Source organism: Nocardioides aequoreus, assembly GCF_000720335.1.
GTDB lineage: Bacteria > Actinomycetota > Actinomycetes > Propionibacteriales > Nocardioidaceae > Marmoricola > Marmoricola aequoreus.
In genome coordinates, this window is record NZ_JOJN01000009.1 from 1 (window position 1) to 56,451 (window position 56,451).

The following is a 56,451-nucleotide window of genomic DNA, read 5'->3' on the forward strand; positions in this document are numbered from 1 at the left end:
ACAGGTTCCTCCAACCTGAGTAGCCAGATGCGCTCAACGCACCCTGCATGCTCAGGTTCGCTTCAAAACCGTCAATTTTCATGCGAACTTCTAACCTGCCCCGTTCATGCGACCGGTGGTGTCGAAGAGATCCAGCTCGGCGGGATGGAGCTGGTGCTGAACGACGAACGACCTGTGCTTGATCCGCCACAGCCCTTGCCCGGTGCCCAGCGTCGGCAGCAGCGACTGCTCGGTGCCGGTCAGTCCGAGGGCGGCAGCGGTGGAGCCGACCTGGTCAGACTCCTGCCGATAGACGACTCGCGTCTCGGCGTTGGCCAGCAGGGACGAGGCGAGGGCGCGCATCGCGGAGCCCTGGTCGCCGACGTTGTCGAGGTCGGAGAGCTTGTGGAAGATCAGCATGTTTGCGATGCCGTAGTGCCGCGCCAGTCGCCAGTGGGCATCCATCCGCCGCAGCAGCGCTGGGTGGGACATGAGCCGCCATGCCTCGTCGTACACGACCCAGCGTTGGCCGCCGTTCGGGTCAAGCAGTGCGGACTCCATCCAAGCTGACGCGCACGTCATCAGCACCGAGATCAATGTGGCGTTCTCCGTGACCCGGGACAGGTCGAGGGAGACCATTGGCAGCGTCGGATCGAACCGCACGGTCGACGGGCCATCGAAGAGTCCGGCCAGGTCTCCCGCGACGAGGCGGCGCAGCGCGTGACCGGCGAGCCGGCCGTCCTCGGCAAGCCGACCATCGGAGTCGGTGGACGGATCGGGAGCCAGCAACCGGTCGACGACCATTGGCAACACCGGCACCTCCGACGAGCGCACCGTCTCAGCGAGGGCGACGTCGATCGCGGTGTGCTCCAGAGGCGTGAGCCGACGGTCGAGGACGGTCTCCGCCAGTGCGCCGACCAGTTCGCGCCGTCGCGCGGTCACCTGCGCTGCCCACTGCTGGTCATCGGGGCCAGCCGGGCGGTGCCCCTCATCGAGTGGGTTGAGCCGGTTCGGCATCCCGTGTCCGAGTGCGATGGCCTTGCCGCCGACCGCTTCGGCGACGGCGGTGTGCTCGCCCTTCGGGTCACCGGGGACGTAGACGCGGCGACCGAACGGGATCGAGCGGGTGTAGAGGCTCTTCGCCAGTGCCGACTTGCCCGAGCCGACGATGCCAGCGAGCACGAGGTTCGGAGCAGTGATCAGACCACGTGCGTAGAGCACCCAAGGGTCGTAGACGAACGAGGACCCGGAGTAGAGATCCTGACCGACGAACACCCCGTCGCTCCCGAGCCCGCCTTCCGCGAGGAACGGGTACGCACCCGCCAGGGTGGCCGAGGTGTCCTGATGACGCGGCAATCGCAGGCGACCCGGAGTGCGGAGCGCAGCGGGGCCGGGTTCGCCCGCCTTTGGTAGCACTATCGTTGCGCGCCGCTCGGCCGCCAGTTCGTCTGCCTTCGCCTTGGCGACGGCCTTGCGGGAGTCGCGGTCCTCGGCCAACAACGACTTCGCCGCCGCCTTGCGTGCCCGCCGGTCACGACGACGCTCGCGTCGAGGGACGACGAGGACCGCGCTGTGCAGGCGGCCTTCGTCCACACCCTTCATAGTGACAGCCCGTGGTCGACGGACGAGCGCGACAAGGGTGGATCGGGAAACTCGCGGTGGTAGGCAAGCATGGCCTCCGCCTCGTGAGCGTTCGCGATGACCTCGCCAACCTGTCGCACCATTTCGCCGGCCCGGTGGAGATCCCACGACACCCGGTATGCAGCCGAGCGAGCCTTCGGAGAGTCCGCCGGCGCCCACTCCGATTGCCGCTGATGTGCGTCGTGGAACGCTGCGATCTGGTGCAGCGACTGGCTCAGGGACGCGACCGCTGAGGTGAGGGACCCCAGCACCGAGTAGATGTCGCGGGGGTCGTCGATGGACCGGGTCGCATGCGCCAGACCACGCAGGACTGTCTGGACTTCGTCGGCGTCAGCCGCCGGGTTCTCGAACGTGGGCATCGGGGCCTCCTTCTCGATCTGGTCGAGAAGGAGGTGTGCCGGGGTGGAACTGGTACACCCGCGGCACGAGCTGGCTAGGACCTCGAAGCCGAGGTGGTGGTCGGTCTGCGGTGAGAGGATCGCTGGATGAGCACCAACCACACGAGCAGCGATGCCGAGGCGGTGTACGACGCGTGCCGGTCAGTCCCGGCGGGGATGGTCATCACGTACGCCGATCTGGCTCTTCTGGTCGGCAGGCCGTCGAGCCACAGCCGCACGGTGTCGACGATCCTGGGCCATCGTCCCGGAGCTGACGACCCCAATACCGACATCCCGTGGTGGCGAGTCGTCCGCACGGACGGAACCCTGCTCGACCTCGACCAGATCACGGGGCCGCGGGCACAGTGGGTCGGTTGGGCGCTCGACCAGCTCGCCGACGAGGGCGTCCCCCTCCTGGGCACGGGGCCGCGGCGACGTATCGACATGCGCCAAGCCAAGCGGATGCCCATCCCCGATGGCATCACCCCGTGGGTGGCCGCGCCGAGGTCAGGTACAAGTCGCACAACGGACAGGACGGTCCGAGAGGCCGTGCCGTGCTGGCGTCACGAGAAGGTCCAGTACTCATGCCGCGATTGCTCGCCCGGGCGCCCCTGACACGCCAGGCTGGCCGAGCGCAGGGCTTCGAGAGACAAGGGGCGCCTGCGCACTGCGCCTGGGTCGACTTAGCACTGCGCGACCTACACGCCCCTACACAGCGGGAGCGCGGCTGACGAGAACGCCTGGGCTTGCTGTCCCCAGAGCCGACGTGTCTCGCACGACGCTTGGATGGCGGCCTGCTCGATGTCGGCTACGGCCCGTTCGAGTTCGTCGGGGTCTTGGGCGCTGACAGCGATCAGTCCGGTGGTGCGGAGTATGCCGTGGCCGGCGGTGAGGTCGGCTTCCTGTTGGAGCACGTCGTTGTACTCGGCGGACTGTTGGGCGTCCTCGATCTGGCCGATCCTCTGCCTCTGAGCAGCGTCGGAGATGTACTCGGTCTTCTTCTTGCGGATGTCGCGGGCGGCCTGGTCGGTGCGCATGGGCGTGTAGAGCAGTGTGAACGTCCGTCGTACGCCGGAGGAGAGCAGGACCGGTGCGAGGAAGCCGGGGTAAACGAGCGAGCGCGGCCATTCGCTGATCCAGAGCACGCAGTGATGGGCGGAGTCGCTGCGCACGCTCGACCAGTTCTCGGTGACAGCAACCGGGCCGGCTGTGGCGAGGTCGCGGCCGAGTTCGCCGTGACGTTCCAGGGCTCCGGCCACGACTGGGTCGTACGCCGAGCGGAGGATCACTGCGAGGTCGCCGGGCTCCAGCCAGCCCGACGGGGCGAGGTCGGCCGCCCGGAGTGCCGCAGTCATGGTGGACATCTCCTGGCGGAGCACGGCAGCAGCTCCTCGGTTGCCGCCACCGGCAGCTCGGGTCGCGCGACCTGCGGCCTTCATGTCGAGTGAGATCGAGACCGTGCTCGCGTGGCGTTCACCAGCAGGTCCGGCGCGGTCGATCAGCTCGCCGTACGTCGTCGAGGTCCATGAGTCGTCGTGGCTGCCGTGCTGGGACCACCATTCGGCGAGGCCCTTCCCGGAGTCGGGCAGCGTCCGCTCCATCACCTGCAACGAGGCGATGCGTCCGGAGCGGCAAGCGGTGGCGAGCACACGTCCCCAACTCGTGACCCGGCGCTGTTGCTCGATCGGGTCGAGAAGGATGAAGGCTGGGTGGGTGACGCCGACGATGGCAGTCAGCGTCGCGGTGTGGGGGTCGTGGACCATGACCGCGCCGCTCTCGGGGTCGAACCACTGACGAAGGCGTGCGGCATCGCCCGGAAGCGACAGCGTGCCAGCAGGTCGAGGCTTCACGATGTGTCGACGGAACAACAACTGCCCGCCGGTGGACCGCCAGAGCCAGCGGCTGACCACGGGCAGCCACTCGATCAGCTTGCGACCACCGACACCGATGAACGCCAGGGCAGCGCAGAGCAGCAGCACGGGGGCGACGTACATCAGAGACGCTCCGCCGCCGAAGTAGAGGGCGAACACCAGGATGATCGCGCCGAACCCGACCACGACGAGCTGAGATCCGGACAGTCCCAGAAGGACGCCGCGCCGGGTGAGGCGGGAGAACTTCACCGGGGCGAGCTCGTAGTCGTGTGCAGTCGTTGGGTCGCTCATCGCTCAGTCCCTCTTCCCCTTCGACGGGGCGGGGATCGAGTCCGCGACGTGGGGTGGCAGGGGTGCACCCGAGGGTGAGACCGGGGTCTTCTGCGCGGCGTCCGCCTGTTGTGACGACGCGCCACCGACCGCCTTCCCGGTCCGGACTCCGGCCGTCGCGGCTTCCTTCGCCACGACCACACCAGCAGCGACACCGCCAGCGGCAGCCCCACCCGCGGCAGCACCGCCGCCCCCCGAGGAAGCCGCACCCGCACCTCCGGTTGACGGTCCCGCACCGATCGGCGCTGCGGCCGGCGCGGGTGAACCGCCACCATTGCCGCCGCCGTCGAGCACCTTGCTCGGCTGCGAGCTCGGGGCGCGGTTCATCGGGATCGGCATCGGGCGGTTGAGCGCCGACTTGCCTTCCTGCTCAGCCGACATCGCGTGGTACATGTCGAAGCCCATGAAGTTAATCGCCTTGTAGGTCATGTACGGCGCGAACCCAGCCATCAGCATCAGCACGACACCGGCGATCGGCTCGGACACGGACTGGATGTCGCTGTCGATGGGGGCGGAGACCTGTGCGGTGGCGAGCAGGAAGATCACCACCAGGACGACCTTCGAGAGGATGAGGGCGATCACGAACGATGCCCACTTGGTGACCCAGGAGCGCGTGTGGTCCCAGGTCAACCCAGCCATCGCCACGGGTGCGAAGACGATGGCGATGAGGAGTAGCGCCTTCCGGACGAGAAGGCTGATCCACACGATGCCAGCCGCGCCGATGGCGAGGCCAGCGATGAAGATCGTCAGGATCGCACCCGCGCCAGGCGCCGCGAGGTTGAGCCCGACGAGGCCGGTGGTGAGCAGGGCGACGCGGTCGCCCATCTGCTCCATGTTGGTCCCGGCCGCGTTGACGATGCCGATGCAGAGCTGGTCGGTGACCTCCAAGGCCGTGGCCAGCAGAGCGAGCGCGACGAAGGAGCCGAGGATCGACTTCGCCAGCCCGAGCGCCGCTCGCGACAGTGCGGCTGGTTCGCGTCGGATCATGCCCCCGATGACTTGGAGCATGAAGAAGCCGAGCATCACGAAGACGGCGATGCCGAAGAGGATGTTGTAGACCTTGGTGTACTGACTGCTGGTGACATCGACCATCGTGGTCGAGTCGAAGACCTTCCACACGGCCTCGAACATCCAGCCCGCAGCGTGCCCCATGCCCTGAGCCAGCCAGTCGAAGGGCGCGGACACCAGCGCTCCGGCCGCGTCGCCCGCGACATCGCACACGGATGAGATGACAGGTACATCGCAGACGTCGACCATCGTCGTGTTCCTCTCGTGCTTGCCCGGTCAGACGGACTGGCCGACGTTCCAGAAGAAGTTGACGAGGGCGACGGACGCGCCAGTGATGATCGCGGCACCGAGCCCGACCAGGACGCCGAACTTGCCGCGACCAGCCAAGTGCGGGTTCGACGAGTTCGCGCCGAGTGCCCAGACGACCGCCGAGACGATCAGGGCGAGTACGGCGAGGATGAGGCCGACGGTCATCGTCGCGCCGACGATGTCCTTGAGCTGGCTGATGCCCGGCAGCCCGTTGGAGTTCGGGCCGATGTTGATGTCCTGCGGCAACAGCGACAAGACGGCGGTGGGTAGACCGAGGTTGATCACGATTCCTCCTGAGTGAGTCGGGTCTTCGCTCACACAGGTGTCCTGACGGGTCCGCCAATGCGTCGGGCTCATGTGTCGGGGGAGTGCGGGACAATGTGGGTATGGACGAGGAACTGCAGCCGACCGACAGCGACTTGGTGCCGGCAGACGGCGGCGAGCATGTCGTCATCAGCGACGGAGATGGCCTTGCCGTCTTCGGAGACCCGCGGGCCGTCGAGCAGTACCTGCGCCGCGAAGGCCTGTGGGACGACTCGAAGAAGCTCGACCTTGGATGGCTGCGTCACGTGGTGACGTTTGGAGCTGAAGCCGTTCAGACAGCCGCAGACGTGGCAGCGAACTCCGGTCGATGGGTGAAGTTGACGAAGGAGTCGGCGGCGGCGGTCGATGAGCACGGGTTCATGGACACGAAGACTCCTGGTGTCCGCTGGCTCATGGCCGGGAAGCCGGGCGACATCAGCAAGTGGCTGTCAACCGAGACCGGACCGATCACGTCTGCCGCAGCCAACCCGGAGACACTCGCTGGCCTCAACTCACTTCTCTCCAACGCTGCCGGAGCGATGGCGCAGATGGAGCGCAAGCAGGAGCTCAAGGAGATCACCGAGCTCCTGTCCGCGATCGACGGAAAGCTCGACGATGTGCGAAGGGCGCAGCGCGACGGTGTTCTCGCGAAGCTGGACGGTGTCTCGTTCGCGATCCGGGAGGCCATGAGCATTCGCGAGACCACAGGGCACGTCTCGGGGCCGTCGTGGTCGAAGGTCCAGCACCTCACGGCGGAGATCGCTGAGATTGAGTCCAGCGCTCTGCGGGCGCTTGACGCGCTCGCATCCAAAGCGGAGTCAGCCCAGAAGGTGGGGGACCTGGCGAAGCGCTCGGCCGAGATGGTCAGCGAGGTTGACGTGTGGCTATCGGTCCTTGCTCGGTGTTTCCAGCTCCACGAAGAGGCCGCTGTGCTCGAACTCGACCATGTCAGCGAGGTCGCCCCGGCCGACCTCGACGGCCACAGGCTTGCGCTGAGAGAGTCGCGCGACGGACTGCGCGAACGCATCACCAACACGACCATCGGGCTAGTGGGGCGGCTCGACAAGGCGGCCAACGACGCAGACCTCCAGGTCCTGCTCCACTCGCGCAGCGTCCGCGCGATCGTGCAGTCGAGCAACCAGGTCGGAGACTCGGTCACCGCGTTCCACGGACCTCTAGGTATCGAGGCCGAGCGCGAGACCGTTTCGTCCACTCGGTGGCGGACCGCCTTGGGGAAGCCCACGCAGCTGAAGGCGGCAGCCAAAGAGGCTGGAACAAAGGCGGCGTACGGAGCCGGCGCCGCGGTCCTCACCGTCGGGGGCGTCCTGGTAGCACGCGCGGCAAACGACAAAGATCTCGGCGCGTAGGAGGCCCGACGGTGGCGCTTCCCGAGACCGACCTGGCACGAATCAAGAAGTGGTGCGACTCGATCTGGCCGAAACACATGTGGGACCAGGCGAAGGTCGAAGCCGACGTTGCGCCGACGCACGTCACCATCGTCGAGGTCCGGCCCGACTGGATGGGTGGCCCGGTACCCACGCGATTCCCCATCGCTCGGCTGCGCTACACGAGGACCACCGGCCAGTGGGCGATCTACTGGCGCGACCGGAATCTGAAATTCCACGAGTACCAGCACAAGCGGCCGTCGAAGAACGTCCAGTCGCTGCTCGACTACATCCGCGAGAGCAAGGACCCGATCTTCTTCGGTTAACTCAGTCGCCAAGGCCGATGCCGGGGGACGTCGCGGCCCGCGCACGCTCCAGCTTGAAGTCCGGCATACGGCGGAGGGGCTTGACTCCCTCGACGATGCGGTCGGGGTCCACGGCCGTGTGGGAGATGTCGTAGCCGCCCCACGGCGAGCGGCCGGGGACGTGGCGCGTTCCAAAGGGCCGACGCTCAGTGATCATTGGCGCACCGGGCACCTGCATGGACTTGGGCTAGTGCTCGGTGATCCAGTTCTTCGTGGCCTTGGACATCCGGTCCGTGTCCATCGCGCGCAACCTCGACGGGACGATCGGGAGTTCGCGCCAGCCGGGGAGCGCGTGGTCGTGCCACAACTCGACAGCGACGTTCTCGTGGTCGGTGATCGCGTTTCACTCGCACGGTTCACAGATCGCCTGGTACATCAGATTGCCGACACACTGGCACGCCTTGTGCCGATCGGAGTGCTTCCACGGCTCGCAGCGCAGGTCGGTCGTGTAAAGAGCGAACCTGTGACCGGCGACCTGGGCGTTGTCGGGGACGGTGACCGAGTGGCGCCACATTCGACTGTTCATGTGGGTCTTGTCGTGGGCGTGCCGGAACACCCAGTGGTCCAGCGCCGCGTCGAGCTCGGCCGGTGGGTAGTACGCCGTCGAGAAGTGCAGGGGGGCACCACACCACTCAGGGGCCGACTCGCTGGCCGCCTCGTCCAGCATGCCCTCGATGTCGAAGGCGAGCTTGTCAGGCGGTTGATTCTTCATGCGGGGAAGGTGTCCCCGCAGAGGAACTCTCGTCGCCCGACGTGATTTGAGTCGGCTGGTCGCCCTCGTCGTCCTCTATCGCGATTACCTGGACGATCTCGCCGGACGAGGTCCTGTGGAACCGAATCTCGACGTCATCGTCGACCGGAGGGGCCGCAGCGAGGCGGCGAAGACGCTCTTGCTTCTTGAGGGCCTTCGGGATCGACCAACCACCCTTCAGCTGAATCTCGGTGAGCTGTTTGGTGATCGTCGCCGCCACCGCATCCGCTTGCTCCAACTCGTGCACCTGCGAGTCCAAGAACTTGCGGAGGGCCGTGTATGGGTTGCCCGGGTCAGCGAGGGCAACCGAGGCCGCGTCAGCGAGGAGCGCCTTCCGCCTGATCGCGATTGCACCACGCGCCATGTGGAGCTCTCGAAGGAAGTAGTCCAGATCCTTCGTCGTTCCCCCGAGCACCTCCTCCAGGCGGCGGTAGTCGACCTTGCCATCAGCATCGATGAGTTGTTCGATTACGCCCCGGCATTTGTCCAAGAATTGCTGGGAGCGATGAAACTCGTCGTACGCGCTCTTGAGCGCCAGTTCCAGGTTCGGATTGTGCCCATCGAGCATCAGGCTGATCGCTCGCGTCAACTGGGCATCGGCAGAGCGCTGGTCTTTGATCCTTTCGACGTAGTGGCGTTCTTCCTGGCGGCCAAGAATCGTCTCGACACGTCGCTGGTGAGCTCGCAGTTCGCGCTGCGCGACCATGTCGACCGCCATGACGGTGCCGGCCACCGCGAAGATCGGCCAGCCGGCTGCGATCGCTCCGCCTGCGGCTACCGGCTTGAGCACAGCCTGAGCCCTGATCTTTCCGCCGCTGCGAGCGAAGCCACGGAAGCCAGACGTTCCGACGGCCTTGACCAGCTCGGCGCCCTTCGGCAGGACCACCCGATACAGCGTCGGATTGTTCGGGTTGAGCGCCTTCACGATCTCAACCATCGACTGCTGGGCGGCGGCATTGACGGGCACCGTTCGGTATTTGGCGATCTCCGCCTCGCTGACCGGGAAGTACTCCACGGCCACCGGGACGGCCGCTGATTCGAGAGCGTCCCAGATCGTGACTGACGACGAGCCAGCTACTCGCAGAACCTCGTCTGCGACCAGCAGGCCCGACTCTGGAAACTCAGGGCGAGCTTCCATCAGCGCTACCGCAGATGTGGCGGAGGCGACGTGTCGTAGTCTCGCGGATCGCCAAAACAGCCCACCAGCGACAAGTGCTGCGAGGACCGCGACGGTGATCAAAGTTGGAAGCATCGCGTCCAACGCTAGTCAGCCCGACCGACAGATTGGGACGGTTGATCCGGTTAGAGCGTCGCGCCTACGTCGAGAAGCCAGTTGGTCCACGTGAGCGCACCGCCGGTGAGCACCGCGCCGCCGAGTGCGACAAAGAGTCCGGTCTTCGCTTTGCTCGCGGTCTGCCAACTGCCTTGAGCCGAGCCGATGGCCCACGTCGCCGCGCAGATGACAACCATCAGAACGGCGACGATCAACCTTGGCCGCGGAGTTGATGAGCAATCCCAGACCACCAAGGACGTTCATGGCCGCGGACGTCCGCGTGCGCACGGACAGGGTCCCGCCTGCTGCCAGCGCGTAAGCGAGCACCAACGTGCCTGCTCCTGCCCAGCCGAGGACATCGATCAGGGTTGTCACGAGCACCTATCTCTGGCAGAACATGAGCGTGGCCGCCCCTGGGAGTTCGCCAGGCACGCAGCATGCTCGAAAGGACACACCTATGCCAAGCGGAACAATGGTCCGGCCTTGCACTGGCGCGTTGGGCAGCGACAGTGGATCCCAGCGTCGAACTTCGTGGCGTGCCGCGAAGGTTTCAAGGAGACCTGAATCTATTGGTCGTGAAGGCAGCTAGGAGTCCCCCGTCTGATACCGATGAGGCCGTCCCTGCCGGCAGTGCCCGATCAACCGGCGACACTCACGAGCGGCCAGGACCCTTGGATCTGCCGTCAGCGTCCAACGGTGCTGCTCCGTCGCCGAGCAGCCACTCGCGGACTTCAGCGGTATCCGCTCCAAGCTGCGGAGGTGGACGGTGGTAGACCACTGGGTTCTGCGACAGCCGCAGGGGACTGGCGAGCGTCTCGATGGTGGGTGCGCCCGCGGTCCCCTTGAAGCTGGCTGTCGGTTGGAGTCCGAGGTCCGAGGCCAGGGCGATGGCTTCGGCGATGTCGTTCACAGGACCGCAAGGAATGCCGGCGTCCTGCAACACCTGCGTCCAATGAGCCACCGGCGCCGCCCTCAGGGTGGACTCGAGCTCACTGATCAACTCTCGACGGTTCGCCACGCGGCCGACGTTGGCGCTGAACCGCTCGTCCTCCGACAGCTCAGCCCTCCCGATGGCTCTGGCCAGGGTGTGGAACTGCCGATCGTTGCCGACGGCCACAGCGATCGGGTTGTCTTTCGTGGCCAGGGTCTCGTACGGGGCAATGCTCGGGTGCTGGTTCCCCATCGCAGCCGGCGGGGGGCTCCCATTGATGTAGGCAGCACCCTGGTTGACGAGGGAGGCGATGAGGCTGGACAGGAGGTTCACCTCGACTAGTTGGCCCTGTCCGGTTCGGTCCCGGTGACGCAAGGCTGCCTGGATCGAGATGGTGGCGTGGAGGCCGGTCAGAACGTCGACAAGGGCGACCCCTACCTTGGTGGGCTCCCCGTCCTCGGCACCAGTGATACTCATCAGGCCACCGACGGCCTGGACCACGAAGTCGTACCCGGGAAGGTGAGCGCCGCCTGTGCTGCCGAATCCCGTGACCGAGCAGTAGACCAACTTCGGATGGGCAGCCAGCAGCGACGCCGGGTCCAGCTTGAAGTCGGACAGCTTGCCGGGTCGGAAGTTCTCGATGAACACATCCGACCGCTCCACCAACGTGTGAGCAAGCTTGAGGTCCTCCGGATCCGTCAGATCCAAGGTCACGCTTCGCTTGTTCCGGTTCACGCTGGTGAAGTACGTGCTCAGGGAGCCGACGTGGGGAGGGCCCCAGGAGCGGGTGTCGTCACCCAATCCCGGGCGCTCGACCTTGATGACCGTGGCGCCCAGGTCGGCCAGGAACATCGACGCCAGCGGCCCGGCCAGGACCCGGCTGAAGTCCGCCACGACGAGACCCTCGAGTGGGCCCGCTCCTGTCCCCGTGCCCTGGTCCCTGTCTGGTTCTGTGAACCCCGTCACGCGTACTCCCCACGTTGATGTCCGATGAGCGTCAAAAGAATCCCTTGTCAAATCCTCAGCTCAACTATAGATTATAATCCGTGTCGTGGCTTGGTGGAGCGTCTCGTTCCTTCTGTCTCGTGAAGCCTCGACTTCGCTGCGCCGTACAGCGGCGATCACGGGTGCCAGACCTTCCACGAAGAGGAGTCAAAGACGGTGCGAACGACAAGTTTCGACTACACCCGAGCGACATCGATTGACGAAGCGCTCGGCGCTCTCGCCTCCGGCGCTCAGGTCCTCGCGGGCGGGCAGAGCCTGCTCCAATCGATGAAGCTCCGCCAGGCGTCACCCCAGCACCTGGTCGACATCAACGAGCTCGACGAGCTGCGGGCCGTGGACCTCGAGGACGGTGGTCTCCGCCTCGGCGCACTGACCCGGATCGCCGAGCTGTGCGTGATCGCTGAGGTGGCGGCCATGTTCCCGTCGCTGCAGCAGGCCGCGAAGCTCACGGCTGACGTGCAGGTCCGCAACCGAGCGACGATCGGTGGCAACCTCTGCTTTGCGAATCCCCGCTCGAACATGGCTTCCACCCTGATCTCGCTGCGCGCGGAGGTCACGGTGCGGTCGGACGGGGGGAGCCGACGTCTTGCTGTGGAGGAACTCTTCTCGGGATATCTGCAGACCGTCCTGAGCTCGGGCGACCTGCTCACCGATGTTCATCTGCCCGACCCCGGGCGCGACGCCCGCGGTGCCTACCGCGAGATCTCCCGGCAGCCCAACGGCGTGCCCGTCGTGAACGTCGCCGTCGCCGTTGCGGAAGGGCGGGTGACCGGCATTGGCGTCGGCGGGCTCGGCGTTCGTCCGTTGAGAGCACGGCTGGTTGAGGAAGCGCTCACGCACGTGGACGTGAACGACCCGCGCGCCGTGGACGAAGCTGCCGCACTGCTGGCGGGGGATCTCGCCAGCACCGAGCCGCTCTCCGACATGCATGGATCCGCTGAATACCGTCTCGAGGCCGCCGTCGTCCTGCTGCGCAGGCTGGTCCTCGCCACCACCAACGAGAGGGGCTGACCTCATGGCCGAGTCCAAGACCACCATCACCGTTTCCGTGAACGGCACCGAGCACACCTGCCAGGTCGCGCCGCGCACCCTTCTCGTGGACCTGATCCGGGACGACCTCCGGTTGACCGGGACCCACATCGGATGCGAGGAGGGCATCTGCGGGGCGTGCACGGTCACGGTCGACGGAGAGCTGGTCAAGAGCTGCCTTTTCCTCGCCGTGCAGGCGGACGGCAAGGACGTGACCACGGTGGAGGGACTGACCCCGAAGTGCGGGACGAGCAGACTGCAGGAGTCTTTCCGCGGCAACTTCGCGCTCCAGTGCGGGTTCTGCACCTCCGGCATGGTCGTCGCCGCGGACGCCCTGCTCCGCGAGAATCCCGACCCCAGCGAGCAGGAGATCAAGGAACACCTCGTCGGCAACCTCTGCCGGTGCACGGGATACCTGTCGATCATCGACGCGGTTCGCGCCGCGGCCAACCAGGAGGTCACGTCATGAACGCGCACGACTCACACTCGCCGGCCGACTCCAACACGGGACCCGAGCCGTTCGTCGGGCAGTCGGTCAGGCGGACGGAGGACCTCCGCCTGCTGACCGGGCAGGGCATGTTCACCGACGACGCCGTCGTCGTGGATCCGGTGTACTGCGCCATCCTTCGCAGCCCGCACGCCCACGCGCGGATCGTCTCAGTCGACACAAGCCGCGCACAAGCGATGCCGGAAGTCGTGCTGGCGATCTCCGGCGCGGAGGCAGCCGAGCACTGGACCCAGATCCCGGCTGGCATGGACCTGATGGACATGAAGCTGCCCAAGGTCTACGCCATCGCCACCGACAAGGTGCACTACGAGGGCGAGCCAGTCGCGGCGGTCGTTGCCGAGACTCGGTACGCCGCGGAGGACGCCCTGGCCGCCATCGACGTCGAGTACGAGCCGCTCCCGGCAGTGGCCTCGGTGGAGGACGCCCTGGGTGTGCATCCCTTCGACGCGCCGGACGGGCCCTGGAGCCCCAAGGCCGTGCTGTACGAGGAGTGGGGGCACAACATCCAATGTGACTGGGCCTTCGAGATCGGTGACCCGGACGCCGTGTTCGCCTCGGCACCCCACGTGGTGTCCTGCCGTCCCGCCGCACACCGATACAGCGGGGTCCCGATGGAGACACGCGCGGTGGTCGCCGAGTACGACGCCGGCCGGGAAACACTCAAGATGCGGGTCTCGACCCAGTTGCCGCACCAGTCCCGCACCCTCATCGCCCAGATCCTGGGCCTCTCCGAGCCGAACGTCCAGGTCCTGGCCGACGACGTCGGGGGCGGGTTCGGTAACAAGACGCAAGTCGACGCGGAGGTCATCCCCGCACTGATGGCCAAGCTCTCCGGACGCGCGGTCAAGTGGTTCGAGCCACGCGGGGACTGGCTGAGCAGCGGCCCTGCGTCGCGTGACTACGCCCACCACGTCGAAGGGGCCTTCGACAACGACGGGACCCTGCTGGCGATCCGGGAGCACCTGGTCGGGGACGAGGGCTGCGACGGCGCCACGCGTTCGGCCGGGCTGGGCGCCCTGCTCGTCGGCGGAACCTACAGCGCCGGTCCTTACCACGTCCGCTCCTACAAGGCGCGCGTGCAGGCCGTGGTCACCAACAAGGCTCCCTACGGCGCTTATCGCGGTTACGGCAAGGAGACCGCGAACCTGGCGATCGAGCGGCTCATGGACACCGCCGCCGCGAAGCTCGGCATCGACCCCGTCGCGATCCGCCAGCACAACCTGGTTCGCGAGTTCCCGTACGAGATGGCGGCCGGTCCGATCATCGAGAGCGGCAGCTTCTCGCAGCTTCTCGACATGGTGACGGAGGCGATGGACCTGCCGGCGCTGCGGCTGCGGCAGGAGCAGGCCCGCGCGGAGGGGCGGCACGTCGGCATCGGCGTGATCTCCTTCCTGGAGCCGTCCGCCGGCTCCATCCCGATGTCGGTCTTCAACGGGTACGAGACCGCATCCGTGCGGATCATGCCGGACGGCAAGGCGATGGTCCTCAGCGGTCTGCAGGGCATCGGGCAGGGGGTGGAGACCTCCCTGGCGCAGATCACCGCCGACCGGCTGGGCCTGCACCCCGGAGATGTCCGGATCGTCTACGGCGACACCAAGGCCGTGCCCTACGGACTGGGGGCCTACGCCAGCCGCGGCGCCACCTACGGGATGAGCGCGGTGTACGAGGCGGCTGGGGAAGTGCGCCGCAAGCTGCTCAAGGCGGCGGCCGGCATGCTCGAGGTCGATCCCGAGGACCTCGAGCTGGGCCGCGGCGAGGTCTGGGTCGCTGGGGTACCCACCACCCGCCTGTCAGTCCAGGAGGTCGCCCGGGCTGTGTACCTGTCCCCCGGGCCGTACGCGACCCTGCCGGGCGAGGAAAGCCCCACGCTCGAGGCGAACCACGTCTGGACCAATCCCAACGTGAGTTGGGTACCCGACGAGCACGGCCGCGTGCGCCTCTACCCGACCCACGGCAGTGGCGCCCAGGGTGTCGTGGTCGAGGTCGATGTGGAGACCGGCGAGATCCAGATCGAGAAGATGTGGATCGCCCACGACTGCGGCAAGGTCGTCAACCCCGCGATCGTGCACGGTCAGATCATCGGCAGCACGGTCCAGGGTCTGGGCGGCACGATGTTCGAACAGCTCAGCTACGACGACCAGGGAAAGCTCCTCACGAAGACCCTGAACGACTACCAGCTGCCGAACATCATGTCGGTTCCCCCGATCGAGGTGCTGCACATGGAGACGCCCTCGCCGATCACCCCGCTCGGCACGAAAGGCGTCGGGGAGGGCGGCTGCATCGGCACGCCGGCTGTGTTGCTGTCCGCGGTCGAGGACGCCCTGCGCGAGTTCGGCGTGACGGTCGAGCGGACCCCGCTGGACCCCATGCGGGTACGCGCGCTGGTCCGGAACGCGCCCCAGACCGCGCCCGTCGCCGGTTGAGGTCCCGACATGCATCGACACCCTTTCCGCGTTTCCAACCTGGTGGAGGCACCATGACCACGTCTGAACTCGACAGCTCGATCGCCGCCGCGCGGGCATGTCGCCACGCCGTGAGCAGCAGCCCGTTCGGTCCCGACGACCAGATCGGAATGCTGAACATGATGACGCCGGAGTCGCGTGCCGCGATCCTGGCGCAGGCCGATCCGACCCGGCTGTTCGACCTGTCGGTGGAGTACCACGTCGGGATGCCGTCGTGGGCGGGGCTCGGTGATCCCACCTACCAGTTCTGGATGACGCACACGCCCTCCGGCTCGGTCGCCGAAGACGTGATGGGCCTCGGCCGCGAGCAGAACGAGCTGGTGGCCTACTCCGGGGATGCCTTCTCGATGTACACCCACACCGGGACGCATCTGGACGCCCTGAACCACTTCGGGTACTCCGGAGGCGTCTGGAACGGGCACACGGAGGAGGAGCATCTCGGGAGTCGGCACTGGCTCGCCTGCGGCGCCGATCAGCAGCCGCCCATCATGGCCCGCGGCATCCTCATCGATGTCGCCGGCGCCCATGGCACCGACCTGTTGCCCGACTCCTACGCCATCGGCGCCGACGAGTTGACCAGCATCATGGCGGACCAGGGAACCGAGGTGCGGCCCGGTGACGTGGTGCTGATCCGGACCGGCCGGATGACGGTCTGGCCGGATCCCGAGCGCTACCTCTTCCGCGAGCCGGGACTCAACAGGGAAGGCGCCGCAGTTCTGGCCGAGGCAGGCGCCATGATCATCGGCTCGGACAGTGTGGCGCTGGAGCAGATGCCGTCCGCGGACCCGGACAACTGGCACCCCGTGCACACGTACCTGCTCGCCGAGTGCGGCGTCCCGATCATGGAGAACGTCAACCTCGAGGAGATCGCCGCGGCGAAGCTGTACTCATTCGCGCTCGTCTCCGCCGGTCTGCGGCTGCGCGGTTCGACGGCGGCGCCGATGCGTCCGATCGCGATGGCACTCCATGAGTCCTGAACCGGACCCGGCCTGGCAGGGCGGGTCCGTCGACCTCGCCGGAGGACAGGGGAGGGGTCTGTCGTGAGGGACATCCTCGAGGAGGTCGCCGGGTGGCACGCGGAGGGCACGCGCTTCGCGCTGGCCACCGTCGTACGCACGTGGAAGTCGTCGCCCCGGCAGCCGGGCGCCTCCATGGCCGTCGCCGAGACGGGGGAGGCGGTCGGCAGCGTCTCGGGTGGCTGCGTCGAGGGCGCTGTCTACGAGCTCGCGCAAGAGGTGTTGCAGACCGGGGTGCCGGCGAAGCAGGCCTACGGCATCCAGGACGACGACGCGTTCGCCGTGGGGCTGACCTGCGGCGGAATTCTCGAGATCTTCGTCGAGCCCGTGGACGTTCCTCGCTACCCGGAGCTTCCCGACGTGCTCGCTGCGGTCCGCGGTCAGCACGGCCTGGCCGTCGCCACCGTGGTCGAAGGGCCCGGCGACGTGGGCCACCGCATCGTGGTCGGTGCGGACACCCTGTCGGGGTCCCTCGGCAGCGCCGACCTCGACCACAGCGTCGCCGGGATCGCCCGCGGCATGCTTGAGCACGGTACGACCGGTGTCGTCCATGTCGGCGAGAACGGTGAGCAGCGCATGGACCAGCTCACCGTCTTCGTCGAGTCGTTCGCTCCCGCGCCGCAGATGATCGTCTTCGGTGCGATCGACTTCGCGGGCGCGGTGGTCCGCGCCGGCAAGTTCCTGGGCTACCGCGTCACCCTGTGCGACGCCCGGCCGGTGTTCGCGACGGCCAAGCGGTTCCCCGACGCCGACGAGGTGGTGGTGGACTGGCCGCACCGGTACCTGGCCGGACGGGACGTCGACGAACGCACGGTGCTGTGCGTGCTCACGCACGACCCCAAGTTCGACGTCCCGTTGCTCGAGCTGGCCCTCAGGAGCAAGGCCGGATACATAGGTGCGATGGGCAGCCGGCGCACCCACGAGGACCGGCTCACCCGGCTTCGAGAGATTGGCATGGACGAGCAGTCCTTGAGCCGGCTGTCGTCCCCGATCGGGCTCGACATCGGAGCACGGACTCCGGAGGAGACGGCGGTGTCGATCGTGGCAGAGATCATCGCGCTCGCCTCTGGCGGCTCCGGCAGGCGGCTCTCCGAGACCGGAACGGCGATCCACCGGTGAGCGTGCTGCTGCCGGACCCCGCGTTCCCGCGACCTGCACGTGCGGCGAATCTGGCCGACCGGTTCGGCAGGGTCGCCACCGACCTGAGGGTCTCCCTGACTGACAAATGCAACCTGCGGTGCACCTACTGCATGCCGGCCGAGGGGTTGGCGTGGCTGAGCTCCGACAGGCTGCTGTCGGACGACGAGATCCTCAGGCTCGTGCGGATCGCGGTGGAGCTGCTCGGGGTCGAGGAGGTGCGGTTCACCGGAGGGGAGCCGCTCATCCGCCCTGGTCTCGTCCGGATCGTCGAGGCGACCGCAGGGCTCGGTCCCCGTCCCGCGGTCTCGCTGACCACCAACGGAATCGGGCTGGACAAGACGGCCCAGGCGCTGGTGGACGCCGGCCTCACCCGGATCAACGTCTCGCTCGACACCCTCGATCGTGAGCGCTTCATCCAGCTGACCCGGCGCGATCGGCTGGACCAGGTGCTGGCCGGGCTGCAGCGCGCCCAAGCGGCCGGCCTGGCGCCCGTCAAGGTGAATACGGTGCTGATGCGAGACGTCAACGACCACGAGGCGGTGGATCTTCTCCGGTTCTGTCGGGACCACGGCTACGAGCTGCGGTTCATCGAACAGATGCCCCTCGATGCGCAGCACGGGTGGTCGCGCACGGGCATGGTCACCGCGGAGGAGATCCTCGACCGCCTGAGCAAGGAAGTGGCGCTGACCCCGACGCCGCAGGCCCGCGGTGCTGCGCCTGCCGAGACGTGGTTGGTCGACGGGGGACCCGATGTGGTGGGTGTCATCGCGTCGGTGACGCGACCCTTCTGCTCCGCCTGCGACCGGACCCGGCTGACGGCCGATGGGCAAGTCCGGTCGTGCCTCTTCGCTCGCACCGAGACCGACCTGCGGGAACTGCTGCGCGGAGACGCGACCGACGAGGACATCGCCGACGTGTGGCGAGACGTCATGTGGGGCAAGGGTGCGGGTCACCAGGTCGGCGACCAGGAATTCGTGCAGCCGGACCGACCGATGAGCGCGATCGGCGGATGACGACCGTCAGCGGGCGACCCGGGGGCGGCACGGATCCCTTGGTCATGGTCCGGTACTTCGCCGCGGCGCGGGCCGCGGCCGGTGTGGCCACTGAACAGGTCGCGGCCGCGACCGTCGAGGACCTGGTCAGGACCATCTGCGAGGCACACGGCGCCCGGATGACGTCCGTGATGGCGGTCGCGTCCCTCCTGCTCGACGGTCGGGTCGTGCATGAGCCCACCCGGTCCCTGCTCGACGTCGACTGCGTCGACGTGCTGCCACCCTTCGCGGGAGGATGAGGATGACGACACATGACATCAGGGTCCCGGTGGCGTCCTCGGTTTCCTTCGAGGTCATCGACCCGGTCCGCGCGTTGCGGTTCGTCGAACGTGCCGCGGCCGGCGCCGGGGTGCTCTTCGTGGGAGTGGTGCGCGACCACGATCACGGGAGGCCGGTCACGTCGCTCGAGTACCTTGCGCACCCGAGTGCTGGCGACGTGCTCGCTGCGACGGTCCGGCAGACCCTGCTCGGTCACCCCGGGGTGCTCGCCGTACAGGCCCAGCACCGGACCGGCCCCCTCCGGATCGGTGAGCCGGCGTTCGTGGTCGCGGTCGCCAGTGCCCATCGCGGTGCCGCGTTCGCGGCCTGCGAGGACATCGTCGAGCAGGCCAAGGCCAGCGTCCCGATCTGGAAGAGACAAGTCTTCACGGACGGCACCGAGGAATGGGTGAACTGCCCGTGAGAAACCACCACCGCTCCATCGAGAGGAAACCACCATGCGACTGTTCGCTCCCACCGTCGAGGTCCACGCGCACTGCGACCTGCCCTGCGGGGTCTACGACCCCGCCCAGGCCCGCATCGAGGCCGAGTCGATCAAGGCACTGATCGGCAAGGTCGCCGACAACGACGACCCTGACTTCCGCACCCGCGCCATCCTGATCAAGGAGCAGCGTTCGGAGCTCGTCAAGCACCACCTGTGGGTGCTGTGGACCGACTACTTCAAGCCCCCGCACTTCGAGAAGTACCCCCAGCTCCACACGCTGGTCAACGAGGCCACCAAGCTCGCCGGCGCCTCGGGCACCAAGGGTGAGCTCGACGCGGCCAAGGCCGACGAGCTGCTCGCCAAGATCGACGAGATCGCCGAGATCTTCTGGGAGACCAAGAAGGCCTGATCGACGTAGACCGTCCGGCGGGGCACTGGCCCATCCCGGAGAGAAGTCGGTCGTCCCGCCCGGTGGTCCGCTGCTGCCGCGGGACGACCTGGCACCCACAAGGAGCACATGGTGAGCAAGGTGAGACTGACGTCTGAGGACGGCGGACTGCGGATCCTGACCCTGAACGACCCGGACAAGCGCAACATCATCGACGACGAGATGCGCGCGGCGTTGATCGAGAGTGTTGCGGCTGTCCGGGCGGACCCGGAAGCGACGGTCCTCGTCGTGACCGGCGCGGGAACCGCCTTCTGCGGTGGTGCCGACCTGCCCGCGATCTTCGGGGGCAGCGGCCGGTCGGTCGCCACTCTGCGCGAGGACCTGCACAAGGTGTACGAGAGCTTCCTGGTGCTGCGCTCCCTGACGATTCCGTCGATCGCGGCGGTGCAGGGCCCGGCGGTCGGTGCCGGGCTGAACCTCGCCATGGTCTGCGACATCCGCATCGCCGGGCCGCAGGCCAGCTTCGCGGCGACGTTCTCGCGGATCGGACTCCATCCCGGTGGCGGCTGCACCTGGTTCCTGGTGCAGGCCCTCGGCGAGCAGCGGGCGCTCAAGCTGCTCCTCGACGGTGGCAGCGTGTCAGGACCTGACGCGGTCGAGGCGGGCCTGGCGGTGGCGCTGGAGGAGGACCCGCTGGCCGCCGCATTGGAGCTCGCACGCACGTATGCGGCCATGGACTCCCAGCTCTCCCGGGACATCAAGAAGGCGGTGCGGACGGCCGCGCGCGATGGCTTCGAGGCGACGCTCGAGCTGGAGTCCTGGGCACAGGCGTCGTCTGCGACCAAGCCGGCGGTCCACGACTTCATGGACAGGTTCCGCAAGTGACGCGGCAGGAGAAGGAGGGACCATGTCCGACGCGCGACCGGATCTCGAGCGACTGCGCTCGCTGATCGATGAGTGCAGCAACTGGAACCGCTGGGGCCCCGACGACCAGGTCGGCACGCTGAACCACGTCACCGCCGACTCCGTGGCCGGGGCGGCCGCCCTGGTCCGGGACGGTGTCTCGATCTCGATGGCATTGGATCTCGGGCCGGCCGGCCCCCAACAGGGCGGCTTCCGGGTCAACCCGATGAACCTGATGCGGGAGACCGGCGCGGATCATGTCGCCGGCCTCCAACGCCTGCCACCGGACTGGGGCCCCACCGGCGGGTTGGGCGTCGGTGACGATGTGGTGATCCTGCCGCACCAGGCCGCTACCCAGTGGGACGGGCTCGGGCACGTCTTCTGGGAGGGACGGATGTGGAACGGGAAACCCGCCGCACGCGTGGGCGCCCACGGAGCGACCTACGCGGGCATCGAACAGTGGCGGCACCAATTCGTGATGCGGGGTGTCCTGGTCGACGTCGCCGCGCATCACGGAGTCGCCGCGCTCGAGCCGGGATACCCGATCGGCGTGGACGACCTCGAAGCGACGCTGGAGGCGCAGGGATGCGACGTCGGAACCGGTGACGCCCTGATCGTCAGGACCGGGATGCTGGAGGAGCGTCGCGACAACTGGGGAGACTATGCGGGCGGCCCGGCGCCGGGCCTGTCGGTGGACACGCTGCCGTGGATCCACGAGCGTCAACTCGCGGCCGTGGCCTCCGACACCTGGGGGCTGGAGGTGCGTCCGAGCGAGCTCGGCGCCGCCTTCCCCTTCCACGTGGTCGCCATCCCACACATGGGGTTGGCGTTGGGGGAGATCTGGGACGTCGCCGCTGTCGCGCGCCACTGCCACCAGAGCGGCCGCTTCGAGTTCCTGCTCGTGGCTCCCGTACTCCCCGTCGTGGGTGCGACCGGCAGTGCCGTGAACCCCCTTGCGGTCTTCTGACCCGGCGGCTCGAGAGAGGAGCGTGACGGTGCCCGCCACCAGTGAAAGCTCGACCACGCCGGGAAGCCCGCTGCACGGCGTCCGCGTCCTCGACATGACCACGACCCTGATGGGTCCCTACGCGACGATGATGCTGGCGCAGCTCGGAGCGGACGTGATCAAGGTCGAGCCCCCCGGCGGCGACGCGGTGCGCAGGATCGGCGCGGGCAGGTCGCCAGGAATGGGACCGATCTACCTGAACGCCAACGTCGGCAAGCGGGCGCTGACACTCGACCTCAAGCAAGCCGGAGCCCGCGGCGCACTCTCCCGTCTGCTCGAGCAGTCCGACGTCTTCGCGCACAACCTGCGCCCCAAGGCGGCCGCGGCCCTGGGGCTGGATCCGGACACCGTGGTCGACGTCAATCCCACCTGCATCTACTGCTGCTTCCGCGGTTTCGACGACGGGCCCTACGCGGACGAACCGGCGTACGACGACGTGATCCAGGCTGTGTCAGGAGTCGCGGCCACCCAGGGCAGGGGCGGACCACCGCAGTACGTCGCCACACCGATGGTGGACAAGACCGTCGGGCTGGCCGGGGCGGTGGCGATCCTGGCGGCCCTGCACAAGCGGGCAGCGACCGGCTCGGGGGAGGTGCTCACCGTTCCCATGTTCGAGTTCATGGCGTCCTTCATGTTGCTGGAACAACAAGGCGGACGGGTCTTCGACCCACCGATCGGACCCAGTGGCTACGCCCGCACGGCGTCGCCGAACCGGAAGCCCTACACCACCCGTGACGGACACCTGTCGGTCGTGATCTACACCGATGCGCAATGGCAGCGCTTCTTCGAACTGGTGGGGAGCAGCGAGCTCGCCACCGACGATCGGTTCAAGGACATCGGCGCGCGCACCCGGCACATCGACGAGCTGTACGGGCTGGTGGCGGAGGTGATGAGCCGACGCACGACCGCCGACTGGCTCATCGCCCTTCGGCGCGCCGACATCCCGGTCATGCCACTGCGCACGGTCGACGAGCTCTTCGACGACCTACACCTGCGGGAGACGGGGTTCTTCCGACAGGTCGAGCATCCGTCGGAAGGATCCCTCGTCCAGGCGCGGTTCCCGCTGCGCTTCGGCCACGGACTCGACGAGGTTCCTCCAGCGCCACGACTGGGCCAGCACACCCGGTCCGTCCTGCAGGAGATCGGACTGACCGACACCGAGATCGCCGAGCTGGAGCGGACGGGTGCAGCACAGCCCCCATCGTCCTAGCCGCCGTCGTGACGAACGGGAACCCCGGCACCGCCGGTGCCATGGGGACAGCACAGCGAATGGAGCAGTCATGACCGAGCACCAGGTTTCCGGTCCCATCGGCCTCTACTACGACGAGTTCGAGATCGGCTGGTCGATGCGGACCGCGGGTCGAACCGTGCGTGACTATGAGGTCTCGGCCTTCGTCGCGCTGGCGGGTTTCGTCGAGCCACTCTTTCTCGATGAGAGGCAGGCGAACCTCGGCGGCGACGGGCGACGGGTGGTCCCCGGGGCGTTGACCTTGAGCCTGGCCGAGGGTCTGGTCATGCAGACCAACACCCTGCACCACACAGCCGTCGCGTTTCTCGGTGCCGACGTCGAAGTCCTGGCGCCCGTGTTCGTGGGCGACTCGATCGAGGTGCAGGTGGAGGTGGTGGAACGGCGGCTCACCTCCAAGGGTGACCGCGGGCTGGTCCGGACGGAGAACCGGGTGATCCGTGACGGGGAAGTGGTCTTCAACTACCGTCCCCTTCGCATGATTCGCTGTGCCGACGGTTCCTAGACCCGCACCCACACCCGCGCCGTACGGCGGTGGACGTCTCGATCGCACACCGACGGAGACCCGCGAGCGCTGTCAGTCAGAAGATGAGAGGGATCCGTGTCCAAGGCTTTCGCCATTGGCAGCGCACAACCCACCGGCCCGAAGAGCGGCGGTGTGGTGGTTCCTTGTCTGGTCGGCGGCGCCGCGGGATGGGGGCTGACCGCGGCCGGGGCAGGTGTGGCGTCCTTGACGCACGCCTACGGTGCGGACCTGGTGACCATCGGTCTGCTGACCACCGTCCTGGCGATCGTCTATGCCGCGATGCAACTGCCGGCCGGCACACTCGTCGATCGCTTCGGTCCTCGACCCATCGCTCTGGCCGGGTTGACGCTGGTTGTCCTTGCCTACCTGGCCGCCGCGGTGGCCCCTGAGCTGATGGTCGCGGTCGTCGCTCGTGCCGTCGCCGGCGCGGGCAGCGCCGTGGGCTTCGTTGCGGGCGCCGAGATCGCGCGCACGAGCGGCGCGGGCCCCGTAGGCCTCGGACTGTTCGGAGGAGCCGCGATCGGGTCGGGCGGAATCGCCGTTGCAGTGGTCCCCCTGCTCGAACCGCTGCTGGGTTGGCGCTCGGCCTGGCTGTCGTGCGCTGCGGTCGCGGTGCTCGCGATCGTCGCGCTGGCGTTGTCTCGACCCACTCCGCGGGCCTTGGGCCGGGCCGTCGCTGCTGCAGGCAGTCCATCCGTCCTCCTCGACCACGAACTGCACCGGCTCTCCGCGATCCACGCCGTGACGCTTGGGCTCGGCGTGGTTCTGAGCAACTGGGCCTCCACCATCCTGCAGCAAGCCTGGGGACTCGGCGCCGGAACGGCCGCGGTACTCGCCGGGCTGATCCTCGCGACCACCATCATGAGTCGTCCGTTGGGCGGCCATCTCGTCCGCAAGCGACCCGAGTGGCTGCCGGCGATCATCAAAGTCTCACTGGTGTCCTGTGCCCTCTGCTGCGTCGCACTCGCTTTCCCGTCGACGCCGACCGTAGTCCTGCTGTCGGTGGTCGCACTGGGCACGCTGAGCGGCCTGCCCTTTGCTGGGGTCCTTGCAGCTGCGCAGGCGCGGCGGCCGGATCGCCCGGCCACGGCCGTCGGCCTGATGAACGCCTACGCGAACGCGATCATCGTCGCCGGCACCCCGTTGCTGGGGGCAGCGATTCAGGGATCGCGTGTGACCGTCGGGCTGCTGGTCGTAGCTGCCGTCTGGTTGCTGCCCTACGTGGCCCTCCCGACTTCGCTCGGGCGTTCGGCCCCACAATCGGCCAGACCCCGACCCAGACCCAGCGCCATCCCCTGACCCTCGGGTTCTCCAGGCGGCGTCTCGCGCTGGGCGGAGGGATCAGGCCGCAGGTTCAACCCGTGGGGCGCGAAAGGATCTGGACAAGTGCCCGCAAGGCGTGGTCGCGGTGCGCGTCGAGCTCCGCCACGAGGCGCTCGGTATCGCGAGCACGCGCAGCCTCGAGAATGCGCGCGTGCGCGTCGTCCGCGGCGTGCCGCTCAGCCTCGACGTTGTAGTAGATGGCGCGGTAGGCTTCGGTCGACTCCCAGAGAAGCCGGATCAACCGCATCATGTGTGGACCGCTGCCAGCATCGAAGATGCCGAAGTGGAACCGACGGTTCGCGGCGAGCTGGGCGGCCACGTCACCGGTGGTCGACGCCAGGGAGCATTCCTCGGCGGCTTGTTCCAGCCGGTCGAGCGCGTCGTCATCGAAGAATTCGACCGCAGCGCGTGCCGCGCGGCCTTCCAGCAGCTCGCGCAGCATGTTGACTTCGACCAGGTCCTCGATGAGCAGTTCCGAGACGAAGTACCCTCGCCGCGGAATGTAGGTGACCTGGCCTTCGCCCTCGAGCACCTTGAGCGCTTCACGTGTCGGGATCAGGCTGACGCCAATGCGTTCAGCGATCTCGTCCTGCTGAATGTGCGCACCGGGCCGCAGCTCGCCTTCGACGATGGCGCGGCGGAGCCACGCGACCGCGTGCTGCTGGCTCGTATGGTGGGTATCGCCCTTACCGTTTGCGGTCCGCATGAGGCAACATTACGACGTTGCGGCGACATCCTGTGAATACCCACGTAACCGCGACAACTGCTGTTTCACGCCGTCGCCGATTCGCAGTGTGGAGCCTCGCCGCGATTCGGCAAGCGATCGCACCGCGCAAGTCCGGAGTCCCATCCTCCAATCGAGCGGGCCCTCTGCGAGCGGCGGCACGTCAGCGTCACCATCACCGAAACCCCGAGTGCCCCGACCAACCGACGCGACTCGGACAGGATCCTGACCTCTGACGGGCTAGTCATGCCACCGTTCCGGTCCGCGGAAGCCCCCTACCCTGAAACGGCTCACACAGGTGGAGGCGGCACCTGCTGACCGCGTCCAGGACCCGGCGCGGACCTGCGCGGCGACATCGCCTTCGTCGCCGAGCTGGCCTCGGGAGCCCGCTCGAAGGCCGAGATCGAGGCGGCGAGCGCGCTCGGAGGGCTCTCCGAGGCGCAGAAGGCCGTCGTGGCGGCGTACTTCGTCGGCGACAAGGTCACCGACGACCCGCTCGGCGCGGTGGCCGCGGGCATGCGGGTCCGGGTCGCGCAGATCCACCGGCCGCGCCTGGTCTCCGAGCTGGACCGGCGCCTGTTCGCCCTGCCCAAGGAGCGCTGGCCCGACGTCGCGATCGTCTCCGAGGGCGACGGCGACGGCAAGGTGTCGATCGTCTCCCGCGGCCGGCAGTTCCATGCGTCGGTCGACCAGTGGGGCACCGACGAGTCCAAGCTGTACGCCGCGCTCACCGGCCTGACCACGCTCCAGCGCCACGCCCTCGACCTCTGGTACCAGGCCGAGCACGGCTCCACCATCGACAAGGAGCTGGAGGACGAGCTCGAGGACGCCGAGCTCGACCGGGCGCGCGCCCTGATGGCAGGCGACGAGCTGAGGGCCGACGCCGCCGCGATCCGCGACGCCCTCGAGGGCCCCGGCACCGACGAGCAGGAGATCTACCGCGCGCTGCGCAACAAGACCGCCGACGAGCGGGCGCGGCTCGAGCAGATCTACGTCGAGATGTACCACGTGTCCCTGCAGGAGGACATCGACTCCGACATGGACGGCCAGGAGTTCCAGCGGGCCGACGCGCTGCGGCGGGGGGAGACCGCCAGGGCCGACGCCATCGGGCTGGAGATGGCCAAGACCGGCAGGTGGTACGGCGGCGCGGACACCGAGGCGATCCAGGACATCTACGCCCAGAACCGGCTGGAGGTCGAGCAGAAGGCGCAGCGGGAGGGCTGGACCGCCGACCGGATGAGGCAGGAGAGTCTCGCCCGCCTCGACCAGCTCGACCGAGCCCACCGCAAGGAGTACAAGGACGGGGAGAACGACGGAGCCGGGCTCCAGGCGTCGTTCCGCGCCACGCTCACCGGACCCGCCCTCGACCTCGCGGTCGGCCTGCAGCAGCTCGACCTGGCCAAGGCCGACGCGGCCCGCTTGGAGCTGGAGAAGCGGTCCTTCATCACCGACGACAAGGTCGTCACCAAGATCCTCGAGTCGCAGTACGACCGCGCCGAGACCGAGGCCCGGCTCGACGCCGAGCACCGGCTCACCTACCGGGCCGACCTCGCGGCCGTCCGGGGCGAGCGCTGGGACGAGGACCGGGCCAAGCGCGAGCGGGCGGCGACCGAGGCCGAGGTGACCGTGGAGGCGGGCCGCCGGGCCGAGGGCTACATGTCGGGCCTGAAGAAGACCTACAACGACACGTACGCCACCGACCTGATGTCGCTGCAGCACGGACCGGGCGGCTTCGACGCGCTGCTCGAGCACGGGCTCCAGGGCAGCGACGAGGACCGCGCGAAGGCGCTCGTCGCCTCGCGCGGCCGGCTCAACCCGGCGCAGGAGATCAAGTACGCCGTGCAGGGCGCCGGCACCGACCTCGACGTGATCAAGCGGATGCTCGCGGGCAGGACGAAGGACCAGATCCGCGAGATCGAGCGGCAGTGGAAGGAGCTCTACCCGGACGGGCCGTCGCTGCGCGACCGGATCATGGACGACGTCAGCGGGCGCGACGCGATCGACCTCGACGAGATGCTGGCCGCGCCGGAGACGCCGCGCGAGAAGCTCGAGTCGGCGCGCCGTCGCCAGCAGTTCGAGGGGGAGACCTTCGCGCTCGGCGGCACCTTCGCCGAGGAGGAGCGCAAGGCGCTCGACGCCGACGTCCAGCGGCTGCAGGAGGCGGCCGACGAGTACGACCGGCTGGTGGCGACGCCGAACCCCGACCCGCAACGGCTCGCCTACCTGAAGTGGCGCGCCGACCAGGAGACCAAGGCCGTCGACTCCGCCGTCGAGGAGCACCGGCGCGCCGCCGACTCGGTCACGGACAAGATCGCGATGGTGGCCGCGGTGGTCGCCGGCGCGATCGTCACCGCCGTGACCTGGGGCGCGGCCGGGCCGTTCGTGGCCGGCGCGCTCGGCGCCCTGGCCGCGGCCGAGGCCACGATCATCACCAAGATGGCCGTCAAGGGGGCGGCGTACTCCGAGGAGGAGCTGCTGGTCGACGTCGTCAGCGGCGTCGTCGACATCGTGCTCGCCGTCGCCACCGCGGGCATCGGCAACGCGATGCTGCGGGTGACGAAGGGCGTGCCCGTCGGGCGGCTCGCGGCGATGGCCACCAGCGCCTCCCGCGCCAAGCGGATGCTGGCGCACGGGGTCGCCAACGGGGTCGAGGGGCTGATCAGCGGCATCCCCTCGGGAGCGGCGGGGGCGCTCGCGGACGAGAAGACGTGGAGCAAGGGCGACGTGCTCGGCACGGTGCTCACCGCCAGCGCGATGGGCGCCGCGAGCGGGGCGGTGATGGGCGGCCTGATGGGCTCGGCGGGCGGGTGGAAGGCCGCGCCGGTCCCGCTGAACCTCCCGCCCGGCTCGATGCCCGAGGCCGCCGCGCGCGCGGCGCAGTGGCGCACGCACCAGCAGCAGCACCCCAACGCGTCGTACGCCGACTTCGCCAGGGACTTCGACGCCGGCCGGATCCGGGCGGCCCCGGACGCGGCGGCCACCTTCCAGCGCGCCGCCCAGGACGCGCTGGGCTCGGGTCTGACGCGCGCCGAGCGGAAGGCCCTCGACGGGGTCTCGGTGACCGTGCTGTCCGACGCGGAGTTCGCCCGGCTGACCCGGTCCAAGAAGGCCCAGGCGGTCACGGTCGTCGAGAGCGGCAAGCCCCGCGTGGTGATGCGTGAGAGCGCCTCGCTCAGCGCGCTCCGCGAGGAGGGCATCCACGTCGCCCAGGCCCTCGACCCCAAGCTGGCCGGGCACTTCAAGCTGCTGGACGAGGCGGTGCTCGCCGGCTGGGACCAGCTGCCGCTCGGGACCAAGCTGGCCGTGTACGCCGCCAAGCTCGACCTCGAGGCCGACGCCAACAGCCGCCTGCTGCGCGGGCTGGTCGCAGAGGCAAACGGCCTCCCGCCCGGCGCCGTGCGACGAAAGACGCTGCTGGCGCGGGCGGCCGAGGTCGGCGACACCCTCGACACGCTGCTCCAGCGACAGCGCGAGCTGAGGTCCTTCGGCCCGCTCGACCGGGTGCGGGCGCGGCTCGGGCTGGGCCGGCTGGCCGACCGGCTCGATCAACCCCCCCGGCTGTTCACCAAGAAGGGGACCAAGGCGGCCCGCGCCGGCAAAGCCGCCGCCATCCAGGCCCCGCCGGCCTCCAAGCCCCGCCGGGTCACGGCCGACCGGGCGACCTGGGGCAAGCAGCCCGACCTAGCGGCGCCGCGGCAGGCCCTGAAGGGCGCCAACCGCAGCCCGCAGACCAGGAAGCCCGGCGTCCTCTCCGTCGAGCAGGTGGGCGAGCCCTGGCGCGAGTGGTCGCACCGCGGCAAGCGCCAGGTGGGCAGCGCGGACCGGTACCGGTTGGTCGCGGTGACCAGCGACGCCTCGCCGCCGGCCGGCCGGGTCAAGGTCACCCACGTCCCCGAGACGGTGGTGCGCGGGTCGCGACCGCCGCGGTGGGTCATGCGCGGAAGCCACGCCGCCGAGGCCGGCAGCGTCGCCGAGGTGGCCTCGCTGGCGATGACCCGGCGGCACATCGCCGCGATGGAGAAGCAGAACGTCAAGGTCGTCACCCTGGGCTCCGGGATGCAGAACCGCAGCGGCCAGGGCTTCGACGAGGTGTACTTCGAGTTCCACCCCGACGGCACGGTCAAGGTGGTCATCGTCGAGGTCAAGGACTACGGCAGTCGGCACGTGCCCCTGGGCGACTTCACCGCGGTCACCGGCGACATCCTCAAGGGCAACCTCGCCCGCCTGCGCACGGTGGTCAACCAGAAGCGTGGACGCCTCCCCGTGGAGCTGCAGTCGCTCACGCCGAAGCAGCTGCGCGACCTGCGCAAGCAGGTGAACCGGGCGGTGACCGACCGAGCCGCGCGCACCCTCGAGGTGCGGCTGGGCGCGCAGACCCGCCTGGGCGGGCAGAAGGCGCTCAAGCGCAGGGACGCGGCGCTGCGCAAGCTCGGCCGCACCTTCAAGGACGTCCGGCAGGGCGACCACCTCCGCCTCACCGAGAAGGAGGTCGACCTCGCCGGTCGGATCGCCGAGGTCGAGCTGCCGCCGGCGAGCTCGGCCCGCCTGCTGGACACCCACGAGCAGCTGGCCAGGGCGAAGATCGTCGACAGGGTCCTCGAGCCGATCGTCGGTCATCCGGGGTTGTTCACCGGCACGTCCGGCAGGGTCAGCGCCTTCCGGGCGGTCACCCCGGCGGAGGTGCCGGACGCCAACGCCGTCGCCGCCCTGGCCAGCGACGTCGTCGCCCGGCTGCAGAAGCCGGTCCTGGTGCCGGGCAAGGCGGCGAAGTCCCCGCACGTCATCCTCGACCTGAGCGGGCTGGACGCCGGCTCCGCCAGGAAGGTGAACGCCGCCGTCGACAAGACCCTGGCCGCGACCGGTCAGGCCACCGCCCTCGGCAAGAGGCTGCACCGGCCCGGACGGACAGGCAGGATCGCTCCATGACCGGACAGCGACGCCCGCCGAGCGACGCGTGGCGCGCGCTCGCGGCCGACGAGGACGCCGCCGACGCCGCCGAGGTGGCCGCCCTGCTCGACGACGGACCGACCGAGCAGCTCGGTTCCCTGATGGGCGACGTGGTCGAGCGGCTGGTCGGCGTGCTGCTGCAGGGGCCACCTGCGTCGGTGCGCGAAGAGCTGCTCGGGCGACTGCGGGTGGCCGCCTCTCGCGCCGCTGCCGACGGCACGGCGATCCCGGCGGACGGCCGCGGGCTGCTGGCCGCGGGCACGCTGCTCACCTGTCTGCCGGGTCCGGCGCCGGTCGAGCCTCCGGGGCGGGTGGCAGCGACCTGGGCGCCGCGGGCCGCGCGGATCGTGGACCAGCTCGACGTCGACGCCTGCCACGACTGGGCCCTGGCGTGTGCCGCGCACGGGCTCGACGACCTGGTCGAGGTGTTCCTGGACGTGCCGGAGCCATCGCCCGGAGCGGCGGCGCTGGCCCGCGCGGTGGTGGCGGCCCGCGACGACTCCGAGCGAGCCGTCGTGACGGAGGCCTGGACGGCGTTCGTGGACGGCTTCCCGGCGGCGTACGACGCGCGCGGGGTGCTGCTGTCGTCGCTGCTGCACGCCGCCTGGGCGGTGCACGTGCGGCTCGGGGGTGGGGACCCGCGCGAGGTCCCCGGGGTGATCCAGGACGCCACCGGCCTGGAGTGGGACCCGTCATGACGACGCCGGTCGTGCTCGCCGCCCACGTCGGGTACGACGACGTGGCCGAGGCGCTCGACGGCTGGGACGGACCCGTCGACACCGTGGACGGTCTCGACGGGCCGCCGGTGCTGGCGCGGTGGACGCGAGACGGGGCCGAGGTGCGCTGGTCGTCGCACCCGGACCTCGGGCTCGCCGTCCTCGAGGGCTCGGGCGTGGAGCTGCTGCCACCGCTGGCGCGGATGCGGGTCGGCGCCGCGGCCGCCGACGCCCGCTCCGGCGACCTCGCCACGGCCCTGCGCGGCACCACGGCTCTCGGCCTGCTCGGCGACCCGGCGGCGCTGCCGGCGCTCGACGCGCTGCGTGCCGACCCCACGACGCCGCCACCGGTGCGCGGCGCGGCCGACCTGGCCGTGACCCGCCTCGGCGAGCTCGCGACCGCCGCCGCCGCCGACCGGCTCGCGCACCTCCGGGCCGGCCACCCCGAGCGCGCTCCCGTGCTCGGACTGCTCCGGGACCCGGTCGCCCGCCGCCAGGCGCTGCGCGGCTTCCTCGCCCGGCCGTCGGGTGGTCCCCAGCACCACCGGTCGGTCGTGCTGGCGGGGCTGGCCGACGACGACTGGGAGGTGCGGTGGTCGGCGGTGCTGGCCGCGCACGACCTCGTCGTCGACGACGTGCTGCTCGAGGTGCGCCGGTGCCCCGTCGGGCGCGGCCCCTGCTCCCGGCAGCACCAGGTGCTGGAGGCGGTGCGCGACGTGGTCGGCCAGCGCCTGTCGCGGCGCCGGGACCCTGCCGACGACGGCCCGGCCGCGCTGTGGCTCGACGAGCCTGACCGGGCGCCGGCCGCCGACGCCGAGGCCGTCCTGCTGGTGGCGTCCCTCCGCAGCCCGGTCCCCGAGCCCCTCGGTGGCGGCGCACGCCCGGCCGCCGGACGGGTTCGTGACCGTGGACCGGTGCCGGCACTGGCTCGGCGGCGCCGGGGTCCCGGTCCGTCGGCTGCGTCCTGCGGCGGCGTACGCCGTGGCAGTCCGGCCGATCCCCGAGGTCGGGGCCCACGAGCTGGCCGACGCCCTGAGGCGGGCGAGCCGCGCGGCGGGCGTGGCACTGCGGCTGCCCACGCCCGACGAGCTGGAGATGGCGGTGCGCGGCCCGGACGGCCGGCGCTATCCGTGGGGCAACGGCCGAGACGAGGGCTGGCGACGTGCGCCGTCGCCGTGGGAGCTCGCCGGGCCCTGGGACGTCGCGACCTGGGCGGTCCAGGACGGCCGGCCGGTCGTCGTACCGCCGGCGGTGCGCGGGCTGGGCGCGCCGGGGCACCCGGCGGTCGAGGGGCACCCGGCTGCGTGGCTGCGACCGGTCCTCGACTGAGCCGGCCAGGCCGGTCAGCGGGGGTCGCCGAGAGACAGCACGGCGTCGGAGACGAGCTCCAGCACCTGGTCGATCCCGGCGCCGACGCCGATCTCCTGGGGTACGGCGTCGGGCTCGCGGATCAGGAGGACCCGGGCACGGACGTCGCGTGCCGACGCGTCCGGCTCGACCCAGGCCCGGACGACCACCGACCCGAGCTGTGCCTGCCGCGCGGATGCCACGGGACCAAGGATCGTCCTGCCTGAGTCACAGCGCCGTCACCGGACGGCGACGGGCTGCATCCCGACGAGCCGGGTGAGCTGCTCGCTGGGCTCGACGCCCAGCTCGCGGCGCGCCAGGCGTGCGTAGGCCAGGTAGGCCCGCCGTGCCTCGCCGTGGTTGTGCTCGGCGAGGTGGGCCTCGATGAGCATCCGCTGCGCGCTCTCGCGCAGTGGCTCGAAGCGCACGGCGTTCATGGCCGCCTCCACGGCGTCGCCGGCCCGGCCGCGGGAGATCAGCTCGCGACAGAGGGCCTCGAGCCCGTGCAGCATCCGCTGCCGGATCCGCTCGCGCTCGCAGATGACCCACTCGTCGTACCAGCCGGGGAGGATGTCGGCCGCCTCCGGGTCCCAGCTGAGGATGCGGAGGTCGGAGGCGCGAGGCCGGCCCTCGACCAGCCGCGCGGACCACTCGCAGAGCACGTGCACGTCAGAGACGACGTCGGGGTGGAGCGAGAGCACATACTTGTCGGCGTCGAGGACGTCGATGCCGGCGCTCTTGAGCCGCCACACCGCCGAGCGCAGGTTGCCCGCCGCGCGCGCGTCCGAGCCGTCGGGCCACAGGGTGCCAGCCGCGAGGCGCCGATCGGCCCGCCCACGCAGGGCGACGAACGCGAGGAGCCGCTTGCTCCCCTCCGGCACGTTGCTCCGCCGGCCATGGCACACGACGTACGGCCCCCCCAGAAGGCAGAGCGCCTGCCCGGCCCCGGCGCCGTCCGAGGCCGCACCCGTGACCTGGTGGTACGGCGCACCGATGAGAGCGGACATGGAGGGAACCTCGCGGTCGGGAGGCCCGCACCGTAACCGGGCGCTCGTCACGCCATCGTCACGCGAGCGTCACAGCACGGGAGACGCCCGGGTGACATGCGGGGGGCGATGGTGGGGCGCCGAGCGCGCGAGAGGAGCCTCCATGAACGACCAGGTGCAGCAGGAGCCGCCGAAGAGCCCCCCGACCAGCACCGGGTGCAAGCCGTGCGACCTCGAGGGGGTCGACGGTCTGGCCTGCAAGGCGGAGCGCTACCAGAAGCAGGCCGAGATCACGAGCAAGGTCGCCGCGGAGCTGGGGGAGCGGAAGCAGAAGTACGACGGCGCGCGGCAGGCGTACGGCGTCGAGTGGGAGGCCGCGCAGGCCGAGCTCACGGTGCTCGGCACGGAGCTGGAGAAGATCTACGACCTGCTGAAGTGCCGCCTCGACGAGGGCGACAAGACGTGCCTCGACAGCGCCGCCGAGGAGGTGTTCGACGACATCGACGAGTGCTCGCCCCCGCCCGGCTGCTGCGTCGGCGACCACACGTTCGACGACACGGTGGCCGACGGCGAGACCGCCGCTGCCCTGACGGCGCGCATCGAGGAGTACACCGCCGCCGTCCAGGCCGCCACCGCCTGCTTCGACTCCCTGATCGAGGAGCCCAAGAAGCTCAAGGACCACGTCGCGGAGCTCAAGACCGAGGTCGCTGCCCTGACGATCGACGCGAGCGAGGCCGACCCGACGAAGCTGGCCCGGACCTACGCCCGCTACCTGATCGCGGTCCGGAAGGCCGAGCTCGTCCACATCGGGCACGGCTTCACCTCCGTCAAGGAATACACCGACTGCCTGTGCAAGGCCCTGCAGACCATCGCCGCCGGCTGGACCGCGACCGCGGTCCTCGAGGGGGCGCGTGCCGAGGCGGTCTGCCTCGAGAAGGCGAAGAAGAAGGCCTGCGCGGACAAGGTCGCCGGCGTCCTGGTCGCCGTGCTGGCCGGCTACGAGTGCTGCAAGGAGAGCTCCGGCACCAGCAGCTCCGGCGACGGCGGTGGTCCGTCCCAGACCGCGCCAGCCGCGACGTGAGTGCCATCGTCCCGACTCGTCGTGCGCAAAGGGCTCAGCCGCTCTGGCGTGTTCCCGACGACTGTCCACGTGAGGTCGTTGCGCATCTCGTGAAGAGCGACTCCGGCCTGCGGTGATGTGGTCGGGCTGCGCGCGAGCACGACCCCCGATCACCGGCTGCGAGGCTCGCTCTGGGCTCACATTGAGTACTCCGAACCGTGCGGCAACGCAGCAAGAAGGTCGCGGGCCGCGTGGGCTCCCTACGCCGTCCCAACCTCGTCGGTGCTCTGGTGGGCAAGCTGGCCTCCCTCACCTACGCGGGATCGCCCCGAGCTCGGCCGCCACCGGCGCGACTACGTCGTTCTCGCTGGGTTGCTCACGGCGGTGACCTCCAGAACCAGCAGCTCCCGAAAGGGGACCGCCAGCGCTGCGTGCCATGGCCGCCGCTGCGAGGAAGGACCGTGCGTTGCTGCTGGAGATCCCGGACTCCCAGATCTCGCTCGATCGGCTCATGACGGCGGGGGAGTGGTAGTCATGTCGGAGGCCTTCGTTGCCGAGTTGCAGCGAAGTTGGATCGACCAGCCAGCGCGGCCAGTTGGCGAGAGGCCCGACCGGTGACCGGTCGTCAAGGTAGGGGTCCTCTCCGACAGCCGGTGGCAGATCGTCCGGATATGGCTCCGTCACCGGTGCACGTCGTGGGGCTGGCCTTTCGGGACGCCCGGTTGCCGGTAGGCGGGCTGGCCAGCGGCGCTCCAGGTCGAGGTTCCCGTTGTGGTCTCGTCCGGGCGAGCCGGTGGTCGGATGCGCGACGGTGCCGGATGTCAGTGCGCCACGGCGACGGGTGTCGCTGTTGCTGAGGGTTGGGGAGCTGTGGCCAGGGGTACGAGCTCGAGCGCGGCGAGCATGCGGGCTGTCTCGACGAAGTCGCTGACCGTCTGCGCGCCGAGATCGTTGCGCCAGGCGATGGCGAGCGGTGAGTGGGGGAGCCCGGTGACCGGGATGAACGCGAGGCCGGGGCGGCCGTAGTACCGCTGGGTGGATGCTTGGCTGAAGGCGACACCGCGGCCGGAGAGGATCGCCTCGAAGCACTCGTCGACGCCGCCGACCTCGGCGCCGAGCACCGGGTTGTTGCCGCCGCGGCTGGAGGTGGCGAGCCAGAAGTCACGCCAGTACTCCGGGGCCTTTCGGGCGACGAACGCCTCGTCGATGACCTCTTCGACCGACACCTGTTCGCGGGCGGCCAGTGGAGAGTTGCTGGATGTCACCAGCACCCGGGGCTCGATGAAGAGGGTCTCGATGCTCAGCCAGTCCTGCATCAGCAACGGTGGGCGGACGAAGGCGACGTCGACGCTGCCGTTGGACAGGCCCACGTACGGGTCGGCGAAGTCGTGGGAGCGCATCTCGACCTGGACGCGCGGGTAGCGGGTCTGGAACGCCTTGAGGATCCGAGGGGTGAGCTCGGCTGCCGCGTTGCCTTGGAACCCGACCACCAGGGTGCCCCGGACACCTCGGGAGGCGTCGCGGGTCGCGTCGACGAGGCGGTCGGCTCCCACCAGCAGCTTGTGCGCTTCTTCCAGCAGGACGTGACCGACGGCGGTGAGCTCGACGTGGCGGCTGGTGCGGTCGAAGAGCTTGGCGCCGAGGGAGTGCTCGAGCTTGCGGATCTGGACGCTCAGGGCGGGCTGGGAGATGTGCAGCCGATCCGCGGCCCTGCCGAAGTGCAGCTCCTCGGCGACCGCGACGAAGTACCGCAGCACCCGCAGCTCCGGCACGTCAGCCATGACCGGACGGTAGCCCCGTCTGGCCGGCAGCACCAATAACCGTCCCCTATGGATCGATGAGAAGACGGCATTGGACCCCTCCGACGTGACGGCTGTCTCATGGGTGCCCTGCCGCCGATCCCGTTCTGGAAGCCGCGGCCACACCCCCTGTTCCCTCAGAGAGGAACCTGCTTATGAGCGCGCAGACCAGCGCACCGACGGCCGAGGCATGGGCCGAGGCGTTCGCCGACGCTAGCAACAACGACACCGAGATCCAGGCCCACGGCAAGTACTTCACCTGCTCGTACCTCCTGGACGCCACGGACCGCAGCTACGTGATCCAGGTCGAGTCCGGGCGGGTCACCCACGTGACCGCGAACCCCGGACCCCTGGACGTGGCCTACCAGTTCGCCATCCGCGCCAGCGCCGACACCTGGCGCGAGTTCGGCCAGCCCGTGCCCGCCCCGATGTTCCACGGCATCTGGGCGGCCAGCTTCCAGCGCGACATGAAGCTCGAGGGCGACATCCTCGTGCTCATGCAGAACCTGCGCTGCGTCACCCGCCAGGTCGAGCTCCTGCGCGTCGTCGGCTCTCCCGTCTGAGGAAGGAACACACCCACATGAGCAACCCCAAGATCTCACCTGTCACCGGCCACTACGTGACCATCGACGTCGACGGCCTGGAGTACAAGGTCTTCTACCTCGAGAACGGCACCGGCCAGCCGCTGGTCTGCCAGCACACCGCCGGCTGCCACAACCACCAGTGGCGTGGTCTGCTCGAGGACGAGGAGATCACCTCGGACTACCGCGTCATCGCCTACGACCTGCCCCGCCACGGCAAGTCCGACCCGCCGGAGAACACCGAGTGGTGGAAGGAGGAGTACCAGCTCTCGGCCGACCACTACGCGAACTTCATCATCGCGCTGTGCGACGCCCTCGAGCTCGAGGACCCGATCTTCATGGGCTCGTCCTTCGGCGGCAACATCGCCCTGCAGCTCGCTCTGCGCCGGCCGGACCGGTTCGCCGGCGTCCTGTCCGTCGAGGGTGCCGACTACTCGCCGGGCTTCTACCTCGACTGGTGGCAGCACCCGCACGCCAACGCCGCACAGGTCTGCGCCAGCGGCACCTGGGACCTGATGGCTCCCCAGTCGCCCGAGGCCGACAGGTGGAAGACCTGGTTCTACTACTCCCAGGGCTCGGAGTCCTTCAAGGGCGACCTGCACTTCTACTCCGTCGATCACGACCTGCGCGGCAAGCTCGGCGACATCGACGGCGAGCAGTGCCCCGTGGTCATGATGACCGGCGAGTACGACTACCTCACCACCCCCGAGGACAGCGAGCGCACCGCCAACGCCATCACCAACGGCTCCTTCATCAACATGCCCGAGATCGGGCACTTCCCGATGAGCGAGAACCACCCGGTCTTCCGCACCTACCTCATCCAGGCCCTCGAGAGCCTGCAGAAGAAGAAGGCCAGCGTCACCGCCTGAATCACCAGCACAGGCGGGCGGGACAGCACCCACGCTGTCCCGCCCGCCTGCATGCCCGGTCCCACGAGAGGGAACAGACGTTGCAGCCCCCCACACAGCCCATCTGGGTCGCCGGCCAACAGGTCACCGGCACCGACACCACCACCATCACCCCACCCGACGGTGGCGACCCCATCGCCCGCGTGACCGTGGCCAGCGCCGAGCACGCTGAGGGCGCCGTCCACGCAGCCGACGCCATCTCCCACGAGCTGGCCAGCCTGTCCGCCCATCGCCGCGCCGACGCCCTCGACCACGTCTCACGCCGCTTGGTCGAAAGTTCCGAAGAGCTGGCTCAACTCGTGATGGCCGAGGGCGGCAAGCCCATCCGCTGGGCCCGCGTCGAGGTCAGCCGTGCCGCTGCGACGTTCCGCCTGGCCTCGGAGGAAGCCCGCCGATGGTCCGGGGAGCTCCAGCGACTCGACACCGACCCAGCCGGTGAAGGCCGGATCGCTCTCAACCGCCGCGTGCCCCGCGGACCCGTCCTGGGCATCACCCCGTTCAACTTCCCCCTGAACCTCGTCGCGCATAAGGTCGCCCCAGCACTGGCCGTCGGCGCGCCCATCGTCCTCAAACCCGCGCCCGCCACGCCCCTGTCCGCGCTCTTTATCGGCGACCTGCTCGCCGAGACCGACCTCCCCGCAGGATCTTGGTCGGTCATCACTACCCGCAACGCGCAGATGGACTCGCTCGTCACCGATCCCCGTTTGCCGGTCGTGTCCTTCACCGGGTCCGGCCCGGTGGGCTGGAGCATCTGCGATCGCGTCCCACGCAAGCACGTCACCCTCGAGCTCGGCGGCAACGCCGCCGCCGTCGTCTGTGCCGACTGGAACAGCGACGCCGACCTGAAGAACGCCGCCCAGCGCATCGCCGCCTTCGGCATGGGCCAAGCCGGGCAGTCCTGCATCTCGGTCCAGCGAGTCATCGCCGACACCACCATTTACCAACGACTGCTCGACCTCGTGCTCATCGAGGTCGACAAGCAGGTCCTCGGCGATCCCGCCGACGAGGCCACCACCCTGGGACCGATGATCAACACCGCTGCCGCCGAACGCGCGCACACCTGGGTCGACGAAGCCGTCCAGTCAGGAGCCCACGTCCTCACCGGCGGCAACCGCCACAACGCCCGGCTCGAACCCACCGTCATCGTCGACGCACCGCTCGACGCCCGCGTGAACCGCGACGAGGTGTTCGCCCCCGTCATCTCAGTCCGCCGCGTCGACAACACAGACGAGGCGTTCGCCGCCGTGAACGACTCCCAGTTCGGGCTGCAAGTCGGCATCTTCACCCACGACATCGGCACCGCGTTCCGAGCCCACCGCGACCTCGACGTCGGCGGCATCATCATCGGTGACGTCCCCAGCTACCGCGCCGACCAGATGCCCTACGGCGGCACCAAGGGCTCAGGTATCGGCCGAGAGGGCGTCCGGTACGCCATGGACGATCTCACCTACGACCGCAGCCTGGTCTTCACAGGCGCGGAGCTGTAGACCAGGCGGCCGCCCACGGGAACTTCACCGCCGTGTCCCGCAAGTCGATCGCCTTCCGGGATGACCAAGTGCTGGCGTGCCGACGTAGGGCGGCCAGTGGAACAGCCCGTGGACCTTCTGCAAAACGTGCACATCGGCGTACCAACGCCTTGAGGCCACTAGATCCGCATCTCCAGGTCAAAGTCGACTTCGTGCCGATGGTCGCAGCCGGCCGCAAGGGATCGCGGCCGCGCTCCAGCCGCTCTGCGTGTTCCGGATGACGCACCACGTGGAGTGCGTGGCGCTGCTGGAGCGGGCCGCCGCGTAGCCGCGGCAGGTGGGACGGTCAGCCGAGCCAGGCCGTCATGCGGATCGAGACGAGCGGGCCCGGGATCTCAGGCCCGAGCCTGGCGGCGTACCGCGCGGGAGGGTCGCTGGCGAACCAGCGGGCGTACTCCTCGTTCATGCCGGGGAAGTCGTCGGGGTCGGCGAGCAGCACCCCCACCTCCACGACGTCGTCGAGCGTCGCGCCGGCCTCCAGCAAGACGGACTCGCAGTTGGCCAGCGCCTGGCGCGTCTGGGCCTGGATGCCGTCGCCGGCCATCCGGCCGGTGCTGGGGTCGATCCCCGTGGTGCCGGAGACGAAGACCTGGGAGCCGGCCGTGACCCCCTGGCCGAAGACCGGGGAGCTCGGGGCGCTGGTCGTCCCGATGATCTGCCGGGGCATCGCCTACCTCCTGATCCAGGGTCCCACCGTGGGGGCGCCCGCGAAAGTGGCGCCCTTCACCCGGGGGTGGGTATCCACGGACCGGCAGCAGCACTTAGGGTTGCCTCACCTTATCTACGAAAGAGAGAGCACCCCATGCGTAGAACGCGTCTGCTCGGGATCACCGCGTCGCTCACGGCGGCCCTGGTCCTGTCGGCCTGCGGCAGCTCGGGCGAGGAGTCCGGCGAGGGTGGGAGCGGTGGTGACGCCTCGGGCGACCAGTTCCCCGTGACCGTCGAGCACGCCTTCGGCGAGACCACGATCGAGGAGAAGCCCGAGCGCATCGCGACGGTCGCGTGGGCCAACCACGAGGTGCCGCTGGCGCTCGGCGTCGTGCCCGTCGGCATGAGCAAGGCGACGTGGGGCGACGACGACGGCGACGGCGTGCTCCCGTGGGTGGAGGAGAAGCTCGAGGAGCTCGACGCCGAGACCCCCGTGCTCTTCGACGAGACCGAGGGCTTCGACTTCGAGGCCGTGGCCGACACCCAGCCCGACGTGATCCTCGCGGCGTACTCCGGCCTGACCCAGGAGGACTACGACACGCTGAGCCAGATCGCGCCCACGGTCGCCTTCCCCGACGTCGCCTGGAGCACCTCGTGGCAGCAGATGGTCGAGCTCAACGCCCAGGCGATGGGCATGTCGGCCGAGGGGGAGGAGCTGGTCGCCGACCTCGAGCAGCAGGTGTCCGACGCGTTCGCCGCGGAGCCCTCGCTGGAGGGCACCAGCATGGCCTTCACCTCCACCGACCCGACCGACCTGAGCCAGATCGGCTTCTACTCCGAGCTCGACCCGCGGCCGGCCTTCCTGGTCGAGGCCGGGATGACGGAGTCGCCGGCGGTGACCGAGGCCTCCGAGGGCAGCGAGGAGTTCTACCTGACGCTCAGCGCCGAGGAGGCCGACCGCTTCGAGGACACCGACATGTTCGTCACCTACGGCACCGACGAGCTGCTGGGCCAGCTGCAGGACGACCCGCTGATGTCGCAGATCCCCGCCATCGAGCGTGGCGCCGTCGCGGTGCTGCCCGACTCCACCCCGCTCGCCGCGGCCGCCAACCCCTCGCCGCTGTCGATCCCGTGGGGTCTCGAGGAGTACGTCGGCTTCCTGGCCGAGGCCGCGCAGAAGAGCTCCTGAGCCGCTGACGGCCAGCCCGCGATGACCGCAGCCCCTCCCTCCCCGCTGACGCGAGGTGCCGTGCGCGCACGGCACCCCGCGCCGGTGCGCGCGTCGTGGCTGCTGGTCGCGCTGCTGCTCGCCTTGGCGGCGGCGCTGGCCTCGATCGCCTTCGGCGCCCGGGTGATCGGGTGGGACGACCTCGTGGGTGGGCTCACCGGCACCGCCGACGGCGTCGCGCAGGCGGCGGTCGAGAAGCGGGTGCCGCGCACGCTGCTGGCGCTGCTCGTGGGGGCGGCGCTGGGCGTCTCGGGGGCGGTGCTGCAGGGGGTGACCCGCAACCCGCTGGCCGACCCCTGGATCCTCGGCGTCACCCCGGGGGCCTCGCTCGCCGTGGTCAGCGGCATCGCCTTCTTCGGGCTGGCCTCGCCCGCGTCGTACGTCTGGGTGGCGATCGCGGGCTCCGCGGTCGCCGCGCTCTTCGTCTACGCCGTGGGCTCGATGGGGCGCGGCGGGGCGACGCCGCTGAAGCTCGCGCTCGCCGGGGCCGCGTCGACGGCCGCCTTCACCTCGCTGATCAGCGCGATCCTGCTGCCCCGCATCGACGTGATGACCCAGTTCCGCTTCTGGCAGATCGGTGGGGTCGGCGGTGCGAGCTGGGCCAAGCTCTCGCAGGTGCTGCCCTTCCTGGTCGTCGGCGCGCTGGTCTGCCTGGTCTGCGCGCGCGGCCTCAACACCCTGGCCCTGGGCGACGACCTCGCCGCCGGGCTGGGGGAGCAGGTCGCCCGCACCCGGGTGCTGGCGACGCTCGGCGCCGTCACCCTCTGCGGCGCGGCCACGGCCGTGGCCGGCCCCATCGCCTTCGTCGGCCTCGTGGTGCCGCACGTGTGCCGGCTGCTCCTCGGGGTCGACCACCGCTGGCTGCTGCCGTCGTCGGCGATGGTCGGTGCCGCTTTGCTGACGACCGCCGACGTCGTCGGCCGCGTCGTCGCGCGCCCGGAGGAGGTCGACGTCGGCATCGTCACCGCCTTCGTCGGTGCCCCCGTCTTCATCTGGATCGTGCGCCGGACGAAGGTGCGCGCGCTGTGACCTCCCTCCTCCCCGCCCGGCCCGCCACCGTCGACCACGTCGGTCGCGCGCGGGCCTCGCGCGCCCGCCGCCGCGGCGCCGTCAGCGTCGTGCTGGCCCTGCTCGTGCTCGCCGCCCTGGCGGCCAGCCTGATGTTCGGCCAGACCTTCTACGGCCCCGGCGAGGTCCTCCGCGTGGTGCTGGGGGAGACCGTGCCGGGGGCGTCCTTCACCGTCGGTGTGCTGCGCCTGCCGCGCGCGGCGATGGGCCTGCTGGCGGGCGTGGCGCTGGGTCTGGGCGGGGTCACCTTCCAGACGATGCTGCGCAACCCGCTCGCGTCGCCCGACATCATCGGCATCAACGCCGGCGCCAGCGTGGCCGCCGTGGTCGCGATCGTCTGGCTCGGGCTCAGCGGGCCGACGGTCTCGGCGCTCGCGATCGTGGCCGCCCTCGCGACCGCGCTGCTGATGTACGTGCTGGCCTACGAGGACGGCGTCGTCGGCACCCGCCTGATCCTCATCGGCATCGGGATCGCCGCGATGCTCGACAGCGTCGTGGCCTACGTGATCGTGCGCGCCGCCGAGTGGGACCTCCAGGTCGCGATGCGCTGGCTCACCGGCAGCCTCAACGGCGCCACCTGGCCCGAGGTGGTGCCGCTCGCGGTCGCCGTGCTCGTCGTGACGCCGGCGCTGCTGAGCCAGTCGCGCAACCTCTCGCTGATGCAGCAGGGCGACGACTCGGCCTCGGCCCTCGGCGTCCGCGTCGAGCGCACCCGACTGCTGGTGATCGTGGCGGCGGTGCTGCTGATCGCCTTCGCGACCGCGGCGGCCGGCCCGATCGCCTTCGTGGCCTTCCTCTCCGGCCCCATCGCCGCTCGTCTCGTGGGCGGCGGGGGCTCGCTGATGGTGCCGGCCGCGCTCGTCGGGGCGCTGCTCGTGCTCGTCGCCGACCTCGCCGGCCAGTACGCCTTCGGCGCGCGCTACCCGGTCGGGGTGATCACCGGCAGCGTCGGGGCGCCGTACCTCGTCTACCTGCTCGTCCGCACCAACCGCTCCGGAGGCTCGCTGTGACCGACGCCCACCGTCTCGACGTCCAGTCCGTCACCCTCGGGTACGGCGACCGCACGGTCGTCGAGGACCTCGACCTGGCGGTGCCGCCCGGGCGGATCACCGCGATCGTCGGGGCCAACGCCTGCGGCAAGTCGACGCTGCTGCGCGCGATGTCGCGGCTGCTCGCCCCCGGCGCGGGCCAGGTGCTGCTCGACGGCAAGGACCTGCGTCGCACGCCGACCAAGGAGGTCGCCCGCAAGCTCGGCCTGCTGCCGCAGTCGCCGATCGCGCCCGAGGGCATCGTCGTGGCCGACCTGGTCTCCCGCGGCCGCCACCCCCACCAGCGTCTGGTGGCCCGGTGGACGCCCGAGGACGACGCGGCCGTGGCGGAGGCACTCGCGGCGACCGACACCACCGAGCTGGCCGACCGGCCGGTCGACGAGCTCTCCGGCGGCCAGCGCCAGCGCGTGTGGATCGCGATGGCCCTCGCGCAGCAGACCGACCTGCTGCTGCTCGACGAGCCCACCACCTTCCTCGACGTCAACCACCAGGTCGAGGTGCTCGACCTGCTGACCGACCTCAACCGGCTGCGCGGCACCACGATCGTGATGGTGCTCCACGACCTCAACCTCGCGGCCCGCTACGCCGACCACCTGGTGGCGGTGCGCCAGGGCCGGCTGCACTCCAGCGGCGAGCCCGGCCAGGTGCTGACCGCCGCGTGCGTGGAGCAGGTCTTCGGCATGCGCAGCCAGGTGATCCCCGACCCGGTGTCGGGCAAGCCGATGGTGCTGCCCATCGGACGGCACCACGCGGCGTCGCCGCTCGAGGCGGCTCCCGGCCTCAGCCGGTGAGGCCGCGCGAGCGCTGGTCGAGTCCCAGCTCGCCGTAGGGGTAGTCGGCCACCTCGAGGGCGCTGGCCTCGTCGAGCAGCGCCAGCTCCTCGGCGCCGAGGTCGACCTCGGCCGCGCCCAGGTTGTCGCGCAGCTGCTCGGTGGTGCGGGCACCGAGGATCACCGAGGTCACCGACGGCCGGGTGCGCACCCAGGCCAGCGCCACCTGGGCCATGCTCAGGCCGCGCTCCTCGGCCACCCGCTCGGTGGCCTCGACGATGCGCCAGGTGCGCTCGGTGCCGCGGCGCTCCCAGGCCTCCATGCCGCGACCGGGGTCCTCGCCGAGACGCGTCGCGCCGGTCGGCCGCTGCTGGCGCCGGTACTTGCCGGAGAGCCAGCCACCACCCAGGGGGCTCCAGGGCAGCAGCCCGAGCCCGGCGTCGAGCGCGGCGGGCACGACCTCCCACTCGATCTCGCGGGCGATCAGGCTGTACTGCGGCTGCAGCGTCACCGGGGCGACCAGCCCCAGCTCGCGGGCGAGGTGGACGGCCTTGGTGAGCTGCCAGCCGGTGTAGTTGGAGAAGCCGTAGTAGCCGACCTTGCCCGAGCGCACGAAGCCGTCGAGCGTCGCCAGCGTCTCCTCCAGCGGGGTGTGGGGGTCCCAGGCGTGCACCTGGTAGAGGTCGACGTGGTCGAGCCCGAGCCGCTTCAGCGAGCCGTCGAGCGCCCGGGTGAGGTGACGGCGCGACGCCCCGACATGGTTGGGCTCGGTGGTGCCGATCGGGAAGCGGCCCTTGGTGGCGAGCACGACGGCGTCGGTCACCTCGGCGGGCCGCGCGGCGTACCACCGCCCGATGATCTCCTCGCTGGTGCCGGCGGAGTAGACGTCGGCGGTGTCGACGAGGGTGCCGCCGGCCTCGACGAAGGCGTCGAGCTGGTCGTGGGAGCCGGACTCGTCGGTCTCGGCGCCGAAGGTCATCGTGCCGAGGGCGAGATCGGAGACGGAGCAGCCGCTGTGGCCCAGGGTTCGGTAGCGCATGAGGGCGTCGTACCCACTGGGGGAGGACACATTGCTTGACGTCATGTATCTTGACGTCGAGAGACATTGCGTCGCCTCTCGCGCCGTGTGGTGAGGGTGGCCTTACTACCCGGGTCCACCGCCCCGGCGGCAAGATGGCGACAGACCACGAGACTCATCGAGGAGCGAGCAGATGGCCAGTGCGGACAGCTTCGGAGCCAAGGACACCCTCGAGGTGGGCGACAAGACCTACGAGATGTACCGCCTGGGTGCCGTGACCGGTGACGGTCTCGACGTCGAGTCGCTGCCCTTCAGCCTCAAGGTGCTGCTCGAGAACCTGCTGCGCACCGAGGACGGCGCCAACATCACCGCCGACGACATCCGCGCCCTCGCCGGGTGGGACGCCGACGCGGAGCCCGACAAGGAGATCCAGTTCACGCCCGCCCGCGTGATCATGCAGGACTTCACCGGCGTGCCCTGCGTCGTCGACCTCGCCACCATGCGCGAGGCGATGGAGGAGCTCGGGGGCGACCCCAGCAAGATCAACCCGCTCGCCCCGGCCGAGCTCGTGATCGACCACTCGGTCATCGCCGACGTCTTCGGCACCCCCGAGTCCTTCGAGCGCAACGTCGAGATCGAGTACGAGCGCAACCGCGAGCGCTACCAGTTCCTGCGCTGGGGCCAGGGCGCCTTCGACGACTTCAAGGTCGTCCCGCCCGGCACGGGCATCGTGCACCAGGTCAACATCGAGCACCTGGCGCGCGTCGCCTTCACCCGTGAGACCGACAGCGGCACGGTCGTCTACCCCGACACCTGCGTCGGCACCGACTCCCACACCACGATGGTCAACGGCATCGGCGTGGTCGGTTGGGGCGTCGGCGGCATCGAGGCCGAGGCCGCGATGCTCGGGCAGCCGGTCTCGATGCTGATCCCGCGCGTGGTGGGCTTCAAGCTCGGCGGCGACCTGCCCGAGGGCGCCACCGCCACCGACCTCGTGCTCACCATCACCGAGATGCTGCGCCAGCACGGTGTGGTCGGGAAGTTCGTGGAGTTCTACGGCCCGGGCGTCTCGGCGCTGCCGCTGGCCAACCGCGCCACGATCGGCAACATGAGCCCCGAGTTCGGCTCGACGGTCGCCGTCTTCCCGATCGACGAGGAGACCACCAAGTACCTCGAGCTCACCGGCCGCTCGGCCGAGCAGATCGCGCTGGTCGAGGCCTACGCCAAGGCGCAGGGCCTCTGGCACGACCCCGACGCCGAGCCGCGCTACTCCGAGCGACTCGAGCTCGACCTCGCCACGGTCGTCCCCTCGCTCGCGGGTCCGAAGCGACCCCAGGACCGGGTCTCGCTCGCCAGCGCCAAGGAGGCCTTCCGCACCTCGCTGGCCGACTACGTCGACGGCGGGGCCGGCGACTCCGTGCGCTCCAAGGTCGACGAGGCCTCGGCCGAGTCCTTCCCCTCCAGCGACGCCCCCGCGGTCTCCGAGGGCGGCAACGGCGCGGGTGCGCCCGACGACTGGCGCAACCACCCCGCCGGCAGCGGTGACGGGCGGCCCTCCAACCCGCAGCATGTGCGCCTCTCCGACGGCACCGAGTTCGAGCTCGACCACGGCGCGGTCACGATCGCGGCGATCACCTCGTGCACCAACACCTCCAACCCCTCGGTGATGATCGGTGCCGCGCTGCTGGCCAAGAACGCCGTGGAGCGTGGCCTGACCACCAAGCCGTGGGTCAAGACCACGCTCGCGCCCGGCTCGCAGGTCGTCAGCAACTACTACGAGCGCGCCGGCCTGACGCCGTACCTCGACAAGCTCGGCTTCAACCTCGTCGGCTACGGCTGCACCACCTGCATCGGCAACTCCGGCCCGCTCATCCCCGAGGTCAGCGACGCGGTCAACGCCGGCGACCTGGCCGTCACGTCGGTGCTCTCCGGCAACCGCAACTTCGAGGGACGCATCAACCCCGACGTGAAGATGAACTACCTGGCCTCGCCGCCGCTGGTGGTCGCCTACGCCCTCGCCGGCTCGATGGACGTCGACCTCTTCAACGACCCGCTCGGCCACGACCACGAGGGCAACGACGTCTTCATGCGCGACATCTGGCCCAGCGCGGCCGAGGTCGAGGAGGTCGTGGCGGGCTCGATCACCGCCGAGATGTTCGCCGACGACTACGCCGACGTCTTCGCCGGCGACGAGCGGTGGCGCTCGCTGCCGACCCCCGAGGGCGACGTCTTCGAGTGGGACGAGCACTCGACCTACGTGCGCAAGGCGCCGTACTTCGACGGCATGCCCGACGAGCCGGTGCCCGTCGAGGACTTCAGCGGCGCCCGGGTGCTGCTCAAGCTCGGCGACTCCGTCACCACCGACCACATCAGCCCGGCGGGCGCGATCAAGAAGGACAGCCCGGCCGGCCGCTACCTCGCCGAGCACGGCGTGCAGCAGCGTGACTTCAACTCCTACGGCTCGCGCCGCGGCAACCACGAGGTCATGATCCGCGGCACCTTCGCCAACATCCGGCTGCGCAACCAGCTCGCCGCCGGCACCGAGGGCGGCGTGACCCGCGACTTCACCCGCGACGGCGAGATCACCACGGTCTACGAGGCCAGCGAGCACTACCTCGAGCAGGGCGTCCCGCTCGTGGTGCTGGCGGGCAAGGAGTACGGCTCCGGGTCCTCGCGCGACTGGGCCGCCAAGGGCACCGCGCTGCTCGGCGTGAAGTTCGTGATCGCCGAGTCCTACGAGCGGATCCACCGCTCCAACCTCATCGGCATGGGGGTGCTGCCGCTGCAGTTCCCGCAGGGCGAGAGCGCGGAGAGCCTGGGCCTGACCGGCGAGGAGGAGTTCTCCGTCACCGGCGTGACCGCACTCAACGAGGGCACCACGCCCAAGACGGTGAAGGTCAAGGCGGGTGACGTCGAGTTCGACGCGACCGTCCGCATCGACACCCCGGGCGAGGCGAGCTACTACCGCAACGGCGGGATCATGCCCTACGTGCTGCGCAGCCTGCGCTGACCTGACGCAGGAGGTCGGTCAGGCCGCGACCGCTCAGGCGGAGGGCAGCTCGACGGTGACGCGGGTGCCCTCGCCCGGGCGGGAGCGGATCGCGACCTGTCCACCGTGCTGGCTCACCAGGGCCTGCACGATGGACAGGCCCAGCCCGGTGCCCTGGATGGCAGCGTCGGTGGCCTGGGTCGAGCGGAAGAAGCGGGTGAAGAGCTTCTCCTGCTCGTCGGTGTCGATGCCGATGCCGGTGTCGCGCACCACCAGCAGCCCCGAGCCGTCGCTGCCGCGCGTCACCGCGACGTGCACCGACCCGCCGTCGGGGGTGAACTTCACCGCGTTGCTGACCAGGTTGACCACCACCCGCTCGAGCGCGTCGCGGTCGCCCAGGACCATCACGGGCTGGGCCGGCAGCGTCAGCTGCGTCTCCAGCGTGCGGTGACGCAGCTGCTCGTCGAAGAGCTCCCAGCTGCTGCGCGTCACCTGGCACAGGTCCAGCGGGCTCCTCGCCAGCTGCAGCCGCCCGGCCTCGGCGCGGGAGAGCGTGAGCAGGTCGTCGACCAGGCTCTGCAGCCGCAGCGCGTTGCGCTCGATGCGCTGCAGCGCGTCACGCTGCGGGCGGGTCAGCTCCCCGAGGCTGGCGTCGGCGAGCAGCTCGGCGTACCCGGCGATCGAGGTGATGGGCGTGCGCAGCTCGTGGCTGACGTTGGAGACCAGCTCCTGCTTGACGTGGTCGACCTCCTGCAGCCGCAGCACCGACTGGTGCTCGCGGTCGAGGGCGGTCTCCAGCGCCCGCTGGGTGCGCAGCCGCTCGGTCACGTCGTCACCGGTGGCGAGGTAGCCCAGCCCCCGGCCGTCGGCGTCGCGGACCGCCGAGAGGCTCAGCGAGATGGTGCGCCGGCTCCCGTCGCCGCGGACCAGCTCGTGGTCGATCCGGGTGCCGCGGCGCACCTGCTCCTCCACGACCGCCTTCCAGTCGGCGGGCACCCCCAGCTGACCCGCCACCCGGGCGAGGTCGTCGTGGCTGTGGAACCGATCGGGCGTGGAGCCGACGACGTCGTCGGGCTCGTAGCCCAGGATCGACCGGGCGCCCTCGTTGAAGTGGGTGATGCGCCACTGGGCGTCGCAGATGATCAGCAGCGTGCTGTTGGCCCCGTCGAGCATGCGCTCCAGCGTCGACGCCGTGACGTCGGCGTGGGCGCGTGCGAGGGCCAGCCGCTCCACGGTGCGGGCCAGCGGCACCATCAGGTAGCTCAGGGCGCCGATGTAGACGAAGAGCGGCAGCGTGCTCACGGCGTCGGGGAGCATCACGCTCTGGCGGTCGGGGCTCAACGGGCCGTGACCGGCGGTCGAGAGGGCGTAGACCAGCACGGCGAAGACGAAGACCTGGGCGTGGGCCTCGCGACGCGTCGAGCGCAGCCCGGCCCAGCTCAGCAGCGGGAAGGCCAGCGTCAGGAAGGCCCCCACGACCAGCGAGAGGGGCACCACCGCCGCGAGCAGGAGGCGCTGCAACCAGCGCTCGCCATGTGAGGCCACCGCGGGGCGGTCGCGCACCGGGACCACGACCGGGAGCACGACCAGCAGCGACGTCAGCGTGCTCGCCACGGCGGTCACCGACCACAGCGCGCCGTCGCGGGGGCCGTGCTCGGAGAGGGTGAAGCCGAAGGTCAGCAGCCCGGTGCCCAGCGCCACGAGCATCAGGCTCAGGTGGTAGCGCCGGGGGCGGGCGTCGTAGATCGCCGGACCGGGGGTCGTCTCCGGTGGACCGTGCAGCAGCCGGCTCGCGACGAACGCCGGGGCCACCACGGCGACCGCGGCGACGAGCGTCGTCGGCACGTCGAGGTCGTAGACCAGGAGCACCGCCACGGTCACCAGCAGCAGCGCTGCGGCCACCCCGGCGGCGAGGAGACGCGGCGGCACCACGAGCAGGAGGGCCGTCACCACGCCGATCGACGGCCACCACGAGGTGACCGGGTCGCCCGGCAGCGGTGGCAGCACGGTGAGGGGCACCAGCGCCAGCAGCAGCGTCATGCGCAGCCACGAGGGCCCCGGAGGGAGGCCCTGGGAGGGGTCGGGGGCAGGCGTGACCACCGGTCGAGCCACCCCCGATCGCGTCGTGGGCCCGACGCGCTGGACTGGCTCGGTCGACCGGGCCGGATGCATGTCGCCCCCCGAGTAGTGCATTACCCCGGTCATCCTGCCTGGTCAGACCGTGCTTTGGCGACCGGACGGGTACCCACCAGGATGGGAGCCATGATCGTCGCCCTCAGCATCAGTCCGTCCGGCTCCCCGCGCGCCGGCTCCGACCCCGAGCCCGACGGTGGTGTCAGCGAGGCCGTCGCCGCCGCCGTGCAGGTGATCCGCGACTCCGGCCTGCCGCACGAGCTCAACGCGATGTTCACCAACATCGAGGGGGAGTGGGACGAGGTGATGGCGGTCGTCAAGCAGGCCGTCGACGTCGTCGCCGAGCGCTACCCGCGGGTCGGCGTGGTGATCAAGGCCGACGTGCGCGCCGGGTACGACGGGCAGCTGGCCGCGAAGGTCGAGCGCGTCGAGCAGCGCCTGGCCGGAGACGCCTGATGCGCTCGGAGACCCGCCGCTACCGCACCGGCGACCGTGACGTCGTGCTCGACCTGACCGACGACTGCCGCGACTTCGTGGCGGGGGAGCAGGACGGCCTGCTCCACCTCTTCGTGCCGCACGCGACCGCCGGCCTGGCCGTGATCGAGACCGGTGCCGGCTCCGACGACGACCTGCTCGCCGCTCTCGCGGACCTGCTGCCCGCCGACGACCGCTGGCGCCACCGCCACGGCACCGAGGGCCACGGGCGCTCGCACGTGATGCCGGGCCTGGTGCCGCCGTACGCCTCGGTGCCGGTGCTGGGCGGCCGGCTCGCGCTGGGCACCTGGCAGAGCGTCTGCCTGGTCGACCTCAACGTCGACAACGCCGTGCGCGAGGTCAGGTACTCCTTCCTCGCCGGCTGATCCGCAGCACCACCGAGTCGACCCGTGGCGGCGGGGCGAAGGCGCCTCGCGGCACCCTGAGGCCCAGGTCGAGCCGGCGGTGCCGGGTGTGCCGGGCGCGGGGTGGGCGGTCGACGAGGCGACCGGCCGCACCGCGCTGGACGACGAGGTCGGCCGCGACCAGTCGGTCGGCCGCGAGCAGCGCGCGCACCAGGCCGGTCGTGACGGAGTACGGCGGGCTCGCCACGACCCGGAAGGGCTGGTGCGGCCACCGCAGCTCGCGCAGGTCGAGCTCCAGCACGCGCACGTCGTCGCCGAAGCGCTGCCGCAGCCGCTCCGCGCGTCCCGCGTGCAGCTCGACCGCCGTCACGCGGGCGCCCGCGGCGAGCAGCGGCGCCGTCAGCGCCCCGGTGCCGGCCCCGAGGTCGAGCACGCGCTCGCCCGGCCGCACCCCAGCGGCATCGACGACGCGACAGGCCCACTCAGGGGTGAGCGGGTGCCACCCCCACGAGCGCCGGGAGGACCCGTCGGGCTTCCCGGACACGGCACACCATCAGCATGGTCGTGGCGGTCCTCGGCGGCATGGCGCCAGGCTAGGAGGCGGCCGGCGCCCCGGCCACCGGATTTCGGCGCACTGCGACCCGGGCGTGCCAAGGTGGCCCATGACCACCCCACGCGAGCGCTCCTGGCGCGACGACGAGGTCGGGCCCGGCCGGCTGCTGGTGCTCTCCGACAACCCCGTGGCCCAGGCGGTGGCGCGCATCGCCGAGGCCGTCGGCCTCGAGGTGCTGCGCCTGACCGACGACGAGGACGGCCGCGGGCTCGCCGCCGTGCTGGAGGCCGCCCCCGGCCACCGTGACGCGGTCGTGCTCTGCGACCACGACGCGCCCGACGCGCCCGCCGTGCTCCGCGCGGCGCTGCGCTCGGAGGCGGCGTACGTCGCGATGCTGGCCAGCCGCCGCCGGGCTGCCGGCCTGCTGCAGGAGCTGCGCGACGAGGGCGTGCCCGGGTTGGACAAGCTGCACGTGCCGGCGGGGCTCGACGTCGGCGGCCGGACGCCGGGGGAGATGGCGCTCTCGCTGGTGGCCGAGGTCGTCGCCGACGCGCACGGCCGCCCCGGCGGTCCGATGCGCGACTAGCCCGCGAGCCTGATCCGCCGCTCGCAGAAGCCCCGGACGGGAGGGCTGGTCACGTGGTCGAGCAGGCGCTCGTAGGTGGGCGCCGCCTCGGCGCGCCGGCCGGTGCGCCAGCGCAGGTCCGCCAGCGCGAAGGCCGCGTCGCGCCGCGCGAAGGTGGGCGCCTCCTCGGTCATCTCGACCAGTCGCTCCTCGATGGCGGCGAGCGCGCCCGCCGCCTCGGCCGCGGTGCCGGGGAAGGCGTGCAGCACCAGCTGGGTGCGGGCCGCGAGCCAGGCGACCTCCACGGCCGGGGACGACCAGACCTGCTGGAGCACCTCGTAGAACTGCACCACCCGCGGCCAGTCGGTGGCCGCCACGCTCGGCGCCGTGGCGTGCAGGCCCGAGATCGCCGACTCCAGCGCGAAGCGACCGTGGCCCTGCATGGCGAAGGCGGCGTCGGCGAGGCCGAGCCGCAGGATGCGCTGGTCCCAGCGGCTGCGGTCGACCTCGTCGAGCGTGAGCGCCACGCCCTCGTCGTCGACCCTGCCGGGGCGGCGGCCGAGACCGAGCAGCACCACCGCGCGCAGCCCGCGGACCTCGCTGTCGGCGGGATACATGTCGACCAGGCCGTCGGCGATGGAGAGGGCCTGGGCGCCGAGGTCCTCCAGGGCGTCGGGTGGCTCGGGACTGGTGCGGTGCGCGACGGTGAACATCGCGGCGACGCAGTCGAGGACGACGGGCAGGCGCTCCGCGCGGGCGTCGCGGCCCGGCACCTCGAAGTGGTCGCGGGCCGCGGCGAGCGCGCGCTTGGCCCGGGTCAGGCGCGCGGCCGTGGCGGCCTCGCCGAGCCCGAGGTGGAGCGCGACCTGGTCGACCGAGAGGCCGCAGACCACGCGCAGGGCGAGCACCAGCTGGTTCTCGGCCGTGAGCGCGGGGTCGCACGCGGCGAAGAGCAGCGCCAGCCGGTCGTCGAGGCCCGAGGGGACGCCGTCGGGGTCCAGCTCGTGCTCGCTCACCACGGGCTCCTCGGCGAGCCGGTGAGCCAGCTGCGAGAAGCGGGCGCTGCGCCGGCGCTCGTCCAGGTGCACGCGGCGTCCCACCTGCACGCACCAGGGCACCACCGCCCGGGGCCGCTCGGAGGCCGGGAGCGCCACGAGGCGGGCGAACGCCTCGCCGGCGAGGTCCTCGGCGACGCCGAGGTCGCCGCACCACGACGCCAGGATCCGGACGACCCGGGGCAGCGCGTCGCGCACCTCCTCCTCGTCGAGGGGAGGCTCGCCGGAGCGGGCGTGGACCACGCCCCATGGTCGCAGGTGGCCCCGCGGCGAGTCCCCCCTCGCCGGGCGGTCAGCCCATGGGGAAGAGCTTGCGCCACTCGACGGTGCCGCCCGTCGGCACCATCGCGGCGACCCGCCGGGCCATCTCCTCGTCGGCGACCTCGACCAGGTAGAAGCCGGTGATCAGCTCGCTGGAGTCGGCGTACGGGCTGTCGGTGTGCACGGCCTGCTCGACCTCGTGCCCGTCCGGGCCGGGCGTGGTGACGCCACCGTGGTGGGCGTCCTGCAGCGCGGCGCCTCCCGTCACCCGGGCGCCCAGCTCCTCGACCGCCTTCTCGAAGGCGCCGTGCGCGGCCATGGTGGGATCCGTGGCCAGGTCGGCGGTGGGCGGCTGGCCGTCCGGGCCGGGCAGGAAGGAGTCGGAGCCCCAGGCGGGCTCGCGGATCAGGAAGGCGTAGGTGTCGGTCAACGTGGTCCCCTCTCGTGGCGGCCCCCGCGGGGCCTCTCACCAGGATGACGAACGGCGGCGCCCGTCATCGACACCTGCGGCGAAGATCGTCCGGGATCCGCAGATCGTCGAACAGGTGTTCGAACCTCGGCGTAGGATCTCCCTCATGTCCCCGCTCGTCGCCCCGCCCGGCTGGCCGCACGGCGTCCGTCCCCCCGACGCCCCCGACTGGGAGCGCACGGCCGTCGCGTGGCTGCTCGACCAGTGCCCGCCGGAGTACCGCGGCTACCCCGCCGTGCGGGGCCACCCGGCGGTCCTCGCGAGGTTCGCCGTGCTGCACGTCGAGGCGTGCCAGGCGGCGGTGCGGGAGGGGCTGAGCCGGGCACGTGGCGACCTGCGCGACCTCGTCGAGCCGCGGGTCGTCGAGCAGGCCGTGGAGACCTGGCACCAGGAGGCGGCCCGGCTCGTCGGCGTACGCCGTGCGGCCGGGCTGCTGGAGGAGGCGCTGCAGGGTCGGCGCTACGTCGCCCGCCTCTGAGACCCGCCTCTGAGACCCCCCTGTGAGCCGCCCGCCTACGCTGGACCGATGCCCCGGATCGCCGTCTGCTACCTCGTCGACCGCCGTGGCCGGGTGCTGCTCCAGCACCGTGACGAGCACGCGCCCCGCGCGGCCGAGCAGTGGGGCATCGTGGGCGGCCACGTCGAGGACGGCGAGGACTTCGACACCGCGGTGCGGCGCGAGCTGCTCGAGGAGACCGGGGTGCGGCTCGGCCCCGAGGAGCTCCGGCTGTGGTGGGAGGGCGACTTCGCCTACTCCGACGGCCACCGCAGCCACTACCGGGTCTACGCCGCGCAGGTCGACCTGACCGACGCCGACATCGTGCTGGGGGAGGGTCGCGCGATCGTCTTCGTCGACCCCGAGGAGGCGCTCTCGCTCGACCTGGCCGAGTCCAACGCCCACCTGCTGCCGCGCTTCCTCGCCAGCGATGTCTACCGGGGCTGGACCACTGTCTAGACTCGCCGGGAGCTCTGCTCACGCTCCCCTCACCCCAGCCCGGGAGGACTTCACACGCATGGGCCACCTCCGGCAGATCAGCGGTCCTGCCGACCTGCGCCGCCTCGACGACCGCGAGCTCACCGAGCTCGCGGCCGAGATCCGCGACGAGCTGATCCGCACCTGCGCCCCCCGCGGCGGGCACCTCGGCCCCAACCTCGGCGTCGTCGAGCTGACCCTCGCCCTGCACCGCGTCTTCGACTCGCCCCGCGACCGCGTGGTGTGGGACACCGGCCACCAGGCCTACGTGCACAAGATGGTGACCGGGCGGGCCGCGCAGTTCGACACGCTGCGGCAGGAGGGCGGCCTCTCGGGCTACCCCAGCCGGGCCGAGTCCGACCACGACCTGGTCGAGAACTCGCACGCCTCCACGGCGCTCTCCTACGCCGACGGGCTGGCCAAGGCCTACGCCCTGCGGGGCGAGGACCGCACCGTGGTCGCCGTCGTCGGCGACGGCGCGCTCACCGGCGGCATGTCGTGGGAGGCGCTCAACAACATCGCCGCGACGCCCATCGCCGGGCAGCGCCGGCGCCTGGTCATCGTCGTCAACGACAACGGTCGCTCCTACATGCCCACCGTCGGCGGCCTCGCCAACCACCTCACCACGCTGCGCACCAGCCCGCGCTACGAGCAGGTGCTCGACATGGTCAAGCGCCGCCTCAACGGCGTGCGCGGCGTCGGGCCCGCGGTGTACGACGCGCTGCACGCGATGAAGAAGGGCATGAAGGACGCGATGGCGCCCCAGGGTCTCTTCGAGGACCTCGGCCTGAAGTACGTCGGCCCCGTCGACGGCCACGACCGCGTCGCGATGGAGCGGGCGCTGACCCAGGCCAAGCGCTTCGAGGGCCCGGTGCTGGTGCACGCGATCACCCGCAAGGGCTTCGGCTACGACCCCGCCGAGCGCCACGAGGCCGACCAGTACCACCAGATCGGGCCGTTCGACGTGGAGACCGGCGTGGGTCGTCCCAAGGGCCGCATCTGGACCGACTACTTCTCCGAGGAGATGGTCGCGCTCGGCGCCGAGCGACCCGACCTCGTCGGCATCACCGCGGCCATGCTCTACCCGGTCGGCCTCGACCGCTTCGCGGCGGCGTACCCCGACCGCGTCTACGACGTCGGCATCGCCGAGCAGCACGCCGTCACCAGCGCCGCCGGGCTCGCGATGGGCGGGCTCCACCCCGTCGTCGCCATCTACGCCACCTTCCTCAACCGCGCCTTCGACCAGGTGCTCATGGACGTCGCCCTGCACCGCTGCGGCGTCACCTTCGTGCTCGACCGCGCCGGCGTCACCGGCTCCGACGGCGCCAGCCACAACGGCATGTGGGACATGTCGATCCTCCAGGTCGTGCCGGGCCTGCGCCTGTGCGCCCCGCGCGACGGTGCCCGGG

The 56,451-nt window shown here is 70.5% G+C and carries 52 protein-coding genes and 2 pseudogenes (1 of these 54 only partly in view); 35 read left to right on the forward strand and 19 right to left on the reverse strand.

The features are described from left to right. Positions 1–90 precede the first annotated feature (90 nt). Positions 91–1,572 (reverse strand): ATP-binding protein, encoded by a 1,482-nt coding sequence (locus IG63_RS0115780; protein ID WP_425411793.1) that lies wholly within the window; start codon positions 1,570–1,572, stop codon positions 91–93. A 5-nt stretch (positions 1,573–1,577) separates the two neighbouring features. After that, entirely contained in the window at positions 1,578–1,979 is a 402-nt protein-coding gene (locus IG63_RS0115785; RefSeq protein WP_084597256.1) for a hypothetical protein, read from the reverse strand. Positions 1,980–2,105: 126 nt separating this feature from the next. On the opposite strand from IG63_RS0115785, the gene IG63_RS0115790 reads away from it, so the two are divergent. Then, the gene (locus IG63_RS0115790) at positions 2,106–2,612 is read left to right on the forward strand and encodes an MGMT family protein (protein ID WP_030485317.1); all 507 of its coding nucleotides are present in this window, start codon (positions 2,106–2,108) and stop codon (positions 2,610–2,612) included. Positions 2,613–2,695: 83 nt separating this feature from the next. On the opposite strand, the gene IG63_RS0115795 is transcribed toward IG63_RS0115790, so the two are convergent. Genes IG63_RS0115795 through IG63_RS0115805 form a run of 3 tightly spaced genes read right to left on the reverse strand, consistent with a single transcriptional unit; the run spans position 2,696 to position 5,800 of the window. Continuing rightward, positions 2,696–4,159: a PrgI family protein gene (locus tag IG63_RS0115795; RefSeq protein ID WP_030485318.1), complete on the reverse strand. Its 1,464-nt coding sequence runs from the start codon at positions 4,157–4,159 to the stop codon at positions 2,696–2,698. A gap of 3 nt (positions 4,160–4,162) precedes the next feature. After that, positions 4,163–5,455 (reverse strand): TrbL/VirB6 family protein, encoded by a 1,293-nt coding sequence (locus IG63_RS0115800; protein WP_030485319.1) that lies wholly within the window; start codon positions 5,453–5,455, stop codon positions 4,163–4,165. Positions 5,456–5,482: 27 nt separating this feature from the next. Next, positions 5,483–5,800 (reverse strand): DUF6112 family protein, encoded by a 318-nt coding sequence (locus IG63_RS0115805; protein ID WP_245604463.1) that lies wholly within the window; start codon positions 5,798–5,800, stop codon positions 5,483–5,485. A gap of 101 nt (positions 5,801–5,901) precedes the next feature. On the opposite strand from IG63_RS0115805, the gene IG63_RS0115810 reads away from it, so the two are divergent. Then, positions 5,902–7,185, forward strand: coding sequence for a hypothetical protein (locus IG63_RS0115810; protein ID WP_051706987.1), 1,284 nt, complete (start codon positions 5,902–5,904; stop codon positions 7,183–7,185). Positions 7,186–7,196: 11 nt separating this feature from the next. Then, positions 7,197–7,529 (forward strand): DUF3024 domain-containing protein, encoded by a 333-nt coding sequence (locus IG63_RS0115815; protein ID WP_030485322.1) that lies wholly within the window; start codon positions 7,197–7,199, stop codon positions 7,527–7,529. A gap of 1 nt (position 7,530) precedes the next feature. Here IG63_RS0115815 and IG63_RS24050 read toward each other — a convergent pair. The 5 genes and pseudogenes from IG63_RS24050 to IG63_RS20925 all read right to left on the reverse strand — a co-directional run bounded on the left by IG63_RS24050 (position 7,531) and on the right by IG63_RS20925 (position 11,489). Further along, a pseudogene (locus IG63_RS24050) lies at positions 7,531–8,280 on the reverse strand (DUF6349 family protein). Then, a complete protein-coding gene (locus IG63_RS0115835; RefSeq protein WP_211249353.1) occupies positions 8,261–9,457 on the reverse strand; it encodes a hypothetical protein in 1,197 nt (398 codons plus the stop codon). The pseudogene IG63_RS24050 and the gene IG63_RS0115835 overlap by 20 nt, the downstream one beginning before the upstream one ends. A gap of 164 nt (positions 9,458–9,621) precedes the next feature. Beyond that, on the reverse strand, positions 9,622–9,843 hold the full coding sequence (locus IG63_RS23640) for a DUF6112 family protein (protein ID WP_281174307.1): 222 nt from the start codon (positions 9,841–9,843) through the stop codon (positions 9,622–9,624). Next, a pseudogene (locus tag IG63_RS24055) lies at positions 9,833–9,973 on the reverse strand (CBU_0592 family membrane protein); the annotation flags it as partial. The pseudogene IG63_RS24055 and the gene IG63_RS23640, both read right to left, overlap by 11 nt. A gap of 271 nt (positions 9,974–10,244) precedes the next feature. Further along, positions 10,245–11,489 (reverse strand): CaiB/BaiF CoA transferase family protein, encoded by a 1,245-nt coding sequence (locus IG63_RS20925; RefSeq protein ID WP_051706992.1) that lies wholly within the window; start codon positions 11,487–11,489, stop codon positions 10,245–10,247. Positions 11,490–11,684: 195 nt separating this feature from the next. On the opposite strand from IG63_RS20925, the gene IG63_RS0115850 reads away from it, so the two are divergent. From IG63_RS0115850 to IG63_RS20930, 14 genes are all read left to right on the forward strand, one after another. Further along, positions 11,685–12,539 (forward strand): FAD binding domain-containing protein, encoded by an 855-nt coding sequence (locus IG63_RS0115850; RefSeq protein WP_030485328.1) that lies wholly within the window; start codon positions 11,685–11,687, stop codon positions 12,537–12,539. Between the two features lie 4 nt (positions 12,540–12,543). After that, complete coding sequence (locus IG63_RS0115855) at positions 12,544–13,026, forward strand: (2Fe-2S)-binding protein (RefSeq protein ID WP_030485329.1); 483 nt, start codon at positions 12,544–12,546, stop codon at positions 13,024–13,026. Further along, positions 13,023–15,488 carry a xanthine dehydrogenase family protein molybdopterin-binding subunit gene (locus tag IG63_RS0115860; protein WP_051706994.1) on the forward strand — a complete coding sequence of 822 codons (2,466 nt, stop codon included), beginning with the start codon at positions 13,023–13,025 and terminating at the stop codon, positions 15,486–15,488. The genes IG63_RS0115855 and IG63_RS0115860 overlap by 4 nt, the downstream gene beginning before the upstream one ends. A 53-nt stretch (positions 15,489–15,541) precedes the next feature. Then, positions 15,542–16,504 carry a cyclase family protein gene (locus tag IG63_RS0115865; RefSeq protein WP_030485331.1) on the forward strand — a complete coding sequence of 321 codons (963 nt, stop codon included), beginning with the start codon at positions 15,542–15,544 and terminating at the stop codon, positions 16,502–16,504. A 63-nt stretch (positions 16,505–16,567) separates the two neighbouring features. Further along, positions 16,568–17,662, forward strand: coding sequence for an XdhC family protein (locus IG63_RS0115870; protein ID WP_030485332.1), 1,095 nt, complete (start codon positions 16,568–16,570; stop codon positions 17,660–17,662). Beyond that, positions 17,659–18,696 (forward strand): GTP 3',8-cyclase MoaA, encoded by a 1,038-nt coding sequence (gene moaA / locus IG63_RS0115875; RefSeq protein ID WP_084597251.1) that lies wholly within the window; start codon positions 17,659–17,661, stop codon positions 18,694–18,696. The genes IG63_RS0115870 and moaA overlap by 4 nt, the downstream gene beginning before the upstream one ends. 44 nt (positions 18,697–18,740) lie before the next feature. Next, on the forward strand, positions 18,741–18,974 hold the full coding sequence (locus tag IG63_RS0115880; RefSeq protein ID WP_211249354.1) for a MoaD/ThiS family protein: 234 nt from the start codon (positions 18,741–18,743) through the stop codon (positions 18,972–18,974). A 2-nt stretch (positions 18,975–18,976) separates the two neighbouring features. Further along, a complete protein-coding gene (locus IG63_RS0115885; RefSeq protein WP_030485335.1) occupies positions 18,977–19,417 on the forward strand; it encodes a molybdenum cofactor biosynthesis protein MoaE in 441 nt (146 codons plus the stop codon). Between the two features lie 34 nt (positions 19,418–19,451). Then, positions 19,452–19,847, forward strand: a complete 396-nt coding sequence (sodN, locus tag IG63_RS0115890) for a superoxide dismutase, Ni (protein WP_030485336.1) — start codon at positions 19,452–19,454, stop codon at positions 19,845–19,847. A 111-nt stretch (positions 19,848–19,958) separates the two neighbouring features. Further along, a complete protein-coding gene (locus IG63_RS0115895) occupies positions 19,959–20,711 on the forward strand; it encodes an enoyl-CoA hydratase (RefSeq protein WP_084597257.1) in 753 nt (250 codons plus the stop codon). Positions 20,712–20,733: 22 nt separating this feature from the next. Continuing rightward, positions 20,734–21,696, forward strand: coding sequence for a cyclase family protein (locus IG63_RS0115900; protein WP_030485338.1), 963 nt, complete (start codon positions 20,734–20,736; stop codon positions 21,694–21,696). 28 nt (positions 21,697–21,724) lie between these two features. Then, entirely contained in the window at positions 21,725–22,945 is a 1,221-nt protein-coding gene (locus tag IG63_RS0115905; protein ID WP_211249355.1) for a CaiB/BaiF CoA transferase family protein, read from the forward strand. A 70-nt stretch (positions 22,946–23,015) separates the two neighbouring features. Continuing rightward, positions 23,016–23,486 carry a MaoC/PaaZ C-terminal domain-containing protein gene (locus IG63_RS0115910; RefSeq protein ID WP_030485340.1) on the forward strand — a complete coding sequence of 157 codons (471 nt, stop codon included), beginning with the start codon at positions 23,016–23,018 and terminating at the stop codon, positions 23,484–23,486. Between the two features lie 96 nt (positions 23,487–23,582). After that, positions 23,583–24,806, forward strand: a complete 1,224-nt coding sequence (locus IG63_RS20930) for an MFS transporter (protein ID WP_084597252.1) — start codon at positions 23,583–23,585, stop codon at positions 24,804–24,806. A 55-nt stretch (positions 24,807–24,861) separates the two neighbouring features. On the opposite strand, the gene IG63_RS0115920 is transcribed toward IG63_RS20930, so the two are convergent. Then, complete coding sequence (locus IG63_RS0115920) at positions 24,862–25,536, reverse strand: GntR family transcriptional regulator (RefSeq protein WP_036195885.1); 675 nt, start codon at positions 25,534–25,536, stop codon at positions 24,862–24,864. A gap of 471 nt (positions 25,537–26,007) precedes the next feature. Here IG63_RS0115920 and IG63_RS0115925 point away from each other — a divergent pair, with 471 nt between their 5' ends. Genes IG63_RS0115925 through IG63_RS23645 form a run of 3 tightly spaced genes read left to right on the forward strand, consistent with a single transcriptional unit; the run spans position 26,008 to position 32,791 of the window. Further along, complete coding sequence (locus IG63_RS0115925) at positions 26,008–30,480, forward strand: hypothetical protein (protein ID WP_030485342.1); 4,473 nt, start codon at positions 26,008–26,010, stop codon at positions 30,478–30,480. Continuing rightward, entirely contained in the window at positions 30,477–31,199 is a 723-nt protein-coding gene (locus IG63_RS0115930; protein WP_030485343.1) for a hypothetical protein, read from the forward strand. The genes IG63_RS0115925 and IG63_RS0115930 overlap by 4 nt, the downstream gene beginning before the upstream one ends. Beyond that, complete coding sequence (locus tag IG63_RS23645; RefSeq protein ID WP_245604465.1) at positions 31,196–32,791, forward strand: thioesterase domain-containing protein; 1,596 nt, start codon at positions 31,196–31,198, stop codon at positions 32,789–32,791. The genes IG63_RS0115930 and IG63_RS23645 overlap by 4 nt, the downstream gene beginning before the upstream one ends. Before the next feature lie 12 nt (positions 32,792–32,803). On the opposite strand, the gene IG63_RS0115940 is transcribed toward IG63_RS23645, so the two are convergent. Further along, positions 32,804–33,571: an AfsR/SARP family transcriptional regulator gene (locus tag IG63_RS0115940; RefSeq protein ID WP_051706999.1), complete on the reverse strand. Its 768-nt coding sequence runs from the start codon at positions 33,569–33,571 to the stop codon at positions 32,804–32,806. 142 nt (positions 33,572–33,713) lie between these two features. On the opposite strand from IG63_RS0115940, the gene IG63_RS0115945 reads away from it, so the two are divergent. Beyond that, entirely contained in the window at positions 33,714–34,631 is a 918-nt protein-coding gene (locus tag IG63_RS0115945; RefSeq protein ID WP_030485345.1) for a hypothetical protein, read from the forward strand. Between the two features lie 800 nt (positions 34,632–35,431). Here the strand turns inward: IG63_RS0115945 and IG63_RS0115955 are convergent. Beyond that, a complete protein-coding gene (locus tag IG63_RS0115955; RefSeq protein WP_036195891.1) occupies positions 35,432–36,391 on the reverse strand; it encodes a LysR family transcriptional regulator in 960 nt (319 codons plus the stop codon). Positions 36,392–36,564: 173 nt separating this feature from the next. On the opposite strand from IG63_RS0115955, the gene IG63_RS0115960 reads away from it, so the two are divergent. The 3 genes from IG63_RS0115960 (at position 36,565) to IG63_RS0115970 (ending at position 39,385) form a co-directional block, all read left to right on the forward strand. Next, positions 36,565–36,972, forward strand: coding sequence for a hypothetical protein (locus IG63_RS0115960; RefSeq protein ID WP_030485347.1), 408 nt, complete (start codon positions 36,565–36,567; stop codon positions 36,970–36,972). 17 nt (positions 36,973–36,989) lie between these two features. Continuing rightward, positions 36,990–37,859 carry an alpha/beta fold hydrolase gene (locus IG63_RS0115965; protein WP_030485348.1) on the forward strand — a complete coding sequence of 290 codons (870 nt, stop codon included), beginning with the start codon at positions 36,990–36,992 and terminating at the stop codon, positions 37,857–37,859. A gap of 80 nt (positions 37,860–37,939) precedes the next feature. Then, positions 37,940–39,385: an aldehyde dehydrogenase family protein gene (locus tag IG63_RS0115970; protein ID WP_030485349.1), complete on the forward strand. Its 1,446-nt coding sequence runs from the start codon at positions 37,940–37,942 to the stop codon at positions 39,383–39,385. Positions 39,386–39,710: 325 nt separating this feature from the next. Here the strand turns inward: IG63_RS0115970 and IG63_RS0115975 are convergent, their stop codons facing one another. Continuing rightward, positions 39,711–40,091: a RidA family protein gene (locus IG63_RS0115975; protein ID WP_030485350.1), complete on the reverse strand. Its 381-nt coding sequence runs from the start codon at positions 40,089–40,091 to the stop codon at positions 39,711–39,713. 135 nt (positions 40,092–40,226) lie between these two features. On the opposite strand from IG63_RS0115975, the gene IG63_RS0115980 reads away from it, so the two are divergent. The 4 genes from IG63_RS0115980 to IG63_RS0115995 are packed head-to-tail and all read left to right on the forward strand — an operon-like array spanning position 40,227 to position 44,208. Then, entirely contained in the window at positions 40,227–41,261 is a 1,035-nt protein-coding gene (locus IG63_RS0115980) for an iron-siderophore ABC transporter substrate-binding protein (protein ID WP_030485351.1), read from the forward strand. Positions 41,262–41,321: 60 nt separating this feature from the next. Next, complete coding sequence (locus IG63_RS0115985; protein WP_245604466.1) at positions 41,322–42,329, forward strand: FecCD family ABC transporter permease; 1,008 nt, start codon at positions 41,322–41,324, stop codon at positions 42,327–42,329. Next, positions 42,326–43,378, forward strand: coding sequence for a FecCD family ABC transporter permease (locus IG63_RS0115990; RefSeq protein ID WP_030485353.1), 1,053 nt, complete (start codon positions 42,326–42,328; stop codon positions 43,376–43,378). The genes IG63_RS0115985 and IG63_RS0115990 overlap by 4 nt, the downstream gene beginning before the upstream one ends. After that, positions 43,375–44,208 carry an ABC transporter ATP-binding protein gene (locus IG63_RS0115995; RefSeq protein WP_030485354.1) on the forward strand — a complete coding sequence of 278 codons (834 nt, stop codon included), beginning with the start codon at positions 43,375–43,377 and terminating at the stop codon, positions 44,206–44,208. The genes IG63_RS0115990 and IG63_RS0115995 overlap by 4 nt, the downstream gene beginning before the upstream one ends. Here the strand turns inward: IG63_RS0115995 and IG63_RS0116000 are convergent. Continuing rightward, positions 44,198–45,226: an aldo/keto reductase gene (locus IG63_RS0116000; protein ID WP_030485355.1), complete on the reverse strand. Its 1,029-nt coding sequence runs from the start codon at positions 45,224–45,226 to the stop codon at positions 44,198–44,200. The two genes, IG63_RS0115995 and IG63_RS0116000, sit on opposite strands and share 11 nt — an antisense overlap. Positions 45,227–45,398: 172 nt before the next feature. On the opposite strand from IG63_RS0116000, the gene IG63_RS0116005 reads away from it, so the two are divergent. Further along, positions 45,399–48,215, forward strand: a complete 2,817-nt coding sequence (locus IG63_RS0116005) for an aconitate hydratase (protein WP_030485356.1) — start codon at positions 45,399–45,401, stop codon at positions 48,213–48,215. 33 nt (positions 48,216–48,248) lie between these two features. Here the strand turns inward: IG63_RS0116005 and IG63_RS21700 are convergent, their stop codons facing one another. Further along, the gene (locus tag IG63_RS21700; RefSeq protein ID WP_169741808.1) at positions 48,249–50,294 is read right to left on the reverse strand and encodes a sensor histidine kinase; all 2,046 of its coding nucleotides are present in this window, start codon (positions 50,292–50,294) and stop codon (positions 48,249–48,251) included. A gap of 162 nt (positions 50,295–50,456) precedes the next feature. Here IG63_RS21700 and IG63_RS0116015 point away from each other — a divergent pair, with 162 nt between their 5' ends. Both IG63_RS0116015 and IG63_RS0116020 read left to right on the forward strand, forming a co-directional pair. Then, the gene (locus IG63_RS0116015) at positions 50,457–50,783 is read left to right on the forward strand and encodes an MTH1187 family thiamine-binding protein (RefSeq protein ID WP_030485358.1); all 327 of its coding nucleotides are present in this window, start codon (positions 50,457–50,459) and stop codon (positions 50,781–50,783) included. Continuing rightward, positions 50,783–51,187, forward strand: a complete 405-nt coding sequence (locus IG63_RS0116020; RefSeq protein WP_030485359.1) for a YjbQ family protein — start codon at positions 50,783–50,785, stop codon at positions 51,185–51,187. The genes IG63_RS0116015 and IG63_RS0116020 overlap by 1 nt, the downstream gene beginning before the upstream one ends. Here the strand turns inward: IG63_RS0116020 and IG63_RS0116025 are convergent. Next, entirely contained in the window at positions 51,162–51,710 is a 549-nt protein-coding gene (locus tag IG63_RS0116025; protein WP_030485360.1) for an rRNA adenine N-6-methyltransferase family protein, read from the reverse strand. The two genes, IG63_RS0116020 and IG63_RS0116025, sit on opposite strands and share 26 nt — an antisense overlap. A gap of 118 nt (positions 51,711–51,828) precedes the next feature. Here IG63_RS0116025 and IG63_RS0116030 point away from each other — a divergent pair, with 118 nt between their 5' ends. Then, positions 51,829–52,305, forward strand: a complete 477-nt coding sequence (locus tag IG63_RS0116030) for an XdhC family protein (protein WP_051707002.1) — start codon at positions 51,829–51,831, stop codon at positions 52,303–52,305. Here IG63_RS0116030 and IG63_RS0116035 read toward each other — a convergent pair. Further along, positions 52,302–53,582 carry a DUF6596 domain-containing protein gene (locus tag IG63_RS0116035; RefSeq protein WP_051707004.1) on the reverse strand — a complete coding sequence of 427 codons (1,281 nt, stop codon included), beginning with the start codon at positions 53,580–53,582 and terminating at the stop codon, positions 52,302–52,304. The genes IG63_RS0116030 and IG63_RS0116035 overlap by 4 nt on opposite strands. Positions 53,583–53,631: 49 nt before the next feature. After that, the gene (locus tag IG63_RS0116040; RefSeq protein WP_030485363.1) at positions 53,632–54,030 is read right to left on the reverse strand and encodes a YciI family protein; all 399 of its coding nucleotides are present in this window, start codon (positions 54,028–54,030) and stop codon (positions 53,632–53,634) included. Positions 54,031–54,175: 145 nt separating this feature from the next. Between IG63_RS0116040 and IG63_RS0116045 the strand changes: the two genes are divergently transcribed. The 3 genes in view from IG63_RS0116045 to dxs are tightly spaced (at most 58 nt apart) and all read left to right on the forward strand, a layout consistent with a single transcriptional unit that may run on beyond the window. After that, positions 54,176–54,547 (forward strand): hypothetical protein, encoded by a 372-nt coding sequence (locus tag IG63_RS0116045; RefSeq protein WP_030485364.1) that lies wholly within the window; start codon positions 54,176–54,178, stop codon positions 54,545–54,547. Between the two features lie 48 nt (positions 54,548–54,595). Next, a complete protein-coding gene (locus tag IG63_RS0116050) occupies positions 54,596–55,024 on the forward strand; it encodes an NUDIX domain-containing protein (protein ID WP_030485365.1) in 429 nt (142 codons plus the stop codon). A gap of 58 nt (positions 55,025–55,082) precedes the next feature. Then, on the forward strand, positions 55,083–56,451 hold the 5' portion of the coding sequence (dxs, locus tag IG63_RS0116055) for a 1-deoxy-D-xylulose-5-phosphate synthase (RefSeq protein WP_030485366.1). 566 nt of this gene lie beyond the right edge of the window; 1,369 of the gene's 1,935 nt are visible here — the first part of the coding sequence; the start codon lies at positions 55,083–55,085; its stop codon lies off the right edge, out of view.

What these genes read in the sequence shown, in the direction of transcription:
- IG63_RS23645 (WP_245604465.1), top strand. Translation starts at nt 31,196, where the DNA reads ATGACGACGCCGGTCGTGCTCGCCGCCCACGTCGGGTACGACGACGTG.
- IG63_RS0116015 (WP_030485358.1), top strand. Translation starts at nt 50,457, where the DNA reads ATGATCGTCGCCCTCAGCATCAGTCCGTCCGGCTCCCCGCGCGCCGGC.
- IG63_RS0115955 (WP_036195891.1), bottom strand. Translation starts at nt 36,391, where the DNA reads ATGGCTGACGTGCCGGAGCTGCGGGTGCTGCGGTACTTCGTCGCGGTC.
- IG63_RS0115860 (WP_051706994.1), top strand. Translation starts at nt 13,023, where the DNA reads ATGAACGCGCACGACTCACACTCGCCGGCCGACTCCAACACGGGACCC.
- IG63_RS0115865 (WP_030485331.1), top strand. Translation starts at nt 15,542, where the DNA reads ATGACCACGTCTGAACTCGACAGCTCGATCGCCGCCGCGCGGGCATGT.
- IG63_RS0115810 (WP_051706987.1), top strand. Translation starts at nt 5,902, where the DNA reads ATGGACGAGGAACTGCAGCCGACCGACAGCGACTTGGTGCCGGCAGAC.
- IG63_RS0115965 (WP_030485348.1), top strand. Translation starts at nt 36,990, where the DNA reads ATGAGCAACCCCAAGATCTCACCTGTCACCGGCCACTACGTGACCATC.
- IG63_RS0115980 (WP_030485351.1), top strand. Translation starts at nt 40,227, where the DNA reads ATGCGTAGAACGCGTCTGCTCGGGATCACCGCGTCGCTCACGGCGGCC.
- IG63_RS0116030 (WP_051707002.1), top strand. Translation starts at nt 51,829, where the DNA reads ATGACCACCCCACGCGAGCGCTCCTGGCGCGACGACGAGGTCGGGCCC.
- IG63_RS0116000 (WP_030485355.1), bottom strand. Translation starts at nt 45,226, where the DNA reads ATGCGCTACCGAACCCTGGGCCACAGCGGCTGCTCCGTCTCCGATCTC.
- IG63_RS0115880 (WP_211249354.1), top strand. Translation starts at nt 18,741, where the DNA reads ATGGTCCGGTACTTCGCCGCGGCGCGGGCCGCGGCCGGTGTGGCCACT.
- IG63_RS0115900 (WP_030485338.1), top strand. Translation starts at nt 20,734, where the DNA reads ATGTCCGACGCGCGACCGGATCTCGAGCGACTGCGCTCGCTGATCGAT.
- IG63_RS0115855 (WP_030485329.1), top strand. Translation starts at nt 12,544, where the DNA reads ATGGCCGAGTCCAAGACCACCATCACCGTTTCCGTGAACGGCACCGAG.
- IG63_RS0116005 (WP_030485356.1), top strand. Translation starts at nt 45,399, where the DNA reads ATGGCCAGTGCGGACAGCTTCGGAGCCAAGGACACCCTCGAGGTGGGC.
- IG63_RS0115800 (WP_030485319.1), bottom strand. Translation starts at nt 5,455, where the DNA reads ATGGTCGACGTCTGCGATGTACCTGTCATCTCATCCGTGTGCGATGTC.
- IG63_RS0115885 (WP_030485335.1), top strand. Translation starts at nt 18,977, where the DNA reads ATGACGACACATGACATCAGGGTCCCGGTGGCGTCCTCGGTTTCCTTC.
- IG63_RS0116045 (WP_030485364.1), top strand. Translation starts at nt 54,176, where the DNA reads ATGTCCCCGCTCGTCGCCCCGCCCGGCTGGCCGCACGGCGTCCGTCCC.
- IG63_RS0115835 (WP_211249353.1), bottom strand. Translation starts at nt 9,457, where the DNA reads ATGGAAGCTCGCCCTGAGTTTCCAGAGTCGGGCCTGCTGGTCGCAGAC.
- IG63_RS0115920 (WP_036195885.1), bottom strand. Translation starts at nt 25,536, where the DNA reads ATGCGGACCGCAAACGGTAAGGGCGATACCCACCATACGAGCCAGCAG.
- IG63_RS0115790 (WP_030485317.1), top strand. Translation starts at nt 2,106, where the DNA reads ATGAGCACCAACCACACGAGCAGCGATGCCGAGGCGGTGTACGACGCG.
- IG63_RS0115940 (WP_051706999.1), bottom strand. Translation starts at nt 33,571, where the DNA reads ATGTCCGCTCTCATCGGTGCGCCGTACCACCAGGTCACGGGTGCGGCC.
- IG63_RS0115785 (WP_084597256.1), bottom strand. Translation starts at nt 1,979, where the DNA reads ATGCCCACGTTCGAGAACCCGGCGGCTGACGCCGACGAAGTCCAGACA.
- IG63_RS0115930 (WP_030485343.1), top strand. Translation starts at nt 30,477, where the DNA reads ATGACCGGACAGCGACGCCCGCCGAGCGACGCGTGGCGCGCGCTCGCG.
- IG63_RS0115960 (WP_030485347.1), top strand. Translation starts at nt 36,565, where the DNA reads ATGAGCGCGCAGACCAGCGCACCGACGGCCGAGGCATGGGCCGAGGCG.
- IG63_RS0115795 (WP_030485318.1), bottom strand. Translation starts at nt 4,159, where the DNA reads ATGAGCGACCCAACGACTGCACACGACTACGAGCTCGCCCCGGTGAAG.
- IG63_RS0116050 (WP_030485365.1), top strand. Translation starts at nt 54,596, where the DNA reads ATGCCCCGGATCGCCGTCTGCTACCTCGTCGACCGCCGTGGCCGGGTG.
- IG63_RS0115975 (WP_030485350.1), bottom strand. Translation starts at nt 40,091, where the DNA reads ATGCCCCGGCAGATCATCGGGACGACCAGCGCCCCGAGCTCCCCGGTC.
- IG63_RS0115945 (WP_030485345.1), top strand. Translation starts at nt 33,714, where the DNA reads ATGAACGACCAGGTGCAGCAGGAGCCGCCGAAGAGCCCCCCGACCAGC.
- IG63_RS0116020 (WP_030485359.1), top strand. Translation starts at nt 50,783, where the DNA reads ATGCGCTCGGAGACCCGCCGCTACCGCACCGGCGACCGTGACGTCGTG.
- sodN (WP_030485336.1), top strand. Translation starts at nt 19,452, where the DNA reads ATGCGACTGTTCGCTCCCACCGTCGAGGTCCACGCGCACTGCGACCTG.
- IG63_RS0115910 (WP_030485340.1), top strand. Translation starts at nt 23,016, where the DNA reads ATGACCGAGCACCAGGTTTCCGGTCCCATCGGCCTCTACTACGACGAG.